The organism is Kluyvera sp. CHPC 1.251 (genome assembly GCF_036759945.1).
GTDB classification, from domain to species: Bacteria; Pseudomonadota; Gammaproteobacteria; order Enterobacterales; family Enterobacteriaceae; genus Kluyvera; species Kluyvera sichuanensis.
Genome location: NZ_JAPKIC010000004.1, coordinates 227,567 through 285,237, shown reverse-complemented (window position 1 = coordinate 285,237; position 57,671 = coordinate 227,567). Strand labels below are relative to the sequence as shown.

Genomic DNA, 57,671 nt, shown 5'->3' with positions numbered 1-57,671 from the left:
AATCGCAGCAGAACGGCGCAATCGACGCCTCCAAATTCACCTTTACACCGCCGCAGGGCGTGACGGTGGACGATCAGCGTAAGTAAGAGGCCTGCGTGAGCAATTTGTCGCTCGATTTTTCAGATAATGCATTTCAACCTCTGGCCGCCCGTATGCGGCCAGAAAACTTAGCGCAGTATATCGGCCAGCAGCATCTGCTGGCTGCCGGTAAGCCATTGCCTCGCGCTATTGAAGCCGGTCATCTGCACTCGATGATCCTTTGGGGGCCACCGGGCACCGGCAAAACGACCTTAGCGGAAGTGATTGCTCGCTACGCCAATGCCGATGTTGAACGGATCTCCGCTGTCACCTCTGGGGTGAAAGAGATTCGTGAGGCCATTGAGCGCGCTCGACAGAACCGCAATGCTGGCCGGCGCACCATTCTGTTTGTCGATGAAGTCCACCGTTTCAATAAAAGCCAGCAGGACGCCTTTCTGCCGCATATTGAAGACGGCACCATCACTTTTATCGGCGCAACTACTGAAAACCCTTCGTTTGAGCTAAATTCGGCGCTGCTCTCCCGCGCGCGCGTCTACCTGCTAAAATCCCTGACGACTGAGGATATCGAGCAAGTACTTACTCAGGCGATGGAAGACAAAGCGCGCGGCTACGGCGGGCAGGATATTGTCCTGCCAGACGAGACGCGTCGTGCGATTGCCGAACTGGTGAACGGCGATGCCCGACGTGCGCTGAACACCCTGGAAATGATGGCTGACATGGCGGAGCTGGATGATTCCGGCAAGCGCGTGCTGCAGCCTCAACTTCTGACCGAAATTGCCGGTGAGCGCAGTGCTCGCTTTGATAACAAAGGCGACCGCTTCTATGACCTGATTTCGGCGCTGCATAAATCGGTGCGTGGTAGCGCGCCCGATGCCGCGCTCTACTGGTATGCCCGTATTATCAGCGCAGGCGGCGATCCGCTGTACGTTGCACGCCGCTGCCTGGCTATTGCCTCTGAGGATGTCGGCAATGCTGACCCGCGCGCTATGCAGGTGGCGATTTCTGCCTGGGATTGTTTTACCCGTGTCGGCCCGGCCGAAGGGGAGCGTGCTATCGCCCAGGCGATTGTCTACCTGGCCTGTGCGCCGAAAAGCAACGCGGTCTACACCGCCTTTAAAGCCGCAATGGCTGATGCTCGCGAACGCCCTGATTACGATGTGCCAGTGCATCTGCGCAATGCGCCGACCAAATTGATGAAAGAGATGGGCTATGGGCAGGAGTATCGCTACGCCCACGATGAGCCCAACGCCTACGCCGCCGGCGAAGAGTATTTCCCCAGCGAAATGGCACAAACTCGCTACTATCACCCGACTAACCGAGGTCTTGAAGGCAAGATTGGCGAAAAGCTCGCCTGGCTCACTGAACAGGATCAAAATAGCCGCACAAAACGCTACCGCTAGTGCAGTCGTTGCGGTAATGTTGTCGATGTACCTCTGCGACCACGGGCTGTGGTCGCATACTCCACTTTCAATTCGATAAGCATAGGATAAGCATGCTCGATCCCAATCTGCTGCGTACAGAGCCAGACGCAGTCGCAGAAAAACTGGCACGCCGGGGCTTTAAGCTGGATGTAGATAAACTTCGCGCTCTTGAAGAGCGTCGTAAAGTACTGCAGGTAGAAACTGAAAATCTGCAGGCAGAGCGTAACTCGCGATCGAAATCCATCGGCCAGGCGAAAGCACGCGGGGAAGACATTGAGCCTTTACGCCTGGAAGTGAACAAGCTTGGCGAACAACTTGATGCCGCTAAATCAGAGCTGGATGTTCTGCTGGCTGAGATTCGCGATATTGCACTGACCATCCCGAACATCCCGCATGACGACGCACCGATTGGCCGTGACGAAAACGACAACGTTGAAGTTAGCCGCTGGGGCACGCCGCGCGAATTCGATTTCGAGATCCGCGACCACGTGACGCTGGGCGAAATGCACAGCGGGCTTGATTTTGCCGCGGCAGTGAAGCTGACCGGTTCACGTTTCGTCGTGATGAAAGGCCAGATTGCCCGTATGCACCGCGCACTGTCGCAGTTCATGCTGGATCTGCACACTGAACAGCACGGCTATAGCGAAAACTATGTGCCTTACCTGGTTAACCAGGACACGCTGTACGGTACGGGCCAGCTGCCGAAATTCGCCGGTGACCTGTTCCATACTCGTCCGCTGGAAGAAGAAGCTGACAGCAGCAACTACGCGCTGATCCCAACGGCAGAAGTGCCGCTGACCAACCTGGTTCGCGATGAAATCATCGACGAAGACGATCTGCCGATCAAAATGACCGCGCACACGCCGTGCTTCCGCTCTGAAGCGGGTTCCTACGGCCGTGACACCCGTGGTCTGATCCGTATGCACCAGTTCGACAAAGTTGAGATGGTGCAGATCGTTCGTCCAGAAGATTCCATGGAAGCGCTGGAAGAGATGACGGGCCATGCGGAGAAAGTCCTGCAGCTGCTGGGTCTGCCGTATCGTAAAATTATCCTGTGCACCGGTGACATGGGCTTCGGCGCCTGCAAGACCTATGACCTCGAAGTCTGGGTTCCAGCGCAGAATACCTACCGCGAGATCTCCTCTTGCTCTAACGTCTGGGATTTCCAGGCGCGCCGCATGCAGGCTCGCTGCCGCAGCAAGTCCGACAAGAAAACGCGTCTGGTTCACACCCTGAACGGGTCTGGCCTGGCCGTAGGTCGTACGCTGGTTGCCGTGCTGGAAAACTACCAGCAGGCAGATGGTCGCATTGAAGTACCTGAGGTACTGCGTCCATACATGAACGGTCTGGAATACATCGGTTAATCCTTCCTGTTCTACAAAAAAGCGCCGCAAGGCGCTTTTTTTATATCCGCATTGATACTGAACAATACCTCTCTCGGTAGAACGTTTAATACTCCCTTCTAAGTAACACCAGCATATAAAACTACAATAATAACATTTCGTTATATAAATAACTATATAACGAATCATGTTTTCAATGTTAGCAACGAAGTGAGAGTCCATGAAAACTGAAACCCCCGATGCTTTACTGGCAGCTGAGGTCAGCCGCCGTGGTTTGATGAAAACCACGGCCATAGGCGGACTAGCGATGGCCAGCAGTGCGTTTACGCTTCCCTTCAGCCGTATTGCGCACGCCGCAGAAGCGATTGCGCCAACCACGGCGGTAGAGCGCGTGACCTGGAGTGCGTGTACGGTAAACTGTGGAAGCCGCTGCCCGCTGCGCATGCATGTTGTCGATGGCGAGATTAAATACGTCGAAACGGATAACACCGGCGATGATAACTACGATGGTCTGCATCAGGTTCGCGCCTGTCTGCGCGGCCGTTCAATGCGTCGTCGCGTTTATAACCCGGACCGTCTGAAGTACCCGATGAAGCGGGTAGGCAAACGCGGTGAAGGGAAATTTGAGCGCATTAGCTGGGAAGAAGCCTTTGATACCATTGCCGATAATATGAAGCGGCTGATCAAAGATTACGGCAACGAATCTATCTATCTTAACTACGGCACCGGTACCCTCGGCGGTACGCTGACTCGCTCCTGGCCACCGGGAAAAACGCTGGTCGCACGTCTGATGAACTGCTGTGGTGGCTATCTGAACCACTATGGTGACTACTCCTCCGCACAGATTGCCGCGGGCCTGAACTATACCTACGGCGGTTGGGCCGACGGCAATAGCCCGTCAGATATCGAAAACAGCAAGCTGGTTGTGCTGTTTGGTAATAACCCTGGTGAAACGCGTATGAGCGGCGGCGGGGTGACCTACTATCTGGAGCAGGCGCGTCAGAAATCTAATGCGCGCATGATTATCGTTGACCCGCGTTATACCGATACCGGTGCCGGGCGCGAAGATGAGTGGATCCCAATCCGCCCGGGTACCGATGCGGCACTGGTTTCGGCGCTGGCGTGGGTGATGATCACCGAAAACCTGGTCGATCAGCCATTCCTCGATAAATACTGCGTCGGTTACGACGAAAAAACGCTCCCTGAAGGTGCGCCAGCCAACGGTCACTACAAAGCCTATATCCTTGGGCAGGGCAGCGATGCCACGGCGAAAACGCCGGAGTGGGCATCTACCATCACCGGTATTCCTGCTGAGCGTATCGTAAAACTGGCGCGCGAAATTGCGCTGGCGAAACCGGCCTATATCTCCCAGGGCTGGGGCCCGCAGCGCCATGCTAACGGTGAAATTGCCACCCGCGCTATCTCCATGCTGTCGATTCTGACCGGTAACGTCGGGATCAACGGTGGCAACAGCGGCGCGCGTGAAGGCTCCTATGAGGTGCCGTTTGAGCGTATGCCGACGCTGGAAAACCCGGTACAGACCAGCATTTCGATGTTCCTGTGGACCGATGCGATCGTCCGCGGGCCGGAAATGACGGCGCTGCGTGATGGCGTGCGTGGCAAAGACAAGCTGGATGTGCCGATCAAAATGATCTGGAACTACGCCGGTAACTGCCTGATTAACCAGCACTCCGAAATCAATCGTACGCATGAAATTCTGCAGGACGATAAGAAGTGCGAAATGATTGTGGTGATTGACTGCCACATGACCTCGTCGGCGAAATATGCCGACATCCTGCTGCCGGACTGTACTGCGTCTGAACAGATGGACTTCGCGATGGATGCCTCTTGCGGCAACATGTCCTACGTCATCTTCACCGATCAGGTCATCAAACCGCGCTTTGAGTGCAAAACGATTTATGAGATGACCACGGAGCTGGCAAAACGCATGGGCGTTGAGCAGCAGTTCACCGAAGGGCGGACGCAGGAAGGATGGATGCGTCATCTGCACGAACTTTCTCGTCAGGCCGTGCCGGAACTACCGGACTTCGATACCTTCCGTAAGCAAGGCATCTTCAAACAGCGTGACCCGGAAGGGCATCACGTGGCCTATAAAGCCTTCCGTGAAGATCCGCATGCCAATCCGCTGACCACGCCGTCCGGGAAAATTGAGATCTACTCGCAAGAGCTGGCAAAAATTGCCGCGACCTGGGAGCTGCCAGAAGGCGATGTTATCGATCCGTTACCGATCTACACCCCTGGCTTTGAAAACTACAACGATCCGCTAGCCGAGAAGTTTCCGCTGCAGCTGACCGGTTTCCACTACAAAGCCCGCGTTCACTCGACTTACGGCAACGTTGATGTACTGAAAGCGGCCTGTCGTCAGGAGATGTGGATTAACCCACTGGATGCGCAGAAACGCGGGATCAAGAACGGCGATCGTGTGCGTATCTTTAACGACCGTGGGGAAGTGCATATTGAAGCTAAGGTAACACCGCGCATGATGCCGGGCATCGTCGCGTTGGGTGAGGGGGCCTGGTACAACCCGGATGCTAAAGGTATCGATCAGGCAGGGAGCATTAACGTGCTGACCACTCAACGTCCGTCGCCGCTGGCGAAAGGCAACCCATCGCACACGAACCTTGTCCAGGTTGAGAAGGTGTAAGGAGTAACCGATGACTACCCAATATGGCTTTTTTATTGACTCCGCTCGTTGCACCGGTTGTAAAACCTGTGAGCTGGCCTGTAAAGATTACAAAGACTTAACTCCGGACGTTAGCTTCCGCCGTATTTACGAATACGCGGGCGGCGACTGGCAGGAAGACAACGGCGTCTGGAACCAGAACGTCTTTGCTTACTATCTGTCCATCGCCTGTAACCACTGCGAAGACCCTGCCTGTACCAAAGTGTGCCCAAGCGGCGCGATGCATAAACGCGAAGACGGCTTTGTGGTGGTCAACGAAGATGTCTGCATCGGCTGTCGATACTGCCATATGGCCTGCCCATATGGTGCGCCGCAGTACAACGAAGCTAAAGGTCACATGACCAAATGCGACGGCTGTCATGAGCGTGTGGCGGAAGGCAAAAAGCCGATTTGCGTGGAATCCTGCCCGTTGCGTGCGCTGGACTTTGGGCCTATCGAAGAACTGCGTCAAAAGCACGGTACGCTTGCGGCGGTGGCGCCGTTGCCGTCCGCGCACTTCACCAAACCTAGCATTGTGATTAAACCCAACGCCAATGCACGTCCGTGCGGCGATACCACTGGCTATCTGGCCAATCCGAAGGAGGTGTGAGATGGGAAGTGGATGGCATGAATGGCCGTTGATGATCTTCACGGTATTTGGGCAATGCGTGGCGGGCGGATTTATTGTTCTGGCACTGGCATTGATGAAAGGGCAATTGCCTCGTGAACAGCAGCAGCGTGTGGTGCTGAGCATGTTTGCGCTGTGGGTGCTGATGGGCATTGGCTTTATCGCTTCGACCATGCACCTCGGTTCACCAATGCGCGCCTTCAACTCGCTGAACCGCGTGGGCGCCTCCTCGCTGAGTAACGAAATTGCCAGCGGCGCAATCTTCTTTGCCGTTGGCGGTCTTGGCTGGTTGCTGGCAGTCACCAATAAGCTTTCCTGCGCGCTGCGCAGCGTGTGGCTGGTGGTGACGGCGGTACTGGGCGTGGTGTTTGTCTGGATGATGGTGCGTGTCTATAACACCATTGATACCGTTCCCACCTGGTACACCATCTGGACGCCGCTGAGCTTCTTCCTGACGCTGTTCATCGGCGGCCCGCTGCTCGGTTATCTGCTGCTGCGCTGGGCAGGCGTTGAAGGCTGGGGCATGCGTCTGTTGCCGGTGATCAGCCTGGCGGCGCTAGTGGTGAGCGTGATTGTTACCACGATGCAGGGCGTAGAGCTGGCGTCGATTCAAAGCTCAATTCAGCAGGCTTCGGCTCTGGTTCCTGACTATGGCTCGCTGATGGCGTGGCGTATTGTCGCCATCGCCCTGGCGCTGGTTTGTTGGGTAGGGCCGCAGCTCAAAGGCTACCAGCCTGCGCTGCCGCTATTGAGCCTGGCGTTTGTGCTGGTGCTGGTGGGTGAGATGTTGGGTCGAGGTGTTTTCTATGGCCTGCACATGACCGTCGGTATGGCGGTCGCCAGCTAAGCAAAATAAGCTGCCAGGGCATACGGCCCTGGCACTTTTTGTTCATGAATTTTTTCGACTGATCCTTTCTCTGCTGTTTCTCCAGATTTTCAATAAAAACAAAACAATAAGATAACTTTAGCGAAGCTTATCGTTGCGTTGAATAAGAAACGTCAATCGTTGAGCCAGAAAGCCTTCCACCATTGAAATCAGGTGGATTGACAATGTTTTTGGCAGTGGCATGATGCGCACGAAATCTGTCTATCCTCACGGTTTGAACCCATGTCCACCTATACTCGCCCAGTGCTATTGTTGCTCTGTGGCTTACTCTTATTGACGCTGGCGATCGCGGTATTAAACACGCTCGTCCCGCTCTGGCTCGCCCATGAAAACTTGCCAACCTGGCAGGTGGGAGTGGTCAGCTCGTCCTATTTTACCGGCAACCTGGTCGGTACCATGCTCACCGGGCGACTGATTAAGCGCCTTGGCTTTAATTTCAGCTACTATATTGCGTCGCTGATTTTTGCCGCGGGCTGCGTGGGGCTGGGCTTTATGGTGGGTTTCTGGAGCTGGATGTTCTGGCGCTTTATCGCCGGCGTCGGCTGCGCCATGATTTGGGTGGTGGTGGAGAGCGCGCTGATGTGCAGCGGCACCTCGCGCAACCGTGGCCGCCTGCTGGCGGCCTACATGATGATGTATTACATCGGTACCGTGCTGGGGCAGATTATCGTTAGCCGCCTGCCGACAGATATGGCGACCATTCTTCCGCTGATGACCGGCGTGGTGCTGGCAGGCATTCTGCCGCTGCTGTTTACCCGAATCCTGAACCAGCAGGACGACCCGCAGGACGCGAGCACACGCGTCTGGCCGATGTTCAAACTGCGTCAGGCGCGTCTGGGCGTAAATGGCTGCATTATTTCCGGTATCGTGTTGGGCTCACTCTATGGCCTGATGCCGCTGTACCTGAACCACCGCGGCGTCAGTGACTCCGGGATCGGCTTCTGGATGGCGGTGATGGTCAGTGCAGGTATTCTGGGGCAGTGGCCAATTGGTCGTCTGGCAGACCGCTATGGCCGCCTGATGGTGCTGCGCGTGCAGGTTTTTGTGGTGATTGTCGGCTGCCTGGGCATGCTGAGTCAGGCTGCTATGGCACCGGCGCTATTTATCCTCGGTGCAGCGGGCTTTACGCTGTATCCGGTGGCGATGGCCTGGGCGTGTGAGAAAGTGGAGCATCATCAGTTGGTCTCCATGAACCAGGCGCTGTTGCTGAGCTATACCATTGGTAGCCTGGTTGGGCCGTCGCTGACGGCGATGCTGATGCAAAACTACTCTGATAACCTGCTGTTTATCATGATTGCCGGGGTATCGTTCGTCTATCTGATGATGCTGCTGCGCAAAGCTGGGCACCATCCTACGCCGGTGGCCCACGCCTGACACCGCGGCGCGTTATGTTCCCATAGCGCGCCATTCTTCCCGACATCGCTATACTGAATGATGCCACGCTGCTGGCGCGTTGGCGGGAGCGAGACTATATCCTGCTGAATTTATAACCATACTCCGATTAAATGTGCGAGGCGTTAGAGTTTTGCACCATCCTATTACCCTTTTAGGGTTAGTACTCGCATAATCTCCGTCGAAAAAAATCGCACTCGCGAATAATAACATTCAAGGAACGGAATTTATGGCAAGCGAACAAGAAAAGCAGCTGCGGTGGTATAACATCGCGCTGATGTCGTTTATTACGGTTTGGGGTTTCGGCAACGTCGTCAACAACTACGCCAACCAGGGGCTGGTGGTTGTTTTCTCATGGCTATTTATCTTCGCGCTCTATTTCACGCCCTATGCGCTTATCGTCGGTCAGCTTGGTTCGACCTTTAAAGACGGCAAGGGCGGTGTCAGTACCTGGATTAAAAATACGATGGGGCCGGGGCTGGCCTATCTGGCTGCCTGGACTTACTGGGTCGTCCATATTCCTTATCTGGCACAAAAGCCTCAGGCCATCCTGATTGCGCTCGGCTGGGCGATAAAGGGAAATGGCTCGCTTATCACCGAATATGGCGTGGTGGCGCTCCAGGGCTTCACGCTGGTGCTTTTCGTCTTCTTCATGTGGGTAGCATCCCGAGGGATGAAATCGCTCAAGCTGGTAGGGTCGATTGCCGGGATCGCCATGTTCGTGATGTCGCTGCTGTACGTGGTGATGGCGGTGACGGCGCCGGCTATTACTGAGGTGAAGATTGCCACCACCAACATCACCTGGCAAACCTTTATCCCGCACTTTGACTTTACCTATATCACCACTATCTCTATGTTGGTATTTGCCGTGGGCGGCGCGGAAAAAATCTCGCCTTACGTCAATAACACCCGTAATCCGGGCAAAGAATTCCCGCGTGGGATGATCTTCCTGGCGGTGATGGTTGCAGTGTGTGCCATCCTCGGGTCGTTGGCGATGGGGATGATGTTCGACTCAAACAATATCCCTAACGATCTGATGGCGAACGGTCAGTACTACGCGTTCCAGAAGCTGGGCGATTATTACCATATGGGCAATACCCTGATGGTGATTTACGCCATCGCGAACACTCTGGGGCAGATTGCCGCGCTGGTGTTCTCGATTGATGCGCCGTTGAAAGTCCTGCTCAGCGATGCCGACAGTCGCTATATCCCACAGAAGCTCTGCAAAACCAATGCGTCGGGTACACCGGTCAACGGCTATTTGTTAACGCTGGTGCTGGTAGCGCTGCTGATTATGCTGCCGACGCTTGGCATCGGTGATATGAACGATCTCTACAAATGGCTGTTGAATCTGAACTCAGTGGTGATGCCGCTGCGCTATCTGTGGGTGTTCGTGGCATTTATCGCAGTGATTCGCCTGGGGCAGAAATACCAGTCGGAGTATGTCTTTATCCGCAACCGGAAGCTTGCGTTGACCGTTGGTATATGGTGCTTCCTGTTTACCGCGTTTGCCTGTTTGACCGGTATCTTCCCGAAGATGGCTGCCTTTACGCCGGAGTGGGCTTTCCAGTTGTCGCTTAACGTCGCCACGCCGTTTGTGCTGGTGGGATTAGGGCTGATCTTCCCGCTGCTGGCACGCAAGAAGTCGTAAAAGAAAACCCGGCATTAAGCCGGGTTTGTTGTCTGTAGCCCGGCCGAGCGCAAGCAACGCCGGGACGAGTAGGGGAGTCAGTACATCACCTTGTGACCATACTGCTCGAGGATGCCTTTTACGCGTTCCATGGTCTCTTTCTTCGGCGGGTGCACGCCGTCCAGCTTGTACTCTTCACCCATCGCGACCCACTTGTGTTTACCCAGCTCGTGATAAGGCAGCAGTTCGATTTTCTCAACGTTACCCATATCGCGGGTAAACTCGCCGAGACGATGCGCAGAATCGTCATCATCTGACCAGCCTGGTACCACGACGTAGCGGATCCAGACGTTAATGTTTTTCTTCGACAGGTACTGGGCGAACTCCAGCGTACGATGGTTGGAGACGCCGACCAGGTTCTGGTGAATGTCGTCGTTCATCTGTTTGAGATCGAGCATGACCAGGTCAGTCACTTCCAGCAGCTCATCAATCACCGGATCGTAACGACGGACAAAACCGTTGGTGTCGAGACAGGTATGAATACCTTCTTTGTGACACGCGCGGAACCAGTCGCGCACAAACTCGGCCTGCAGAATAGCTTCACCACCTGATGCGGTCACGCCGCCGCCGGAAGCATTCATAAAGTGGCGGTAGGTCACCACTTCTTTCATCAGCTCTTCAACGGTGATCTCTTTACCGCCGTGGGTGTCCCAGGTATCACGGTTGTGGCAATACAGGCAGCGCATCAGGCAGCCCTGGAAGAAGGTAATAAAACGGATGCCTGGGCCATCAACAGTGCCACAGGACTCAAAGGAGTGAATACGACCAATTACAGACATTGCGGTGTTATCTCCAGTTCTTCCCGGCTTTACAGCCAGGTTTGCGAGCACGGTTATAAAGCCGCGTCGAGTTTATTTTGCTTGTTAACTTCAGTATAGAAGTCAGCAAGCAAAATCCACTCAGCGAGTGTTGATTATAAGAAAGGCCCCACCGAGGTGGAGCCTTCATTTTACGCGTTTTTAATCGCGATTTCAGTCAAATCTATTAGATAGATTGAGTGAAAGTACGGGTAATAACGTCCTGCTGCTGTTCTTTAGTCAGGGAGTTAAAACGTACTGCGTAGCCAGATACACGGATGGTCAGCTGAGGATATTTCTCAGGGTTTTCCATCGCGTCCAGCAGCATTTCGCGGTTCATAACGTTAACGTTCAGGTGCTGACCGCCTTCGATAGACGCTTCGTGGTGGAAGTAACCATCCATCAGACCAGCCAGGTTGGTTTTACGAACGTCGTCGTCTTTACCCAGAGCGTTAGGAACGATAGAGAAGGTGTAAGAGATACCATCTTTAGCGTAAGCAAACGGCAGTTTAGCAACGGAAGTCAGAGAGGCAACAGCACCTTTCTGGTCACGACCGTGCATTGGGTTAGCACCTGGGCCGAATGGCGCGCCAGCGCGACGACCGTCTGGGGTGTTACCGGTTTTCTTACCATAAACCACGTTAGAGGTGATGGTCAGAACAGACTGAGTCGGGATAGCGTTACGGTAAGTAGTCAGTTTCTGAATTTTCTTCATGAAACGTTCTACCAGGTCAACCGCCATGTCATCGACGCGAGCGTCGTTGTTACCAAACTGCGGGTATTCGCCTTCGATTTCGAAGTCAACAGCCAGACCGTTTTCATCACGAATCGGTTTAACTTTCGCATATTTGATTGCAGACAGGGAGTCAGCAGCAACGGACAGACCAGCGATACCACACGCCATGGTGCGGATAACGTCACGGTCGTGCAGCGCCATCAGAGAGGCTTCGTAGCTGTACTTGTCGTGCATGTAGTGGATGACGTTCAGCGCGGTGACGTACTGTTTAGCCAGCCAATCCATGAAGTGGTCCATACGGTCCATAACTTCGTCGAAGTTCAGAACGTCGCCCTGGATAGGAGCAGTTTTAGGACCAACCTGCATTTTCAGTTTTTCATCAACGCCGCCGTTGATGGCGTACAGCATGGTTTTCGCCAGGTTTGCACGTGCACCGAAGAACTGCATTTGTTTACCAACGATCATTGGGCTTACGCAGCAAGCGATAGCGTAGTCATCGTTGTTAAAGTCAGGACGCATCAGGTCATCGTTCTCATACTGCAGAGAAGAGGTGTCGATGGACACTTTAGCGGCATATTTTTTGAACGCCAGTGGCAGTTTCTCAGACCACAGAACGGTGATGTTCGGCTCTGGAGAAGGACCCATGGTGTACAGGGTGTTCAGGAAGCGGAAGCTGTTTTTGGTAACCAGAGTACGGCCATCAACGCCCATACCACCGATAGATTCAGTTGCCCAAATCGGGTCACCGGAGAACAGTTCATCATACTCAGGGGTACGCAGGAAGCGAACCATACGCAGTTTCATGACCAGGTGGTCAATCATTTCCTGAGCGTCTTGTTCAGTGATTTTGCCTGCTTTCAGGTCACGTTCGATGTAGATATCCAGGAAGCTGGAGGTACGACCGAAGGACATTGCAGCGCCGTTCTGAGATTTAACCGCAGCCAGGTAGCCGAAGTAAGTCCACTGGATAGCTTCCTGAGCGCTGGTAGCTGGACCAGAGATGTCGTAGCCGTATTTAGCAGCCATCTCTTTGATCTGACCCAGTGCACGGTGCTGTTCAGAGATTTCTTCACGCAGACGGATAGTCGCTTCCAGGTTTACGCCGTTTTCCAGGTCAGACTGCAGGGACAGGAACTGTGCGTATTTGTCTTTCATCAGGAAGTCGATACCGTACACCGCGATGCGACGGTAGTCACCGATGATACGACCACGGCCGTAAGCATCTGGCAGACCAGTCAGAACGCCAGATTTACGGCAGTTCAGAATGTCTTTGGTGTAAACATCGAATACGCCCTGGTTGTGGGTTTTGCGGTATTCGGTGAAGATTTTTTTCAGCATCGGGTCCAGTTCGCGATTGTACGCTTTGCAGGAACCTTCAACCATTTTGATACCACCGAACGGGATAATCGCACGTTTCAGTGGAGCTTCAGTCTGCAGACCAACGATTTTTTCCAGCGCTTTGTTGATGTAGCCAGCGTCATGGGAAGTGATGGTAGATGCAACAGAGGTGTCAAAGTCAACTGGCGCGTGAGTGCGGTTTTCCAGTTTAACGCCTTCCATTACGTTATCCCACAGCTTGGTGGTCGCGTCAGTTGCGCCAGCCAGGAAGGATTCGTCACCCTCATATGGGGTGTAGTTTTTCTGGATGAAGTCACGTAAGTTTACTTCATTCTGCCAATCACCTTTGGTAAAACCTTCCCAGGCTGCGGCTAACTTTTCATTAAGTTCGGACATGTAACACCTACCTTCTTAAGTGGACTTTTTATTTACTGCCTGGAGCAATCGTCAATTAATGACGGTCACCGCCACGCAGGTAAATGACCCAGTATGTCAACCCAACCAGCAAACCGCCGCCGATGATGTTCCCGATAGTCACGGGAATCAGGTTATCGGTGATGAAGTGCATCACGGTCAGGTGAGAGAAACTTTCCGGAGTAGAACCGATAGCGGTCCAGAATTCCGGGCTAGCAAAATCGCGTATTACGATACCCATCGGGATCATAAACATGTTTGCGATACTGTGCTCAAAACCGCTGGCAACGAACATCGCAACCGGTAAAACCATAATCATGGCTTTATCCATCAGGCTGCGGCCAGAGTAGCTCATCCACACTGCCAGGCAGACCATCAGGTTCGCCAGGATGCCGAGAGCGACGGCTTCGATAAATGTATGGTGTATTTTGTGGTCAGCGGTTTGCAGGACGTTGAGCCCCCATCCGCCGTTGGCCGTCATATATTCGCCGGATAGCCACATCAGCAGTACAAACAGCAGTGCGCCAATCAGGTTACCAACATAGACGTTGAGCCAGTTTTTTGCCAATTGACCCCAGGTAATGCGGCCGCTGGCTTTCGCCACCACGATCAGCACGGTAGAGGTAAAGAGGTCTGCGCCACAAATCACGCAAAGAATTAAGCCCAGGGAGAAGCAAATACCACCAATGAGTTTCGCGATGCCGAATGGCATACCAGCGGTACCCGTGGTTGCGGTAATGTAAAAAACAAAAGCAATCGAGATAAAGACGCCCGCAGTAATCGCCAGATAAAAGGTTTTCAGCGGATGCTTGGTTGCTTTATAGACACCTGCTTCTTCGGCAACTTTGGCCATCGCAGCAGGAAGGAGTAGATCAAAAGGGTTGTCAGCTTTCACACTAACTCTCTCTTTTTATTTAATCGGCGACGAGATACTAACAAAGCATTATAGATGAGAATTTGATATAGATCATATCTCGCCTGGCTTATAGGCCTGAAGATCGAATGGTTTTTCAACGATCGCAGGGTAATTGTTTGAATTATAACATAAAAATAATTTTTAAGATTTGCAAATTCAGTTGAATTTTTTCTTTACCCTTCATTTTATTGGTTAATTAAAATGGAGTAATGATCGGGTAAATTAACAACAAGCGTAAGCTACTAAATATAGTATTTACTTATATTTAACTTTATTTTCACACATTCGCGAGGCGAAGCGCGAAAATAAAAAAAGGGGCCAACAATTGGCCCCGTAATATAGCGTAGACGGTACGTTAAACCTACTTTTTCTGCGGGAAAAGCCTTATTTCGCCCAGAAAGCGGCTTTCGCGCGCTGCAGCTTCTCGTAAGCCTGCAGCAGCGACTGATGCGCTGGGAAGGCTTCCAGAGAACCATCTGCCGATTGCAGGCCGTAGAAGGCCTCTTCACCGCTCAGCGCCGCGCTGGCGGCTTCAACGGCGTCTGCACCGTACATACGTACGAATGCGTTCAGATACTGCAACGGCTCGCGCTCTTCTTCCTGGGACAGCAGCAGCAGCGTCTGCAGGCAACGGTAGTAGTTGGCGCGCTCAGGGCTGAATACCGACGCGTTGAACTCCATCGTCCACTCGGTCCAGATCAGCGCCTGCTCGAGATCGCCGCCCGCCAGTGCCAGCATCGCTTTCAGCTCGCCAACGCGCAGGGTAGACCAACCGTTGTTCGGGCCGGTTGCCAGGCCCAGCAGTTCACGTACGCGGGTGAAATCGTCCAGACCTTCGTCATCCATCTGCTCGATCAGATTCAGGTACTCTTCTTTTTCCCACTCGCTGCCCGGAAGGGAGAGAATGGTGTCGCGCAGGTGGCTGCCCATATTGTTGTTGGCGAGCCAAAGATCTTCTGCCGGATAGATATCGGACATGCCCGGAACGATGATGCGGCAAGCGTATACGCTCAGGTGCTCGTAGTCGGCGATGTACACTTCTTTATCTTCTTCTTTGAAGATAGCCATCAGGGTCGCGAACTCTTCTTCGGTCGTGCCTGAGAAGTTCCAGTCGGCAAACGGGTAGTCGGCGTCCTGTTTAAACATATCCCAGGAGATCAGACCGCTGGAGTCGATGAAGTGGGTTTCGAGGTTGGTGTGTTCTGCTACTTCTTCGTCGTCGAAGGTTGGCGGGGTGAACACGTCGAGATCTTTCAGGCCACGGCCCTGCAGCAGCTCGGTTACCGTACGCTCCAGCGCTACGCCGAAATCAGGGTGCGCGCCGAAGGAGGCGAAGCAGGTGCCGTTGGCTGGGTTGAACAGCACCACGCAGATAACCGGGTATTTACCGCCCAATGAACCGTCGTAAGCGAAGATTGGGAAACCTTCCGCTTCCAGCGTTTTGATGGATTCAACGACGCCAGGGTAGCGCGCCAGCACCTCGGCCGGGATTTCCGGCAGGCTGATGCTTTCCGCGATGATGCGGTTTTTCACGTAGCGCTCGAAGACTTCCGACAGCCCCTGAACGCGAGCTTCGTTGCGAGTGTTGCCCGCAGACATGCCGTTGGAAACGTACAGGTTGGCCACGATGTTCATCGGGATATAGATGGTTTCACCGTCAGACTGACGGGTGAACGGCAGGCCGCATACGCCGCGATCGTCGTTACCGGACTGCAGATCCACCAGCATGCTGGCGGTCAGCTGATCGTCAGGATCGTAGAAAGCGCGCAGGCGAGCGTCGAGCAAACCTTCCGGTACTTCATCGTCGTCGGTCAGCGGGAACCATTTTTCGTTCGGGTAGTGAACGAACGGGTCGTTAGCGATTTTGTCGCCCAGCCAGAAGTCAGCGAAGAAATAGTTGGTGGAGAGACGTTCAAAATACTCGCCTAGCGCGGAGGCTAGCGCGGCTTTTTTGGTTGCGCCTTTACCGTTGGTAAAGCACAGAGAGCATGCCTTATCACGAATATGCACCGACCAGACGTTAGGAACCGGGTTCAGCCAGGAAGCTTCTTCAATATCGAAGCCCAGGTCGAGCAGCTTTTGCTGGAAGCGAGCGATGGAATCTTCCAGTGCGGCATCTTTGCCGGGAATATAGGTTTGCGTCATAGCAATCTCTTTTGTCGTACGGAAAGCGCGCAATGATACGGGGTTTGCATGACAATCGCTATACACTTCAGCGGGCAAATACAAATAGCGAAATAGACCATTTTGTTTCGTCAAGCCGATAGATTCTGTTGTGTGATTTTCTACGCATTTTTGCCCTGTGCGGGATTATCCGTTGCGGGCTGTGTCACTGAATGATAAAACCAATAGCCACAGGAATAACTTATGCCCACGCGTTTGATGACGCGCGAGGCATGCGGTCAGACAACATTGCAATGTGGTGAGGGTTATGGCTCAGGTTTTTAATTTCAGTTCAGGTCCGGCAATGCTTCCGGCAGATGTCCTTAAACTGGCGCAAAAAGAACTTTGCGACTGGAACGGATTAGGCACGTCGGTAATGGAAGTTAGCCACCGCGGTAAAGAGTTTATCCACGTGGCAGAGGAAGCAGAAAAAGATTTCCGCGACCTGCTTAACATCCCTTCCAACTACAAAGTGCTGTTCTGCCACGGCGGCGGTCGCGGTCAGTTCGCGGGCGTACCGCTGAATATTCTCGGCGACAAAACCACGGCGGACTACGTTGACGCAGGCTACTGGGCGGCAAGTGCGGTTAAAGAAGCGAAAAAATATTGCACCCCGAACGTCATCGACGCCAAAGTGACCGTTGACGGCAAGCGCGCGGTGAAACCGATGCGCGACTGGCAACTCTCTGACAACGCGGCTTATCTGCACTACTGCCCAAATGAAACCATCGACGGCATTGCCATCGAAGAGACGCCTGACTTTGGTAAAGACGTGGTTGTCGCTGCCGACTTCTCCTCAACCATTCTTTCGCGCCCAATTGACGTGAGCCGCTACGGCGTTATCTATGCTGGCGCGCAGAAAAACATCGGTCCGGCGGGCTTAACGCTGGTTATCGTGCGTGAAGACCTGCTGGGTAAAGCGCACGTTGCCTGCCCATCTATTCTCGACTACACCGTGCTGAACGATAACGACTCCATGTTCAACACGCCGCCGACCTTCGCCTGGTATCTGGCTGGTCTGGTCTTCAAATGGCTGAAAGAGCAGGGCGGCGTTGCTGCAATGGACCGTATTAATCAGCAGAAGGCCGATCTTCTGTATAACACCATTGATGGCAGCGATTTCTATCGTAACGACGTGGCAAGCGCCAACCGTTCTCGTATGAACGTGCCGTTCCAGCTGGCGGACAGCGCGCTGGACAAACTGTTCCTCGAAGAGTCCTTTGCGGCGGGTCTGCATGCGCTGAAAGGCCACCGAGTGGTGGGCGGGATGCGTGCTTCTATCTATAACGCCATGCCGCTGGCAGGCGTACAGACGCTGACGGAATTCATGCAGGACTTCGAGCGCCGTCACGGTTAATCTGGTTTTTTTATTCATCCCCACGGCCTGCCCGTGGGGTTTTTACTTCTGTTTTTTGAGAGTTGAGTTTCATGGAATCCCTGACGTTACAACCTATCGCGCGCGTCGATGGCACGATTAACCTGCCCGGTTCTAAAAGCGTGTCTAACCGCGCTTTGCTGCTGGCGGCTTTAGCGCGCGGCACGACCGTTCTGACTAACCTGCTGGACAGCGATGATGTCCGCCACATGCTGAACGCGTTGAAGGCGCTGGGAATTCAATACACCCTGTCTGATGACCGCACCCGCTGTGAAGTGACGGGTAATGCCGGCCCGTTACAGGCCTCCAGCGAGCTGGAACTGTTCCTGGGCAACGCCGGTACCGCAATGCGTCCGCTGGCGGCGGCGCTGTGCCTTGGCACCAACAACATCGTCCTGACCGGCGAACCGCGCATGAAGGAACGCCCGATTGGCCACCTGGTCGACGCCCTGCGTCAGGGCGGCGCGCAGATTGAATATCTGGAGCAGGAAAACTATCCACCGCTGCGCCTGAAGGGCGGTTTTAACGGCGGTAGCGTTGAGGTAGACGGCAGCGTCTCCAGCCAGTTCCTGACCGCGCTGCTGATGACGGCACCGCTGGCACCCCAGAATACAACCATCACCATTAAAGGTGACCTGGTATCCAAACCATATATCGACATCACGCTGCACCTGATGAAAACGTTTGGTGTTGAAGTGGAAAACCAGAACTACCAGCGCTTTATCGTGCGTGGTGGCCAGCAGTACGTCTCTCCGGGCCAGTATCTGGTCGAGGGTGATGCTTCGTCCGCTTCCTACTTCCTCGCCGCTGGGGCCATTAAAGGCGGCACCGTCAAGGTGACGGGGATTGGTCGCTATAGCGTGCAGGGCGATATTCGCTTTGCTGACGTGCTGGAAAAGATGGGCGCAACCATCACCTGGGGCGACGACTTTATTGCCTGTACCCGCGGCGAACTGAACGCCATCGATATGGACATGAACCATATTCCTGATGCGGCAATGACGATCGCGACGGCAGCGCTGTTTGCGAAAGGTACAACCACGCTGCGCAATATTTACAACTGGCGCGTGAAAGAGACTGATCGCCTGTTCGCGATGGCGACCGAACTGCGTAAAGTGGGCGCGGAAGTGGAAGAGGGTGAAGACTATATTCGCGTTACTCCGCCGGCAGCGCTGAATTTTGCCGAGATTGGCACTTACAATGATCACCGTATGGCGATGTGCTTCTCGCTGGTGGCGCTGTCGGATACGCCGGTCACCATTCTTGACCCGAAATGCACGGCGAAAACTTTCCCGGACTATTTCGAACAGCTGGCGCGTATCAGTACGTTAGCCTAATGCGGTCATTCCTCAGTAAAACGCCGACATCCTGTCGGCGTTTTTTTTCGGACTTTTGACACCCCCATCGCAATGCTACTCTCTTATCCGTTTAACTAATTGATATTTTTATGATTAATCAACGGATGATTCATATGAAAAATACGAAACTATGGCTGGCGCTTGCTATCTCAACCACGCTGTTGGCTGGGTGTAAAAACATGAACGGCCTCGATGGCAATAAGATTGCGAGCTCAGGGCTTTAGGCCTATAAAGCGGCGACGTTGACTGATGCTGATGCGAAATCTCTCGCCAGTCAGGGATGCAAAGAGATGGACAGCGAGAATCAGGTCGCAAGTGCGAAAAGCAAGTATGGCAAGCGTCTGGCTAAAATCGCTAACGCGCTGGGGAACAACATTAATGGCACGGCGGTTAACTACAAGGTCTATATGACCAGTGACGTCAATGCCTGGGCAATGGCGAATGGCTGCGTACGCGTCTACAGCGGTCTGATGGATATGATGACTGATAACGAAGTGGAAGGCGTACTGGGGCACGAGTTGGGGCACGTTGCGCTGGGTCACTCTCTGCAAGAAATGAAAGCGTCCTATGCCGTGGTAGCCGCACGCGACGCAATTTCTTCCACCAGCGGCGTCGCTTCCCAGCTTTCCCGCTCGCAGTTAGGCGATGTTGCGGAAGGGGCGATTAATGCGAAATTCTCCCGTGAGAAAGAGTCTGAGGCAGATGACTTCTCTTACGACCTGCTGAAAAAACGTGGTATCAGCACTCAGGGCCTGGTGGGTAGCTTCGACAAACTGGCAAGCCTTGATTCCGGCCACACAAAATCCTTGTTTGACTCGCACCCGCCGTCAACGGAGCGTTCAGAACATATCAAAGAGCGCATTGTGGCTGACAAAAAGTAAATTATTGTCACTTTCCGGGCTGGCGTTGCACCAGCCCACTATAATTCTCTATTCCCCCGCCAATTCATGGACCTGATTTTGTCATTCTCAGACAGACAACAGTAACCGTCCGGCCCAGAGATGCGTATAATGCGCGGCGTTTACGTTGTATATGCCTTTCATTAAGGAGAAAGAGATGACGGCAATTGCCCCGGTAATTACCATTGACGGCCCAAGCGGCGCGGGTAAAGGCACGCTGTGCAAAGCAATGGCAGAAGCATTGCAATGGCATTTGCTGGACTCCGGTGCCATCTATCGCGTGCTGGCTTTGGCCGCGCTGCACCACCATGTGGATGTAGCATCTGAAGACGCGTTAGTGCCGCTGGCCGTGCATCTGGACGTTCGCTTCGTCTCTACAGACGGTACGCTGGAAGTCATTCTGGAAGGTGAAGACGTCAGTGGTGAAATCCGCACTCAGGAAGTGGCCAATGCGGCTTCCCAGGTGGCGGCATTCCCACGCGTGCGTGAGGCGCTTTTGCGCCGTCAGCGCGGCTTCCGCGAAGCCCCTGGTCTGATTGCCGATGGTCGTGATATGGGCACCGTGGTGTTCCCGGATGCGCCGGTGAAAATTTTCCTTGATGCCTCATCGGAAGAACGTGCGCATCGCCGCATGCTACAGTTGCAGGAAAAGGGCTTTAGTGTTAACTTTGAGCGCCTTTTGGCAGAGATAAAGGAGCGTGACGACCGCGATCGTAATCGTGCTGTTGCGCCACTGGTTCCTGCCGCCGATGCTTTAGTGTTGGATTCCACCACCTTAAGCATTGAGCAAGTAATTGAAAAAGCGTTAGACTATGCGCGCCAGAAACTGGCACTCGCGTAAAACGCGACCGAATTTGCAGTACCCCCGTTGCAATGGATTGACAGCGGGTATGTGAAACAACCCCATCCGACATGGTGTCAGGTGGACGTTAATATTAACCTGAAGATTAAACATGACTGAATCTTTTGCTCAACTTTTTGAAGAATCCTTAAAAACAATCGAAACCCGCCCGGGTTCCATCGTTCGTGGTGTTGTTGTTGCTATCGACAAAGACGTAGTACTGGTTGACGCCGGTCTGAAATCTGAGTCCGCCATTCCGGCAGAGCAGTTCAAAAACGCCCAGGGCGAGCTGGAAATCCAGGTTGGTGACGAAGTTGACGTTGCTCTGGATGCAGTAGAAGACGGCTTCGGTGAAACCCTGCTGTCCCGTGAGAAAGCTAAACGTCACGAAGCTTGGATCACGCTGGAAAAAGCTTACGAAGAAGCTGAAACTGTAGTTGGTGTTATCAACGGCAAAGTTAAAGGTGGCTTCACTGTTGAGCTGAACGGTATTCGTGCGTTCCTGCCAGGTTCTCTGGTAGACGTTCGTCCAGTGCGTGATACTCTGCACCTGGAAGGCAAAGAGCTTGAGTTCAAAGTAATCAAGCTGGACCAGAAGCGTAACAACGTTGTTGTTTCTCGTCGTGCCGTTATCGAATCCGAAAACAGCGCAGAGCGCGATCAGCTGCTGGAAAACCTGCAGGAAGGCATGGAAGTTAAAGGTATCGTTAAGAACCTCACTGACTACGGTGCATTCGTTGATCTGGGCGGCGTTGACGGCCTGCTGCACATCACCGATATGGCTTGGAAACGCGTTAAGCACCCAAGCGAAATCGTAAACGTTGGCGACGAAATCACTGTTAAAGTGCTGAAGTTCGACCGCGAGCGTACTCGTGTTTCTCTGGGCCTGAAACAGCTGGGCGAAGATCCATGGGTAGCTATCGCTAAGCGTTATCCAGAAGGTACCAAACTGACTGGTCGCGTGACCAACCTGACCGACTACGGCTGCTTCGTTGAAATCGAAGAAGGCGTTGAAGGCCTGGTTCACGTTTCCGAAATGGATTGGACCAACAAAAACATCCACCCATCCAAAGTTGTTAACGTTGGTGACGTAGTGGAAGTTATGGTTCTGGATATCGACGAAGAACGTCGTCGTATCTCCCTGGGTCTGAAGCAGTGCAAAAACAACCCATGGCAGCAGTTCGCGGAAACCCACAACAAGGGCGACCGTGTTGAAGGTAAAATCAAGTCTATCACTGACTTCGGTATCTTCATCGGCCTGGACGGCGGCATCGACGGCCTGGTTCACCTGTCTGACATCTCCTGGAACGTTGCAGGCGAAGAAGCAGTTCGTGAATACAAAAAAGGCGACGAAATCGCTGCAGTTGTTCTGCAGGTTGACGCAGAACGTGAACGTATCTCCCTGGGCGTTAAACAGCTCGCAGAAGATCCGTTCAACAACTGGGTTGCTCTGAACAAGAAAGGCGCTATCGTTAACGGTAAAGTCACTGCAGTTGACGCTAAAGGCGCAACCGTAGAACTGGCCGACGGCGTTGAAGGTTACCTGCGTGCTTCTGAAGCATCCCGTGACCGCGTTGAAGATGCAACTCTGGTTCTGAGCGTTGGCGACGACGTTGAAGCTAAATTCACCGGTGTTGATCGTAAAAACCGCGCAATTAGCCTGTCCGTACGTGCTAAAGACGAAGCTGACGAGAAAGATGCAATCGCTACTGTTAACAACAAACAGGAAGAAGGCAATTTCTCCAACGCAATGGCTGAAGCATTCAAAGCAGCTAAAGGCGAGTAATCTTACGCATTCGGGTTTAACAACCTGAAATGTGATGAGTTTACTTGACAGATTGCAGGTTTCGGCCTGTAATCTAGCACAAAGGGCGGCTACGGCCGCCCTTGTTTAATAAGCTGTTAGCTAATTTTCCTTGAAAGGAAACCGGAGGAATCATGACCAAGTCAGAATTGATTGAAAGACTTGCCAGCCAGCAATCCCATATCCCTGCTAAGGCAGTGGAAGATGCGGTGAAAGAGATGCTGGAGCATATGGCTTCTACCCTGGCACAGGGTGAGCGTATTGAAATCCGCGGTTTCGGCAGCTTCTCTCTGCACTACAGAGCACCACGTACCGGGCGTAACCCGAAGACTGGCGACAAAGTGGAACTGGAAGGCAAGTACGTGCCGCACTTTAAGCCGGGTAAAGAACTGCGCGATCGCGCCAATATTTACGATTGAGTTTCGTCCGCCGTCTGGCGATAAACTTGGTTGAGAGAAAAGCACCTGCGGGTGCTTTTTTCATATCTGCGGTTCGGCTCTGGGCTGCTATCTGGAATCCCTCCCGCATTTTCATTGTTATTTCTGCACGTCCCGAATCTTCTTTGGAATCCGCTTCGCAATGGGAATAATTGCGGCACGACAGGACGATCTGCACGCGCGACACTCCAGAAAACAAGGAGGTGTTGATGCGTTTACCTGGGCTCGCCTGCTGCACGTTAGCTGGCATTTTGCCGCTGACCGTACTGCCAGATTTACCCTCTCTTAGTATTATCTATTTCGCTATCGCGGCGCTGATAGCGCTAGGCCTGTGTGTGCCTTCAGGGAGAGCTGTAAGCATTATCGGTCTGATGTTTTGTTGGGGCGTGCTGTCGGCATGGCAGATGCAATGGTCCGCTGAGGCTATCCCAGGAAAAAACCGTCAGGTTGAGATGGTCCTGACGCAGAGTGATGGGCAAACGACGCATCAGGGAAAGATAACGCACCTGGATGGGCAACGCCTGTTTCCCAGTCCCCTGATTACACTGTATGGCAACTATATGCCGCTACCACCCTGCGTGGGCCAGCGCTGGCGTATGACGATTCGCGCCCGGGCGGTGCATGGGCAGCTTAACGAGGGTGGATTTGACGCCCAGCGCTACGCCTTGTCGCAACACCGCCCGTTAACCGGCCGTATGGTGACGGCGCAGGTACTGGATAGCCGCTGTAACCTGCGCGCTCGGTACCTTGCTTCGCTGCAAACGACGCTGGATGGATTTCAGTGGCGTGAGGTGATGCTGGCGCTGGGTATGGGCGAACGGCTGTCGGTATCGCCGGAGATCAAAACGCTCATGCAGGAGACCGGAACATCACACCTTATGGCGATTTCCGGGCTGCATATCGCACTGGGCGCATCGCTTGGCTGGCTGCTTATCCGCGGTATCCAGTTTTTCCTGCCCGGTTGGCTTATCAACTGGCGATTGCCGTTAATCATTTCGCTGGTGAGCGGGTTTGCCTATGCGTGGTTGACCGGAATGCAGCCTCCAGCGCTACGAACCATTGTGGCGGCGCTGATCTGGTGCGCCTTACGCCTGAGTGGGCGACGCTGGACGGGGTGGGAGGTGTGGCTTTGCTGTCTGGCGGCAATTGTGTTTATCGACCCGCTTGCGGTGCTTTCCGATAGTTTATGGCTGTCGGCATTTGCCGTCGCCACACTTATCTTCTGGTACCAATGGGCTCCGCTGCCAACCGAAGGTTATCCACGTATGCTGCGCCCGTTGGTGGGCCTTATTCACCTGCAACTGGGGCTTATGCTGTTGCTGGCGCCGCTGCAGAGCCTACTTTTTCATGGCGTCAGCACGACATCGCTTGTAGCAAACCTGATTGCGGTTCCGGTTGTGACGTTCGTGGCGGTCCCGTTGATTCTGTTTGCTATGCTAATGCATCTATGCGGGCCGAGCTCACTGGAAATGGTGGTCTGGCATGCAGCCAATGGAGTCATGTCGGCGGTATTTCACTATTTACGTATGCTACCTGCGGGGTGGTGGAATATTGGGAGCGCATGGCAAGCGGTTTCTCTGCTGCCGTGGATGGCATTAGCGTTGTGGCGCCTACACGGTTGGCTTCGGTATCCCGCGTTGGTACTCTCAATGTGCGTACTGCTCTCTTTTCCCATCTGGCGAAAAATGCCGCCAGATCGCTGGCAGGTCACCATGCTGGACGTAGGACAGGGGCTGGCGATGGTTATTTCTCGGGGGGATAAAGCGCTACTCTATGATACTGGCCTGGCTTGGCCGGAGGGCGATAGCGGTGAGCAGTTGATTATTCCCTGGCTACGCTGGCATCAACTGACGCCGCAGGGAATCATTCTCAGCCACGATCATCTGGATCACCGCGGTGGATTGCTATCATTACAAAAAGCCTGGCCGCAGGCGTGGATCAAAAGTCCGTTGGGGTGGGCGGGTCATCAACCCTGCGCTCGTGGCGATCGCTGGCAGTGGCAGGGACTCACCTTTCAGGTGCTCTGGCCGCTGCCGGGGCAGCCCGCCAAAGGTAATAACGGGTCGTGTGTGGTCAGGGTAGATGATGGGAAGAACAGTATTCTGCTGACGGGAGATATTGAATTATCGGCAGAAATGGCCATGATTAGCCGTTTCTGGCAATCTTTTGCGTCTACAATTATTCAGGTTCCACATCATGGCAGCTCGACTTCCTCGGGTATGGCACTGATACAACGGGTGGGCGGCGCTGCCGCTCTGGCTTCCGCATCCCGCTATAACGCGTGGCGACTGCCTTCTGCAAAGGTGAAGACTCGCTATCTCCAGCGCCAATATGCCTGGTTTGATACCCCGCACCAGGGGCAGATAACCGTGACATTCAGTGCGAATGGCTGGTGTATCGAAGGCTTACGAGATCAACTTTTACCTCGTTGGTATCATCAGTGGTTTGGCGAGACTCGCGATAACGGGTAGAATATGCGGCTATTTCAACACAAGCTGGTTTTTTGAATGCAGAACGACAAAGATCTCTCCACGTGGCAGACCTTCCGCCGACTCTGGCCGACTATTGCGCCGTACAAAGCAGGGCTACTCGTGGCGGGCGTTGCGTTAATTCTTAACGCAGCCAGCGATACCTTCATGCTATCGCTTCTTAAACCGTTACTGGATGATGGTTTTGGTAAAACGGATCGCTCAGTGCTGCTGTGGATGCCGCTGGTCGTTATTGGCTTGATGGTCCTGCGCGGCATCACAAGCTACATCTCTAGTTACTGTATCTCCTGGGTTTCCGGCAAGGTCGTGATGACCATGCGTCGCCGGTTATTCGGTCATATGATGGGAATGCCGGTCTCTTTCTTCGATAAACAGTCGACCGGTACACTGCTGTCGCGTATTACTTATGATTCTGAACAGGTGGCTTCATCTTCTTCTAACGCGCTGATTACTGTGGTGCGTGAAGGGGCATCTATCATTGGCCTGTTTATCATGATGTTCTATTACAGCTGGCAGCTGTCGATCATTCTTATCGTTCTGGCACCTATTGTTTCGATCGCTATTCGTGTTGTCTCTAAGCGTTTCCGTAACATCAGTAAAAACATGCAGAACACCATGGGTCAGGTGACCACCAGCGCTGAACAGATGCTGAAAGGGCATAAAGAAGTGCTGATGTTCGGTGGCCAGCAGGTGGAAACCAACCGCTTTGATAAGGTCAGCAACAGAATGCGTTTGCAGGGTATGAAGCTGGTCTCTGCGTCCTCTATCTCTGACCCGATTATTCAGTTGATTGCTTCGCTGGCGCTGGCGTTCGTGCTGTACGCGGCAAGCTTCCCTAGCGTGATGCAAACCCTGACGGCCGGTACCATCACCGTGGTCTTCTCTTCCATGATTGCGCTGATGCGTCCGCTGAAGTCGTTAACCAACGTCAACGCGCAGTTTCAGCGTGGGATGGCGGCCTGTCAGACGCTGTTCTCCATCCTTGATAGCGAGCAGGAAAAAGACGAAGGCAAGCTGGACGTTGAGCGTGCGAAAGGCAACGTTGAATTCCGCAATGTGACGTTCACCTATCCTGGTCGTGAAACTCCGGCGCTGAAAAATATCAATCTGGCTATTCCGGAAGGCAAAACGGTCGCTCTGGTAGGGCGTTCAGGTTCGGGTAAATCGACCATCGCCAGCCTGCTGACCCGCTTCTACGACATTGATAAAGGCGAAATCCTGCTCGATGGTCACGACCTGCGGGAGTATAAGCTGACTTCGCTGCGTAATCAGGTTGCGCTGGTATCGCAGAACGTGCACCTGTTCAATGATACGGTGGCGAACAATATTGCCTACGCTCGAACCGACGAGTTCAGCCGTGAGCAGATTGAAGAAGCCGCGCGTATGGCTTATGCGATGGACTTTATCAATAAGATGGATAACGGTCTGGATACGATTATTGGCGAAAACGGCGTGCTGCTTTCCGGCGGCCAGCGCCAGCGTATCGCCATTGCGCGCGCGCTGCTGCGCAATAGCCCTATCCTGATCCTCGATGAAGCAACCTCGGCATTGGATACCGAATCCGAACGTGCAATCCAGGCGGCCCTCGACGAACTGCAGAAAAACCGCACGTCGCTGGTTATCGCCCACCGCCTGTCGACCATTGAACAAGCTGACGAGATTATCGTGGTTGAAGATGGTCAGATTGTGGAACGCGGTAGCCATACTGACCTGTTGGCGCATCGCGGCGTCTACGCGCAGCTGCACAAAATGCAGTTTGGCGAATGATAGCGAAAATCTGGTCGGGCGAATCGCCGTTTTGGCGTTTACTGCTGCCGCTCTCCTGGCTATATGGCCTGGTGAGCGGCATCATTCGCCTGTGCTACCAGCTAGGCATTAAGAAATCCTGGCGCGCGCCGTGCCCGGTGGTTGTGGTGGGAAACCTCACGGCGGGCGGCAACGGTAAAACGCCGGTGGTTATCTGGCTGGTGGAGCAACTTCAGCGTCAGGGCATTCGTGTTGGCGTGGTGTCGCGTGGCTACGGCGGTAAAGCGGAGCATTATCCGCTGCTATTAACCGCTGAAACCACCACGGCGCAGGCGGGTGATGAACCCGTGCTGATTTTCCAGCGCACCGGCGCGCCTGTAGCGGTCTCTCCGGTAAGAGTCGATGCGGTGAAAGCGCTGCTGGTGGCTCACGACCTGCAATTGATTGTCACCGATGATGGCCTGCAACACTATCGGCTGGCACGTGATAAAGAGATTGTGGTTATCGACGGCGTGCGCCGCTTTGGTAACGGCTGGTGGCTGCCCGCGGGGCCGATGCGCGAGCGGGCGTCAAGACTGGAAACGGTGGATGCCCGTATCGTAAACGGCGGCAACGCGCAGTCGGGTGAAATTCCGATGACGCTGCAGCCTGGTGATGCCATTAATCTGCTGACCGGCGAACGCCAGCCCGTGTCGAACCTACAAAACGCGGTGGCGATGGCCGGTATTGGCCATCCTCCACGCTTTTTTGCCACGCTGAACGCCTGTGGTGTGAATCCGGTCCGTACGGTTGCGTTAGCGGATCATCAGGCGCTAACCGAAGCAGATGTTCAGGCGCTGGTTTCGCCAGGGCAAACGCTTATCATGACGGAAAAAGACGCGGTCAAATGCCGTCACTTTGCGCAGAAAAACTGGTGGTATCTGCCGGTCGATGCCGTACTTTCCGGTGACCGCGCGCAGACGCTGCTTCAGGAACTGATTACCCTCGCTCGACGCTAAACGGCGGCGCGCGATCGTCTGGGGAGTCCGCATGTCTGAATTGCACCTTACTCTTCGTGCCGCGCGCCATCTTCACCTTGCAGCGCAGGGGCTGCTTACCCGCCCGCGCCGTCAGCCCAAAACGGGCGATATTCTCCAGACCATCCGGCAAATGTCCTTGTTGCAGATAGACACCATCAACGTGGTGGCGCGCAGCCCCTATCTGGTGCTGTTCAGCCGCCTTGGTGCCTACCCATCAACCTGGCTTGATGATGCGCTGTCTCGCGGCGAGCTGATGGAGTACTGGGCGCACGAAGCCTGCTTCCTGCCGCGCAGCGACTTTCCGCTGGTTCGTCATCGTATGCTGTCGCCGCATAAAATGGGCTGGAAATACCATCAAAGCTGGATGGACGAACATGCCGAGGATATCGCGGCGCTGAAATCCCATATTGCTGAAAATGGCCCGGTTCGCTCGGCCGATTTTACCCATCCGCGTAAAGGGGAGAGTGGATGGTGGGAGTGGAAACCGCACAAGCGCCACCTCGAAGGGCTGTTTACCGCCGGGGAGGTGATGGTTATCGCGCGGCGCAACTTCCAGCGCGTCTACGACCTGACTGAACGGGTTATGCCGCATTGGGATGATAAGAAACAAGCGCTGCCGCAACCGCAGGCTGAAGCCGCGATGCTGGAAAACAGCGCCCGCAGCCTGGGCATTTTTCGCCCCGAGTGGCTGGCTGACTATTATCGCCTGCGTCGACCAGACTTCGCCGCACTGCTGGCCGGCTGGCAGGAACGGCAGTTGGTGGTTCCGGTTAACGTCGACCAGCTTGGCGAAATGTGGGTTCACCATAGCCTACAGCCGGAGTTGACGCGAGCGCTGGAAGGTAAGCTCAATGCCACGCACAGCGCAGTGCTTTCACCGTTTGATCCCGTGGTTTGGGATCGCAAACGAGCAGAACAGTTCTTCAACTTCTCCTACCGCCTTGAGTGCTACACGCCGGCACCGAAACGCCAGTACGGCTACTTTGTACTGCCGTTGCTGCATCGCGGGGAGATCGTCGGACGTATGGACAGCAAAATGCATCGTGCGGACGGCGTGCTGGAGATTTTTGCTCTGTACCTGGAAACGGGCGTACGCGTTAGCCAGCAGCTTGAAAAGGGACTGATGCTGGCGATTAACGATTTTGCGCGCTGGCAGGGGGCGACGCGGGTGACGCTGGGTACGGTTGCTGAAAAAATCTTTAGTGAACAACGACACGGTTGGGAGATTGACGCAGGCCGGTAGCGCTCTATGATATGCTGCACTGGTTTTCGATTCGGCCCATCAGGAGGAACCATGGATCACCGTCTACTTGAAATTATTGCCTGCCCGGTTTGCAACGGCAAACTCTACTACAGCCAGGACAAGCAAGAACTGATTTGCAAACTTGATAATCTGGCGTTTCCCCTGCGTGACGGTATCCCCGTGTTGCTGGAAAACGAAGCCCGCGCTTTAGCTGCTGAAGAGAATCGCCCATGAGCTTTGTCGTGATTATTCCGGCTCGCTTTGCCTCTACGCGCCTGCCGGGTAAACCGTTACAGGATATCAACGGTAAGCCGATGATTGTGCACGTACTGGAGCGCGCACGCGAATCCGGGGCCGATCGCATCATCGTGGCAACCGATCATGCTGAAGTGGCAAAAGCCGTTGAAGCGGCGGGCGGTGAAGTCTGCATGACACGTGCCGATCATCAGTCCGGGACCGAACGTCTGGCGGAAGTGGTCGAGAAATGCGGCTTCAGCGACGACACCGTCATCGTTAACGTCCAGGGCGACGAGCCGATGATCCCAGCGGTTATTATCCGTCAGGTGGCGGAAAACCTGGCGGCCAGCCACTCTGGTATGGCAACGCTGGCGGTACCGATTCATGATGCAGAAGAAGCCTTTAACCCGAATGCAGTGAAAGTGGTGATGGACAAGGACGGCTATGCGCTTTACTTCTCCCGCGCCACCATCCCGTGGGATCGCGATCGTTTTGCCAAAAGCCGTGAGGAAATTGGCGACACGCTGCTGCGCCACATTGGCATCTACGGCTACCGTGCCGGATTTATTCGCCGTTACGTAACCTGGGCGCCGAGTCCGCTGGAGCACATTGAGATGCTCGAACAGCTGCGCGTGCTGTGGTACGGCGAAAAAATTCACGTTGCCGTGGCGAAAGAAGTGCCGGGAACGGGCGTTGATACGCCAGAAGATCTGGAGCGCGTTCGCGCCGAGCTGAAGTAATCCTCCTGCCCCTCCATCGTGGGGGGCATTCTCGCCTGAGTATTTCCTGACTTTCTGTTGCAATTTTGATCTTGTCTGGTGAAATTCACTTTTCATATGCTCATTATGAAAGCAATGGCTTTTATAGGGGTAATCGACATGGAACAGCTACGTGCAGAACTCAGCCACCTGTTGGGCGAACCGCTCAGCCGCGTGGAATGTATCAACGAGCAGACGGATACCGCGCTGTGGTCGCTTTATGATGCCGAAGGGAATCCCATGCCGCTGGTGGCGCGGAGCTTTTCATCGCCGGGTGTGGCGCGTCAGCTGGCGTGGAAAATATCCATGCTGGCGCGCAGCGGTACCGTACGCATGCCGGTGGTGTATGGGGTTATGACTCATGAAGAGCATCCCGGGCCGGATGTGCTACTGCTTGAGCGTCTGCGCGGCGTGCCGGTGGAGGCGCCAACACGCAACCCGCAGCGGTGGGATGCGCTGAAAGATCAAATCGTTGAAGCGCTGCTGGCATGGCATCGGGTCGACAGTTCGGGCAGCGTGGGCTTTGTCGACGGCACGCAGGAAAACAGCTGGCCGCACTGGTATCGCCAGCGCATTGAGGTGCTGTGGGGGACGCTCAATCTCTATCAGAACACCGGCCTGACCATGCAGGATAAGCGGCTGCTGTTCCGTACTCGCGAGTGTCTGGACACGCTGTTTGACGGTTTTAGCGATAACTGCGTGCTGGTGCATGGGCATCTGACCCTGCGCAGCATGCTGAAAGATTCACGTAGCGACCAGCTGCTGGCGATGGTGGGGCCGGGGGCGATTCTCTGGGCGCCACGGGAGTATGAACTGTTCCGTCTGCACGAAAGCGGGCAAGCGGAACAGCTGCTCTGGCACTATCTCCAGCGCGCGCCGGTGGCGGAAGCGTTTCTCTGGCGGCGCTGGCTCTACCTGTTATGGGATGAAGTCGACAAGCTGGTCAATACTGGCAAATTCAACCGCGCCAACTTTGATCTTGCTGCAACGTCACTGCGCCCCTGGCTCGCCTGAATCTCCTTTCAGCCACTGCCAGATTCTCCCCAGCGTTTCATATCCGACCCGGTCGCTGTGCATTAGCCAGACCGGGGAGGGGATCGCGCGTTCCCACGGGTTGAGCGGTGACGTAATGGCTAGCTGGTTGGCCGGAGCGGGCAGCGGATGCAATCCGGCGTGCTGGAAGAAGATCATGGCGCGCGGCAGATGCGAGGCGGAGGTGACCAGCAGGAACGGCGCATCGCCGATCGCGGCCTTCACGGCGCTCGCTTCTTCTTCGGTATCTTTCGGCGTATCCAGCACGATAATCTCGCTGCGTGGTACGCCCAGACTTTCAGCCACTCGAGCTCCCGCCTCTGCGGTACTCACCGTGTTGGTTTTGGCCCGTGCGCCGGTAAAGACTATTTTCGAGCCTGGATTGGCCTGCCACAGGCGCATGCCTTCCGCCAGTCGCGGCAGGCTGTTATTTATCAGGTTCGAGCTTGGCGCCCATTCCGGGTTCCAGGTGTATCCACCGCCGAGCACAACCACATACTGCACCGGTTGTTCGCCGCGCCAGGTGGGATACTTATCCTCAATCGGTTTGAGTAGCCCATCGGCTACAGGTTGCAGGCTGAGCAGCAGTAGGGCTAACCATCCCTGGGTAATACCGGCTTTACCCAATTTTTGAAAGCGGGTGAACCAGACCAGGATTATTCCCAAACCTATCAACAATAGAAGCAGAGGCAGTGGCAGCATCATGCCGCCGATATACTTTTTCAGCGTAAAAAGCATCCGGTACCGTACCTTTTTTAACCATCCGACCGTATGAATGCAGCGATATTACACCAGATAGCTTCATTATCGCCGTGGGTGTGACAAAATAGCCCCTTTGCCACTGGCGATGTGAGGATGTCCTGTGAAGGATCGCAATTTCGATGACATTGCGGATAAGTTTTCCCGCAATATATACGGCACCACGAAGGGACAGCTGCGCCAGGCTATTCTGTGGCAAGATCTTGACGCCCTGCTGGCGAAAATGGGGCCGCAGCCGCTGCGTATCCTGGATGCCGGCGGTGGTGAAGGCCAGACAGCCATCAAAATGGCGGAGCGCGGGCACCATGTAACGCTGTGCGACCTTTCCGCTGAAATGATCGATCGAGCAACTCAGGCCGCCAGCGAGAAAGGTGTGAGCCACAACATGCATTTCGTACAATGCGCGGTCCAGGACGTGGCGGAGCATTTGGAAAGCCCGGTTGATCTGATATTGTTTCACGCTGTGCTGGAGTGGGTGGCCGAACCGCAGGACGTGCTCAAAACGTTGTGGTCGGTGCTTCGTCCGGGCGGCACATTATCATTAATGTTCTACAATGCAAACGGCCTGTTGATGCGTAACATGGTGGTCGGCAACTTCGATTATGTGGCGTTAGGCATGCCGAAAAAGAAAAGACGCACGCTGTCGCCGAACTACCCGCGTGACCCGCAGCTGGTCTATGGCTGGCTGGAAGAGATGGGCTGGCAAATTAACGGGAAAACCGGCGTGCGGGTGTTTCATGATTACCTGCGCGATAAGCAGATGCAAAAGAACAGCTTTGACATTTTGCTGGAGCTTGAAACGCGCTATTGCCGCCAGGAACCGTATATTAGCCTGGGGCGCTATATTCATGTCACCGCGCTGAAGCCGCAGACAGAAACAAGGAAAAACGATGAGTGAATTTTCCCAGACAGTCCCCGAACTGGTTGCTTGGGCCAGGAAAAATGATTTCGCCATTTCGCTACCTGTCGATAGGCTCTCATTTTTGCTGGCTATTGCAACGCTGAACGGTGAGCGACTGGAAGGTGAAATGACGGAAGGCGAGCTGGTGGATGCGTTCCGTCACGTCAGTGATGCGTTTGAGCAAACCAGTGAAACCATCGGCACTCGCGCCAATAACGCGATTAACGACCTGGTTCGCCAACGTCTGCTGAACCGCTTTACCAGCGAAATCACGGAAGGGAACGCCATCTATCGTCTGACCCCGCTGGGGATTGGCATTACCGACTACTATATTCGCCAGCGTGAATTTTCTACCCTGCGCCTCTCCATGCAGCTGTCGATTGTCGCCAGCGAATTGAAGCGCGCAGCGGATTCTGCTGACGAGGGTGGTGATGAATTCCACTGGCACCGTAACGTCTACGCGCCGCTGAAGTATTCGGTGGCGGAGATTTTTGACAGTATCGATCTGACGCAGCGCATCATGGATGAACAGCAGCAGTCGGTGAAAGATGACATCGCGCAGTTGCTGAATAAAGACTGGCGCGCGGCAATCTCCAGCTGTGAACTGCTGCTCTCTGAAACGTCCGGCACCCTGCGCGAACTGCAGGATACGCTGGATGCGGCGGGCGATAAGCTGCAGGCTAATCTGCTGCGCATTCAGGATGCGACGCTGAGCCATAACGATCTGCACTTTGTCGACCGGCTGGTATTCGATCTACAAAGCAAACTTGACCGCATCGTGAGCTGGGGCCAACAGGCGATTGACCTGTGGATTGGCTATGACCGCCACGTGCATAAATTTATCCGTACCGCTATCGATATGGATAAAAACCGCGTCTTTGCCCAGCGTCTGCGCCAGTCGGTGCAGTCTTATTTCGACGCGCCGTGGGCGCTCACCTACGCCAGCGCCGACCGTCTGCTGGACATGCGTGATGAAGAGATGACGTTGCGCGATGAAGAGGTCACCGGGGAACTTCCGCCGGATTTAGAGTACGAAGAATTTAACGAAATTCGCGAACAGCTCGCCGCGCTAATTGAAGAACAGTTGGCTATTTATCGAACCAAACAGCTGCCGCTGGACCTCGGTCTGGTGGTGAAAGAGTACCTGGTGCAGTACCCGCGCGCGCGTCACTTCGACGTGGCGAGGATCGTGGTAGACCAGGCGGTACGTTTGGGCGTGGCGCAAGCCGATTTCACCGGACTGCCGGCTAAATGGCAGTCGATTAATGATTACGGAGCCAAGGTACAGGCGCATGTCATCGACAAATATTGAACAAGTGATGCCGGTTAAACTGGCACAGGCCCTGGCCAACCCCCTTTTCCCTGCGCTGGATAGCGCGCTGCGCGGTGGTCGTCATATCGGTCTGGATGAACTGGACAACCACGCCTTTTTGATGGATTTCCAGGAGTATCTGGAAGAGTTTTATGCTCGTTATAACGTGGAGCTTATCCGCGCGCCGGAAGGGTTCTTCTACCTGCGTCCGCGTTCCACCACGTTGATTCCGCGCTCGGTTTTATCCGAACTGGACATGATGGTCGGCAAAATCCTTTGCTACCTCTACCTCAGCCCGGAGCGTCTGGCTAACGAAGGCATCTTCACCCAGCAGGAACTGTATGACGAACTGCTGGCATTGGCCGACGAAGCCAAACTGCTGAAGCTGGTCAACAACCGCTCCACGGGTTCTGACCTCGACCGTCAGAAACTGCAGGAGAAGGTGCGTTCCTCGCTCAACCGCCTGCGCCGTCTTGGGATGGTGTGGTTTATGGGTCACGACAGCAGCAAATTCCGCATTACCGAATCGGTGTTCCGCTTCGGTGCTGACGTTCGCTCCGGCGATGACGCGCGGGAAGCGCAGCTGCGCATGATCCGCGATGGCGAAGCGATGGCTATCGAAAACCATCTGCAGCTCAATGACGAGAACGACGACAATCAGCAGGATAGCGGGGAGGAAGAGTAATGATCGATCGCGGTAAATTTCGTTCGCTAACGCTGATTAACTGGAACGGGTTCTTTGCCCGTACCTTCGACTTAGATGAACTGGTGACCACGCTCTCGGGCGGTAACGGTGCCGGCAAATCCACCACCATGGCAGCCTTCGTCACGGCGTTGATCCCAGATTTAACCCTGCTGCACTTCCGTAACACCACGGAAGCCGGGGCCACCAGTGGTTCTCGCGATAAAGGCCTGCACGGTAAGCTGAAAGCCGGGGTCTGCTACTCGGTACTGGATGTGATGAACTCGCGTCACCAGCGCGTGGTCGTTGGCGTACGTCTGCAGCAGGTTGCCGGGCGCGACCGTAAGGTCGATATCAAGCCGTTTGCTATTCAGGGTCTGCCGACCTCCATCCAGCCGACGCAGCTGCTGACCGAAACGATGAACGAACGTCAGGCGCGCGTGCTGAGCCTGCAGGAGCTGAAAGACAAGCTCGATACCATCGAAGGCGTGCAGTTCAAGCAGTTCAACTCGATTACCGACTACCATGCGCTGATGTTCGATCTGGGCATCGTCGCTCGCCGTCTGCGCTCTGCGTCCGACCGTAGTAAATTCTACCGCCTGATTGAAGCATCGCTGTACGGCGGTATCTCCAGCGCCATTACCCGCTCGCTGCGTGACTACCTGCTGCCGGAAAACAGCGGCGTGCGTAAAGCGTTCCAGGACATGGAAGCGGCGCTGCGTGAAAACCGCATGACGCTGGAAGCCATTCGCGTCACCCAATCTGACCGCGACCTGTTTAAGCACCTGATTTCTGAAGCGACCGACTACGTTGCCGCGGACTATATGCGTCATGCCAACGAACGTCGTGTACACCTTGATAAGGCGCTGGAATATCGCCGCGAACTGTTCACCTCCCGCTCTCAGTTGGCGGCCGAGCAGTATAAGCACGTCGATATGGCCCGTGAGTTACAGGAGCACAACGGGGCAGAAGGGGATCTGGAAGCCGATCATCAGGCCGCCAGCGACCATCTGAACCTGGTGCAGACCGCACTGCGCCAGCAGGAAAAAATTGAGCGCTATGAAGCGGACTTAGATGAGCTGCAAATTCGTCTGGAAGAACAGAACGAAGTAGTCGCCGAAGCCGCCGAGCAGCAGGAAGAGAACGAAGCGCGCGCCGAAGCCGCCGAGCTGGAAGTGGATGAGCTGAAAAGCCAGCTCGCTGACTACCAGCAGGCGCTGGACGTACAGCAGACGCGCGCTATTCAGTACACTCAGGCGCTGCAGGCGCTGGAGCGTGCGAAAGCGCTCTGTCATCTGCCGGATTTAACGCCAGAAAGTGCGGATGAATGGCTGGAAACCTTCCAGGCTAAAGAGCAGGAAGCAACCGAAAAACTGCTGACGCTCGAACAGAAAATGAGCGTTTCACAGACCGCGCACAGCCAGTTTGAACAGGCATTCCAGATTGTTGAAGCCATTAACGGGCCGCTGGCACGTAATGAAGCCTGGGACGTGGCGCGTGAGCTGCTGCGCGACGGCGTTAACCAGCGTCATCTGGCAGAGCAGGCGCAGCCGCTGCGCAGCCGCCTGAACGAGCTGGAACAGCGTCTGCGCGAGCAGCAGGAAGCTGAACGTCTGCTGGCTGACTTCTGCAAACGTCAGGGCAAACAGTACGGCATCGACGAACTCGAAAAGCTGCATCACGAGCTGGAAGCACGTATTGCTGCGCTGAGCGACTGCGTAACCGATGCGCGCGAACAGCGTATGGCGCTGCGCCAGGAACAGGAACAGCTGCAATCGCGCATCTCTGCGTTGATGCACCGCGCGCCGGTTTGGCTGGCAGCGCAAAACAGCTTAAACCAGCTGTGTGAACAGAGTGGCGAGCAGTTTGAGTCCAGCCAGGATGTGACCGAATACCTGCAACAACTGCTGGAACGTGAACGCGAAGCCATCGTGGAACGTGACGAAGTTGGCGCGCGCAAACGTGCGGTGGATGACGAAATTGAGCGTCTTAGCCAGCCTGGCGGTTCCGAAGACCCGCGCCTGAATGCGCTGGCGGAACGTTTTGGCGGCGTGCTGCTGTCCGAGATTTATGATGACGTCAGCCTCGATGATGCGCCGTACTTCTCCGCGCTGTACGGGCCGTCTCGCCACGCTATCGTAGTGCCGGATCTGTCGCAGATCGCTGAGTATCTGGAAGGGCTGGAGGATTGCCCGGAAGATCTCTATCTGATTGAAGGGGATCCGCAGTCCTTCGATGACAGCGTATTCAACGTCGATGAGCTGGAAAAAGCGGTGGTGGTAAAAACCTCCGACCGCCAGTGGCGTTACTCCCGCTTCCCATCGCTACCGCTGTTTGGTCGTGCTGCGCGCGAAAGCCGCATTGAGAGCCTGCACGCCGAGCGTGAAGGGCTGTCCGAACGTTTTGCGACCCTGTCGTTCGACGTACAGAAAACCCAGCGTCTGCATCAGGCGTTCAGTCGCTTTATCGGCAGCCATCTGTCGGTAGCGTTTGAGGACGATCCAGAAGCGGAAATCCGCAAACTGAACACCCGTCGCAATGAACTGGAACGTGCGCTCAGCAGCCATGAAAGCGACAATCAGCAGCAGCAGGCGCAGTACGAACAGGCGAAAGAGGGCGTGGCCCAGCTTAACCGCCTGCTGCCACGTCTGAGCCTGTTGGCTGACGAGACGCTGGCCGACCGCGTGGAAGAAATCCAGGAGCGTCTGGACGAAGCTCAGGAAGCCGCGCGCTTCATCCAACAGCACGGCAACCAGCTGGCCAAACTGGAGCCGATCGTTGCTGTTCTGCAGAACGACCCGGAGCAGTTTGAACAGCTGAAAGAAGATTATGCCTGGTCGCAGCAGGTGCAGCGTGAAGCACGTCAGCAGGCGTTTGCCTTGACGGAAGTGGTGCAGCGTCGTGCGCACTTTGGTTATTCCGATTCGGCGGAGATGCTCTCCGGCAATAGCGATCTGAACGAAAAACTGCGCGAACGTCTGGCACAGGCGGAAAGCGAGCGTAGCCGCGCCCGTGAAGCGCTACGTACCCACGCTGCCCAGGTGAGTCAGTACAGCCAGGTGCTGGCATCGCTGAAAAGCTCCTATGACACCAAAAAAGAGCTGCTCAACGATCTCTATAAAGAGCTGAAAGATATTGGCGTGCGTGCCGATGCGGGTGCCGAAGAGCGCGCGCGTATTCGTCGCGATGAACTGCACGCGCAGTTGAGCAACAACCGTGCGCGCCGCAATCAGCTGGAAAAAGCGTTGACCTTCTGCGAAGCGGAAATGGATAACCTGACTCGTAAGCTGCGCAAGCTGGAACGCGATTATCTCGAAATGCGCGAACAGGTGGTGAGCGCGAAAGCGGGCTGGTGTGCGGTGATGCGTCTGGTGAAAGACAACAACGTTGAACGTCGTCTGCACCGCCGCGAGCTGGCCTACCTCTCCGCCGACGATCTGCGTTCCATGTCGGATAAGGCGCTGGGTGCGCTGCGCCTGGCCGTCGCGGATAACGAACACCTGCGCGATGTCCTGCGCATGTCGGAAGACCCGAAACGTCCGGAACGTAAGATCCAGTTCTTCGTTGCCGTTTACCAGCACCTGCGCGAGCGTATTCGCCAGGATATTATCCGCACCGACGACCCGGTTGAGGCCATCGAACAGATGGAAATCGAACTGAGCCGTCTGACGGAAGAGCTGACCAACCGCGAACAGAAACTGGCGATCAGCTCCCGAAGCGTTGCGAACATTATCCGCAAGACCATTCAGCGCGAGCAGAACCGTATTCGCCAGCTGAACCAGGGCCTGCAGAGCGTGTCGTTCGGCCAGGTTAACAGCGTGCGTCTGAACGTCAACGTGCGTGAGACGCACTCGATGCTGCTGGACGTACTTTCTGAACAGCACGAGCAGCATCAGGATCTGTTTAACAGCAATCGCCTGACCTTCTCGGAAGCGTTGGCGAAGCTGTATCAGCGCCTGAATCCGCAAATCGACATGGGTCAGCGTACGCCGCAGACCATCGGTGAAGAGCTGCTCGACTACCGTAGCTATCTGGAGATGGAAGTTGAGGTTAACCGTGGTTCCGACGGCTGGCTGCGTGCGGAATCTGGCGCTCTGTCGACCGGTGAAGCTATCGGTACCGGGATGTCGATTCTGGTGATGGTGGTACAGAGCTGGGAAGATGAAGCGCGTCGTCTGCGTGGTAAAGACCTGTCTCCGTGCCGTCTGCTGTTCCTCGATGAAGCGGCGCGTCTGGATGCCCGCTCTATCGCCACGCTGTTCGAACTCTGCGAACGTCTGGAGATGCAGCTGATTATCGCGGCGCCGGAAAACATTAGCCCAGAGAAGGGCACCACCTACAAACTGGTACGTAAAGTGGTGAATAACCACGAACACGTTCACGTGGTGGGTCTGCGTGGTTTTGCCGCACAGTTGCCCGAAACGCTGCCAGGCACCGCCGACGCATCGTAGTATACCGCCCGGGTGAGCGCAGCGACCCCGGGAAATGGCGTTTAATCCGAAAACAGAACCTAAGGCGACATTTATGTCGCCTTTTTTGTTATCCGTATTTAGCCTATAGCGCGTTATTATCTTTAGACTTCTTTACATTTCACCGGGCAAAATAGTTTTTGTCTTTATATACTGAAAGTGAGCCCACGTTACGGGTCTTCGTATATTTAACAGGGGGCAAGGGATGTTGCTGAAAAAAGAAAATGGTCGTCGGTTGTCAGCGGTAAGTTTGTGTCTGGCAATGACGTTTGCTCCGCTGTTTACCGCTGCTGCGGGCGAGCCAGAACTGGTGCCGTCTGACAGTAGCGCACTGCCAGCAGAACCTTCTCCGGTGCTGCTCCAGCCGGGCGCGCAATCACCCGTGATGGCAAACCTCGTCGGCACTAAGCCATTAGCGGATGGCGCGGCGGCGAAAAGCCGTGCTGAGATCCAGTCGCTGCTGCCTGCCGGCTATCAACCCGTCTATATGAACCCGCTGGTGACGCTCTACGCTGCCCGCGAGATGAAACCGATGTGGGAGAACCGCGAGGCGGTTCGCGCCTTCCAGCAGCAGCTGGCGGAAGTGGCCATCGCCGGTTTCCAGCCGCAGTTTACCCAATGGGTTGAACTGCTCACGAATCCTAACGTCAGCGGCATGGCTCGCGACGTTGTGCTCTCCGATGCGCTGATGGGCTATCTGCACTTTATTAGCGGCATTCCGGTTCAGGGCAACCGCTGGCTATACAGCGATAAACCTTATACCCTGGCGACGCCGCCGCTGTCGGTGCTGAATAAATGGCAGACGGCGCTGGATAACGGCTCACTGGTGTCGTTTATTACCGCATTGGCGCCGAAGCATCCGCAGTATGCGGCAATGCATCAGGCGCTGCTGGCGCTGGTGGGGGATACCCGCCCGTGGCCGAAACTGACCTCCACGGCGGCGCTACGGCCGGGACAGTGGAGTAACGATGTGCCTGCGCTGCGTGAAATTCTGCAGCGTAACGGCGTACTGGATACCAGCCCAGCGATCCCGCTACCGGGGGATAACGTCGGCAAAACGAAAAAAGCCGCGAAGAACGCACCAGCGGCCTACGATCGTCAATTGGTGGATGCAGTTAAGCGTTTCCAGGCGGCGCAGGGCTTAGGGGCTGATGGGGTGATCGGTGCTTCAACGCGCGATTGGCTTAACGTCTCTTCCGCAGAACGTGCAGGCGTGCTGGCGCTGAATATTCAACGACTGCGCCTGCTGCCGGGGAAAGTCTCGACCGGAATTATGGTCAACATTCCGGCGTATTCGCTGGTCTATTACCTCAATGGCAGCGAAGCGCTGGCCTCACGCGTTATCGTGGGGCGTCCGGATCGGAAAACGCCGATGATGAGCAGTGCGCTGAATAACGTGGTGGTTAACCCACCGTGGAACGTACCACCAACGCTGGCGCGCAACGACATTCTGCCAAAGCTGCGTAATGACCCTGGGTATCTGGAGCGCCACAATTATACCGTGCTGCGTGGGTGGAACAGTAAAGAAACCATCGATCCGTGGCGCGTGGATTGGTCAACGATCACACCGTCGAATTTACCGTTCCGTTTCCAGCAGGCGCCGGGCGACCATAACTCATTGGGTCGCTATAAGTTTAATATGCCAAGCTCAGACGCGATTTATCTGCATGATACGCCTAACCATAATCTGTTCCAGAAAGATGCGCGGGCATTAAGTTCGGGATGCGTACGGGTAAATAAAGCCTCTGATTTAGCAAATATGCTGTTACAGGATGCTGGCTGGAATGACACGCGTATATCTGATGCGCTGAAGGAAGGTAATACGCGTTACGTTAATATCCGGCAGAATATTCCGGTTAATCTCTATTATCTGACCGCCTTTGTTGGCGCTGATGGTCAGACACAATATCGAACAGATATTTACAATTACGATGTCACGGCGCGATCCGGCGCACAAATTCTGCCAAAAGCGGAACAATTAATCAGATAAATGAAGTAGTTCAGGTAATGTAGTGGTCGAATAAAAAGCGTAGATACCAGCCCCGAACGCTTGGGGCTGGTGGTTCTGCGCTACAGGCCGCCTTGACGCTGGCTTTGATGCCCGGTAAGGTGCAATACGTGCGCCAGAAGTGCATATATTTCGATCACATTTACTGACTGTAGACCTGATTATCATGGACAAATTTGACGCTAATCGCCGCAAACTGCTGGCGTTAGGTGGGGTTGCGCTTGGCGCTGCCGCCATCTTACCCACGCCTGCACTTGCGACCCTCTCGACCCCTCGTCCACGTATTTTAACGTTGAGTAATCTACATACGGGCGAGTTGCTAAAAGCCGAGTTTTTTGACGGCCGAGGCTATATTCAGGATGAATTAGCAAAACTAAACCATTTTTTCCGTGACTATCGCGCGAATAAAATAAAGAGCATCGATCCTTCTTTGTTTGATCAGCTCTATCGCCTTCAGGGATTATTAGGAACAAATAAGCCTGTGCAATTAATCTCCGGGTATCGTTCCCTCGATACCAATAATGAGCTGCGAGCGCACAGTAGTGGGGTAGCGAAAAAGAGCTACCACACGAAAGGTCAGGCAATGGATTTCCATATTGAAGGTATTTCCTTAAGTAATATACGCAAAGCAGCGTTATCTATGCGCGCAGGTGGTGTAGGATATTACCCACGTAGCAACTTTGTGCATATTGATACCGGTCCGGTTCGGCACTGGTAACTCTACGCCCGACAGTTCAGATGCGCTGATGTATCTGAACGGTGCTGAGTATAAACAGGAGCAGCATGAATTATCGTATTATTCCGGTCACTGCGTTCGCGCAGAACTGTTCGTTGATCTGGTGTGAGCAAACTAAACTGGCGGCGCTGGTCGATCCAGGTGGTGATGCTGAGACCATTAAACAGAAGGTTACCGAGGCTGGCGTGACGTTGCAGCAAATTTTGCTGACCCATGGTCATCTTGATCATGTGGGTGCGGCGGCGGAACTGGCACAGCACTACGGTGTGCCGGTGATTGGGCCGGAAAAAGAAGACGAGTTCTGGTTGCAGGGCCTGCCGGCGCAAAGCCGGATGTTTGGTCTGGATGACTGCCAGCCGCTGACGCCAGATCGCTGGCTAAATGAAGGCGACACCGTCAGCGTGGGCAACGTGAAGCTGCAGGTACTGCACTGCCCAGGGCATACGCCAGGTCATGTGGTCTTCTTTGATAATGATGCGCGGTTGCTGATTTCCGGCGACGTGCTGTTTAAAGGTGGCGTAGGGCGCAGTGACTTCCCGCGCGGTGACCACGCGCAGCTGATTGACGCTATCAAGCGCAAGCTGCTGCCGCTGGGTGATGACGTGAAGTTTATTGCCGGGCATGGGCCGATGTCGACGATTGGTTATGAACGTCAGCATAACCCGTTCCTGCAGGATGAACTTCCCGTCTGGTAAGAAAACAAAAAGGCCGCTGATGCGGCCTTTTTTTATGTCCACCCGGAGTCGGCGCTACGCACCTCATCCGGACTACTCGAATATTACAGTACGGCGACGATAGCTTCGCACAGCGGCGCCATGTTGTCTGGGGTCATCCCGGCAACGTTAATGCGACCGGAGGCCACGGCATAAACGCCGAACTCTTCGCGCAGACGCAGAACCTGTTCTTTGGTCAGGCCGCTGAAGGAGAACATACCGTTCTGTTTGGTGATAAAGCTGAAGTCACGGTTAGCCCCTTTTTCCTGCAGCGTATTCACAAACAGCAGACGCATGCGCTGGATGCGCTGGCGCATATCGGTCAGCTCTTGTTCCCAGATAGCACGCAGAGCGTCGTTGCTAAGGATAGTCGCTACGACGGATGCACCGTGTGCCGGTGGGTTAGAGTAGTTGGCGCGGATAACGGCCTTCATCTGGCTGAAGGCGCGGTCGGCGGTATCGGCGTCGGCGGTTACCAGCGTACAGGCACCCACACGCTCGTTGTAGAGGCCAAAGTTTTTGGAGAAGGAGCTCGCCACAATCAACTCTTTGTGCAGTGCAGCAAAGGCACGCAGGCCTTCCGCATCTTCTTCCAGACCGCGAGCAAAGCCCTGGTACGCGAAGTCAAACAGCGGCAGCCAGCCTTTCTCAACGGAAAGCTGTGCCAGCTGTTGCCACTGCTCAAGCGTAGGGTCAATGCCGGTTGGGTTATGGCAGCAGCCGTGGAACAGCACCACATCACCCGCCTGAGCGTCGTTCAGGCTAGCCAACAGCGCGTCGAAGTCCAGCGCGTGCTTTTCAGCGCTGTAGTAGTTGTATTCACGTACTTCGAGGCCCGCAGCACCAAAGACGCTTTTGTGGTTCGGCCAGCTTGGATTGCTGACCCAAACGCGCTTCACGTCGGTGTTTTTAGCAAGGAAGTCCGCCGCGACGCGCAGCGCGCCGGTGCCGCCAGGCGTTTGCGCGGTGCGAGCACGCTTATCGCTAACGATAGGGCTACCTTTGCCAAACAGCAGTTCCTGCGTGCAGCGACCGAATTCAGGAATACCATCAATGCCGAGATAGTTTTTGGTGGTCTCATTTTCCAGCAGATACTGTTCAGCTTTTTTTACGCTGGTCAGAACCGGGGTCTTGCCGGTTTCATCTTTATATACACCAATCCCGAGATTGATTTTACCCGGGCGGTCGTCGGCGCGAAACAGATCGGCCAGGCCCAGAATTGGGTCGGCAGGGGCGGCTGTAATGTTCTCAAACATGACGAGGTTCCATTTATTAGTTCGGGGGAAATCCGCTATCAGGTTAACGGCAGATTTACAAAATGCCAACCGTTAGAGACTAAAAGCGCGAAGGTTTTCAAAAGTTACGATCTTCATCTTAGGAACGTAAAAAAGCAGGACCGAAGTCCTGCTTTATAGGCATATAACGAGGAGGGTATGCTGATTAGAACTGATAAGTTGCCATCAGTGCCATCATGTCGTCGTTGCCGTTGATGCCGCCAACCACTTGCGTGTAGTTGTCGTTTTTGTTCAACAGGTTGAAGTAGTAGTCTACTGCTACGTTGAAGTTTTTGTTGAAGTAGTAGGTTGCGCCCAACTGGATGAATTTAGCCAGGTCTGCATCGCCACCGGTAAAGGTACCTTTAGCGTTAGCCACTGGAGCCAGGTCTTTACCTTTGGTCTGAACGTAGGAGATTGCTGGACGCAGGCCGAAGTCGAACTGGTACTGAGCAACGATTTCGAAGTTCTGGGTTTTGTTAGCAAAACCAGCGTCACCGTCGATACCGGTACGAGTCATGTTACGGGTTTCAGCATAGGTAGTTGCCAGGTAGACGTTATTTGCGTCGTATTTAGCACCGATACCCCATGCTTCAGCTTTGTCGCCCACGTTGTCTTGCAGTTTCTGGTGACCAGTACGACCAGAGTTGCTGTAAGAACCGATCAGGCCGAAACCTTCGCCGAAATCATAGCCCAGAGAGTAACCAACGCCTTCGCCGTTAGACGTTTTAACGTCGTCACGGTCGTTTTTACCCTGGTACTGGATACCCATGCTCAGGCCATCAACCAGACCGAAGAAATCGCTGTTGCGGTAGGTCAGCAGACCGGTACCACGGCTGGTCATGTAGTTGTCAACGTAGTTGCCGCCCCAGGTCATACCGGAGAAGGATGGCGCCATATCGGTGAAGGATTCTACATCGTAAACGATACCGTAGTTACGGCCGTAGCTGATGCTGCCAGCGTCGCCCGCTTTCAGGCCAGCGAAGGCCAGACGGTTTTTGTTAGAAGCTGCGGTACCTTCAGGGCCGTTAGCCATGAAGCGGTATTCCCACTGACCAAAACCAACCAGTTGGTCGTTGATCTGAGTTTCGCCTTTGAAACCGAGCTGCGCATAGGTGTTGTCGGTGTTTTTAGTGTCGCCGCTGGTGACGAAGTCACGCTCAGCGTTCACTTTACCGTACAGATCCAGCTTGTTGCCGTCTTTGTTATAGATTTCGGCCGCGTTTGCTGCGCCAGCTACCAGCAGGGCAGGGATTACCACTGCCAGGATATTACGCTTCATCATTATTTATTACCCTCATTAGGTTTTTTTTTATAGACACTCGCCACTGCCGCCAATTACCTCCGTCAATAAAAATTTACGGAACTATTGATGATAGTTTGGTGTCTTTATGTGTCTGAGAGGCATCTTTCCATTCCAAACGCGCTTTAGCCACTCTGAAAATGCTACAAACATCAAGAATGCGTAACCAAAAGAAATAATGTGTAACATTGTGTGAATTTTAAGGAACTTTGTGAACTATCTCAAAATTCTGAGATAGCTGCGGGTTAATTGAACGACCACTTATCTATCAATATGAATTTCTTATCTTTTATTTGTATAACGCCTTTTCTTATCGCTAATGCCCAAGAGACAAACTTTTATCTATGACCTTTTTCAGCCATCCGGATAGCCGTGTGTTTGTTCAAAAAATATGCTAAGGCATTAGTGAAATCTGATCCGTAAACATATTGTGGTTGTTTTTTGTACTAAATTATTGCGGAGAAATGTGCTGTAACAAAGGTCGAGGGGGAGGGGGTTGATGTTTAAGTTTGTTAAATTAAAAAAAGATTTCTTTACGCTGACGGCCAAAAAAAGGCCAGCGCTGAGGCTGGCCTTCAAGAAGCGATAAACTTAGAAAGTAGCGTTACGCGGCGTTCTTGGGAACGGGATCACGTCACGGACGTTCTGCACGCCGGTAACGTAAGCGATCAGACGTTCGAAGCCCAGACCAAAACCGGAATGGGGCACGGTGCCATAACGACGCAGATCGCGATACCACCAGTAGTCTTCTTTATTAAGACCCATTTCCGCCATACGCGCATCCAGAACGTCCAGACGCTCTTCACGCTGAGAGCCGCCGATGATTTCACCAATGCCAGGCGCCAGAACGTCCATTGCGGCAACGGTTTTACCATCTTCGTTAAGACGCATATAGAACGCCTTGATCTCTTTCGGGTAGTTTTTCACAACGACCGGCGCTTTAAAGTGCTCTTCGGCCAGATAGCGTTCGTGTTCAGAAGAGAGATCCACGCCCCAGTACACTGGGTTTTCGAACTGCTTGCCGCAGTTTTCCAGAATGGTGACGGCATCGGTGTAATCGACCTGCGCAAAATCAGCGGTCACGAAACGTTCCAGACGATCGATAGCATCTTTATCTACGCGCTCAGCGAAGAACTTCATGTCGTCCGCACGTTCGGTCAGCACGGCATTGAAGACGTACTTCAGCATGGCTTCTGCCAGACGGGCGTTATCTTCCAGATCGGCAAACGCCACTTCTGGTTCCAGCATCCAGAACTCTGCCAGGTGACGGCTGGTGTTGGAGTTTTCAGCGCGGAAGGTCGGGCCGAAGGTGTAGATTTTCGACAGCGCACAGGCATAGGTTTCGCCGTTCAGCTGGCCGGAAACGGTCAGGAAGGCTTCTTTGCCGAAGAAATCTTTGTCGTAATCGACTTTGCCCTGATCGTTGCGCGGCAGGTTTTCCATATCCAGCGTGGAAACGCGGAACATTTCACCTGCGCCTTCGGTATCGGAAGCGGTAATCAGCGGGGTAGAAACCCAGAAGAAACCCTGTTCGTCGAAGAAACGGTGCAGCGCCTGCGCCAGCGTATGACGTACGCGCGCAACCGCACCAATCAGGTTGGTACGTGGACGCATGTGCGCCACTTCACGCAGATATTCGATGCTGTGGCGTTTCGCCGCCATCGGGTAGGTGTCGGGATCTTCAACCCAGCCGGTCACTTCGATGCTGGAAGCCTGAATTTCAAAACTCTGGCCCTGACCCTGAGAGGCGACGATCTTGCCGGTGACAATCACGGAGCAGCCGGTGGTCAGACGCAGCACTTCCTGATTGTAATTGGGCAGAGAATTATTAATAACGGCCTGTACAGGATCAAAGCAGGAACCGTCATAGACGGCAAGGAAGGAAAAGCCAGCTTTTGAATCTCGGCGGGTACGTACCCAGCCGCGCACGGTGACTTCGCTGTCAACGGCTACGCGGCCCTGGAGTACGTCGGCTACAGGCACAACGCTCATAATAGTCTCTCTATTCGTAGTCCAATAAAAAAATCGTTTTCCCCGGAACGGCGGGGGATATCTATGTTACCTGTCATCTTCTATCAGACAAGTAGAATTAGCATGGAGAAGGGGTGTTTTCAGAAATAATTAAACCAGAAGGGAGCCATACAGGCTCCCTTTGGTGATTAACTCGCCTTTTTGATCTGCGGGAGATCAAATGCTTTACGTAAAGCGCGAACAAACGCTTTATCGTGACAGATAGTTTTACCTGGGCTGTCGGAGAGTTTTGCTACTGGCTTACCGTTACACTCAACCAGCTTGATAACGATATTCAGCGGCTTCACCTGCGGAATATCGCAGGTTAAACGCGTACCGATACCGAAGCTCAAATTAATGCGCGATGAGAAGTGACGATAAAGCTCAACGGCTTTCGTTAAGTCGAGATTATCGGAGAACACCAACACTTTACTCAGTGGGTTAATGCCCAGCTTTTTATAGTGGTTGATGGCTTTCTCGCCCCATTCAAACGGGTCGCCCGAGTCATGGCGCAATCCCTGATAGCGGTTAGCGAATTCCGGGCCAAAATCACGCAGGAAGGCATCCATGGTAATACAGTCGGTCAACGCAATGCCGAGCTGTTCTGGATACTCTTCAAGCCAGGCGGCCAAGGCGGCGCGCTGGCTGGTGGCAAGATCGGGGCTGATTTGCTGATGTGCCTGGAACCATTCGTGCGCCTGTGTTCCCATCGGGGTGAGCGACAGACGGCGCGCCAGATCGTAATTACTGGTGCCGGTAAACCAGGATTCCTGCTGCAGACGGCTAACAATCGCCTCCTGTACTTCGCGGGAAAAGCGGCGGCGGGTACCAAAATCCATCAGCTTGAAGGCGCTCATGTCAATGTCGGCGGTCAACTGATTAAAGTCGACCAGCTTACGCTCCAGCATGTCCAGCGCCTGCGGCACACCGTTTTCCGGCGAACGGTAGCGATGAACCAGCTCGCTAATTACCGCCAGCAGCGGAACTTCCCACATGATGACTTCACGCCACGGGCCTTCAAGGCGAATATTGAGCTTGCCGTTATCGTTGGTGACGGTGACCTGCTGTGGGTCGTAGCGAAAATCTCGCAGCCAGTTCAGATAATCTTGTTTAAAGAAAGGAAGGCTGGAGAGCCAGTGGTACTCGTCATCCTGCAGGGTGAGTGAACGCATGGCTTCGACTTGTTCGCGAATAGCGTCAGCATAAATGCCCAGCAGATCGTCCCCACGGCAGCGGAATTCAGCCGCTACGTTTACGTCGTAGTAGTGGTGAAACACGGCCTGCTGCATATGCAGTTTGTAGGCATCTGTGTCTAGCAGCGAGTGCAGCACAGGAGAAGCGAATTGTGTCATGGTGCGCAGTAGCATCCTCTCACAGGAGCGTTTAGTACAATAAACAACAGGGGAGAATCGCTGGAGTATACCTTGTTTATCGATTTATTGAACCCCGATCACACCATAAGGCACGAAGAGTCACCATGGCGTTTTGTGCGTTATGTTATGTAAATGTATCATTTTTCCCTATTTGACTGGAAAAGATGAAGATTCTGCGTAGCGCGTTTAACACAACAGGAATAGACTGGAGGTGACATTTACAAAAGATGCTAAAGGTTTTTTATGACACAACAGCCCCAAGCCAAGTACCGCCACGACTACCGTGCGCCGGACTACCTGATTAGTGATATTGACCTGGCCTTTGACCTGGATGCCGCAAAAACCATCGTGACCGCGGAAAGCCAGGTTTCCCGCCACGCAGCGTCTGATGTACCGCTACGTCTGAACGGTGAAGATTTAACCCTGATCTCTCTTCACGTTAACGGCGAGCCATGGGACAACTATAAAGAAGAAGAGAACTATCTGGTTATTGCTGGCCTGCCAGAACGTTTCACCCTGAAGATTGTGAATGAAATCAGCCCAGCGGCGAATACGGCGTTAGAAGGGTTGTATCAGTCCGGCGAAGCGCTCTGCACCCAGTGTGAAGCTGAAGGCTTCCGCCACATTACCTGGTATCTGGACCGCCCGGACGTGCTGGCCCGCTTCACCACCAAAATTATTGCCGATAAAACCAAATATCCGTTCCTGCTCTCTAACGGCAACCGCATTGCCGAAGGCGAGCTGGAAAATGGTCGCCACTGGGTACAGTGGCAGGATCCGTTCCCGAAACCATGTTACCTGTTTGCGCTGGTCGCCGGCGATTTCGACGTACTGCGCGATACCTTTAAAACGCGTTCTGGCCGTGACGTTGCGCTGGAGCTGTTCGTTGACCGCGGTAACCTGGATCGCGCGCCGTGGGCGATGACCTCGCTGAAAAATTCCATGAAGTGGGACGAAGATCGTTTCGGCCTTGAGTACGACCTCGACATCTATATGATCGTCGCCGTCGACTTCTTCAATATGGGCGCGATGGAGAACAAAGGGCTGAACGTCTTTAACTCCAAATACGTGCTGGCCCGTACCGATACCGCGACGGATAAAGACTATCTCGATATCGAGCGCGTGATTGGTCATGAATATTTCCATAACTGGACTGGTAACCGCGTTACCTGCCGTGACTGGTTCCAGCTGAGCCTGAAAGAGGGCTTAACCGTTTTCCGTGACCAGGAATTCAGCTCCGATTTAGGCTCCCGTGCTGTGAACCGCATCAGCAACGTGCGCACCATGCGCGGCCTGCAGTTTGCGGAAGACGCCAGCCCGATGGCGCACCCGATTCGCCCGGATAAAGTTATTGAAATGAATAACTTCTATACCCTGACGGTATACGAGAAAGGGGCGGAAGTTATCCGCATGCTGCACACTCTGCTGGGCGAAACCAACTTCCAGAAAGGCATGCAGCTGTACTTCGAACGTCATGACGGCAGCGCTGCGACCTGCGATGATTTTGTGCAGGCGATGGAAGATGCGTCCAACGTTGACCTGTCCCACTTCCGCCGCTGGTATAGCCAGGCCGGTACGCCAATCGTCAGCGTACACGATGACTACAACCCGGAAACCGAGCAGTACACCCTGACCATTCGTCAGCGTACGCCGGCGACCGCCGAGCAGGATGAAAAATTCCCGCTGCACATTCCATTCGACATCGAGCTGTACGATAACGAAGGCAAGGTGATCCCGCTGCAGAAAGACGGGCATCCGGTGCATCACGTGCTGAACGTTACCCAGGCGGAGCAGACCTTTGTGTTCGATAACGTCTACTTCCAGCCGGTGCCGTCCCTGCTGCGCGAGTTCTCGGCGCCAGTGAAGCTGGAATATAAATGGAGCGATCAGCAGCTGACGTTCCTGATGCGTCACGCGCGTAATGACTTCTCCCGCTGGGACGCAGCGCAAAGCCTGCTGGCGACCTATATCAAGCTGAACGTTGCGCGTCATCAGCAGGGTCAACCGCTGTCGCTGCCGATCCACGTGGCCGATGCGTTCCGCGCGATCCTGCTGGATGAGCACATCGACCCGGCGCTGGCGGCTGAGATCCTGACGCTACCGTCAGCCAGCGAAATCGCTGAGCTGTTCGAGATTATCGATCCTATCGCCATTGCGGCGGTGCGTGAAGCGCTGACCCGCACGCTGGCGACTGAACTGGCCGATGAGTGTCTGGTGATTTACAACGCCAACAAGCTCGACAGCTACCGCGTAGAACATGCCGACATCGGTAAACGCTCGCTGCGTAACACCTGCCTGCGTTACCTGGCGTTTGGCGACCGTGAGCTAGCCGATAAGCTGGTGAGCGAGCAGTACCATCACGCCGATAACATGACCGATGCGCTGGCGGCGTTGTCCGCAGCGGTTGCGGCTGAACTGCCGTGCCGTGACGCGCTGATGCAGGAATATGATGACAAATGGCATCATGACGGCCTGGTGATGGATAAGTGGCTGATCCTACAGGCGACCAGCCCGGCGGACGACGTGCTGGCAACGGTACGTAAGCTGCTGAACCACCGTTCATTCAGCATGAATAACCCGAACCGTATTCGCTCGCTGATTGGCGCCTTTGCCGGCAGTAACCCGGCGGCGTTCCATGCGGCAGACGGTAGCGGTTATCAGTTCCTGGTGGAAATGCTCACCGTACTGAACAGCAAAAACCCGCAGGTGGCTTCTCGTCTGATTGAGCCGCTGATCCGCCTGAAACGCTATGATGCGAAGCGTCAGGCGTTAATGCGTGCCGCGCTGGAGCAGCTGAAAGGGCTGGAAAATCTCTCTGGCGATCTGTACGAGAAGATTGCTAAAGCATTAGCTTAACCCGTAGCCCGGACGAGGCGCGAGCCGACTCCGGGGAGGCTCGGTGGCAATTCCGGTTACATTTATATCGACAAACAAAAACGCCGTAGGTTTTTCCCTACGGCGTTTTTTTTATCAAACATGTTCGGTGAGTCGCGCGGAACTTAACGTGGGAACCTGGATGTCCCGCCGATGCAGCGCCTGCCAGAATGTCTCCAGTGCGCTGTCCAGCCGGGTGTGCAGATTCGGGCTGAACTGCGGCTTATGTTGATAATCGGTCACCTGGCTATCGTCGGCAAACACGCCCTGCAGGATCTCCTGGGCCTTCAACGCATTCAACACCGGCTTCAAGGCGTAATCCACCGCCAGCATATGCGCCACCGTACCACCGGTTGCCAGTGGCAGCACGACTTTGCCTTCCAGCGCACGCTCAGGCAGCAGATCCAGCAGCGCTTTTAATGCCCCAGCGAATGACGCTTTGTAGACCGGAGTGGCGATAATCAGGCCGTCAGCGTGAGCTAACTGCTCGGTCAAGGTTTGCAGTGCAGGGCTGTCAAAGCGGGCGTGAAACAGATCTTCGGGGGCGAAGTTCTGTAGATGCCAATGGAAAACTTCAACGTCGGCGGCAGAGAGTTTCTCCCTGGCGTACTCCAGCAGGGCGCTGGAGCGAGAAGGAAAACGAGGGCTGCCTGCTAAAGTAATGACGCGCATGGTCTCTCCTTATAACTAAAAACAAACATTAATCTAGAATTGATAACATTTGCATCAGTGTGTCAGAGGGGAAAGCTTGGGCGAAATACTTTTTCCGATGATGGATTACCAGAAAATGCATATGCGGAGTGCAGGAGAGATTGAATAGAAGGAAAACGATTGCGCTTTTTTTGCCGCAGGTCAATTCCATTTATGAGCGTTATCGCACATAATACGCCCCCGGTTTGCACACCGGGAATCCAGGAGAGTTCATGTACTATCCCTTCGTTCGTAAAGCACTTTTTCAGCTCGATCCAGAGCGCGCTCATGAATTAACGTTTCAACAATTACGTCGCGTCACCGGCACTCCGCTGGAAGCACTCGTGCGTCAAAAAGTGCCGGAAAAACCGGTCACCTGCATGGGGCTGACGTTTAAAAATCCACTGGGTCTGGCCGCGGGTCTGGATAAAGATGGCGAATGTATTGACGCCTTAGGGGCGATGGGTTTCGGTTCCATTGAGATTGGTACCGTCACGCCGCGTCCGCAGCCGGGCAATGACAAACCGCGTTTGTTCCGCCTGGTCGATGCCGAAGGGTTGATCAACCGCATGGGCTTCAATAACCACGGCGTTGATAACCTGGTCGAGAACGTTAAAAAAGCGCATTTCGACGGAATTCTGGGGATTAATATCGGCAAAAATAAAGATACCCCGGTTGAGCAGGGCAAAGATGACTATCTGATTTGTATGGAAAAAATCTATGCCTATGCCGGTTATATTGCGATTAATATCTCCTCGCCAAATACCCCAGGGCTGCGTACGTTGCAATATGGCGATGCGTTAGACGATCTCCTCTCCGGTATTAAAAATAAACAATCGGAGCTCCAACAAAAGCACCATAAATATGTTCCAGTGGCGGTGAAGATCGCTCCGGATCTTTCTCATGAAGAGTTGATCCAGGTGGCCGATAGTTTAGTTCGCCATAATATTGATGGGGTGATCGCGACCAATACCACATTGGATCGTTCTCTGGTTCAGGGGATGAAAAATTGCGATGAAATGGGGGGCTTAAGCGGTCGTCCATTACAATTAAAAAGCACCGAAATTATTCGTATGCTGTCAGCAGAATTAAAAGGTCAATTGCCGATTATTGGCGTTGGCGGTATCGACTCGGTGATTGCGGCGCGTGAAAAGATGGCAGCTGGCGCTTCTCTGGTGCAGATCTATTCCGGGTTTATTTTTAAAGGTCCGCCGCTGATTAAAGAAATCGTTACCCACATCTAGTATTTTTCCTGATAGTGTGATCCAGGGCTTTATTTCCGGCCCTGGTTGCTTTATATTTCCCTACTGTTGCTTATTTAAACATATTGGTCTTTTATTATTTAAGGCAAAGTAACGCAACGGAAGAACAGGCAATGCATTGGATGCGAATATGACGGGGGAGTAAAATGCGAATTAAACCTGATGATAACTGGCGTTGGTATTATGATGAAGAGCACGATCGTATGATGCTCGATTTAGCCAATGGTATGTTGTTTCGTTCGCGTTTTGCTCGCCGGATGTTAACGCCCGATGCTTTTGCGCCAACCGGTTTTTGCGTTGACGATGCCGCGCTTTATTTCTCCTTTGAAGAGAAATGCCGTGACCTTGTGCTTTCAAAAGAACATCGTGCTGAGCTGATTCTTAATGCCCTCGTCGCCATTCGCTTCCTCAAACCCCAAATGCCAAAAAGCTGGCATTTCCGCGCGCACGAAGATAGCTGGTCTCCGGTGACCGGTGATGCCGCAGCCGTTTGGTTAAGTGACGATGATAGCCAGGTGAATTTGCTGGTGGTCGAGCCGGGCGAAAACGCCGCACTATGTCTGTTGGCACAGCCGGGTCTGGTGTTGGCCGGGCGCACCATGCAGCTTGGAGACCCTATCAAAGTGATGAACGACAGGCTGCAACCTCAGCCGGGGCTGGACGGTTACAGCCTGGAACAAGCGGTTTAAAGCTTCAGCTTCAGTGCCGTTTTCGGCACGCAGCTACAGCTAAGAATCGTACCATCGTTCGCTATCGCACTCTTTTTCAGCGGGCTCACTTCTCCATCCAGCAGCGTCACGCGGCAGCTGCCGCAGATACCCGCGCGGCAGGAATAGGGGACGCGAATACCCTGTTGCTCTAGTTGTTCCAGTAAGATCTGTTGATTATTCCCGGTAAAAGTACTGCCTTCCCAGTCAATCTCGACGAGCGCATCCTGCTGCGTCTGCGGGGCCAACGACTCGTCGCTTTTCCCCGCGCCGTATACGATAGCCGGGCCGGTGGTAAGAATTTCCACTTCATCACCTACGCGAACCACGCCGCTATTGCGGGCAATCAGGTTCTGACCGAAATCCACGTCGCCGTTGGCGGGGTTGGTGCGAAACGACTGTAGCGTGCTCAGTGGTTCTGCCGCTGGATGCTTTTGCCCTTTTTCCGGGCTGATGGTCGTAAAGATGCAGCGGCTGCAAGGTTTCACGACATCGAAGACCACGTCGCCAATGCGCAGCGTTTTCCAGCTGTCTTCTTCCCAGGCTTGTGCACCGGTCACCACCAGATTGGGGCGGAACTGCTCCATGCGAACGCTGGCGCGACAGCGCTGCTGTAGGTCACGCAGCGAGGCTTCGTTGGTCAGCAGGAAGGGAAAACCATCGGCGAATGAGAGCGGTACCGCGTCGTGACGCTTAACGCGGCGGGTAAGGTCATCACCCAGCCAGCGAAGCTGAACGTCGCGTTTAAAGAACGGCGTCAGCCACTGATTGATAGCGTCAGGCGCGATACGCGAGGTAAAATGGTTGCCCCATACTTCGGTTGGCGACGGCTGACCGACGAAATCCACAAAACGGACTAACGCACTGCTGCCGTCGGGCGCAGTGAGGTGTAAACCATCGTGAAGGACCGCAGGGGTAAAACGCACCATCGCCGGGAACTGCCGGGCGGTAATAAAGGTGCCATCAGGCTCGGTGATCATGAAAATGCGGTCAAATGCCATCCCGCTAATATCGGCAAAGGCGTGCGTAAGCCCGATGCCGCGCATGGATTTCACCGGATGTATAAAAAGCCGCGATAATGTAGCCACAACGCTGTCCCTGAGTCGAAAATAAGCCTTTAACTTTATGACATGGGACGCAGATTGGCTATAATGCGCAACAATTTTCTGCGAGTAAAAGTGACGATATGAATTCTCTGTTTGCCAGTACGGCCCGTGGGCTGGAAGAGCTGTTAAAAACTGAACTGGAAGGCCTGGGCGCCCAAGAGTGCCAGATTGCCCAGGGCGGCGTCCATTTCCAGGGCGACACGCAGCTTCTGTACAAAAGCCTGATGTGGAGTCGTCTGGCTTCGCGCATCATGATGCCGCTGGGAGAATGTAGCGTCTGGAGCGATCTCGATCTTTATCTCGGCGTGCAGGCTATCGACTGGACGTCGATCTTCACCCCGGATGCCACCTTTGCGGTTAGCTTCGGTGGCCTGAACGATAGCATCCGTAACAGCCAGTACGGTGCGTTGAAGGTAAAAGATGCGATCGTCGATGCCTTTACGCGTAAAAATCTGCCGCGTCCTAACGTCGATCGTGAAAATCCGGATCTGCGTATTAACGTCCGTCTCAACAAAGAGACCGCCTATATTTCTCTCGATCTGAGCGGCGAAGGCCTGCACCTGCGCGGCTATCGCGATCGTACCGGCATGGCGCCAATCAAAGAGAACCTGGCAGCGGCTATTGTCATGCGTTCCGGCTGGGTGCCGGGCACACCGCTGCTCGACCCAATGTGCGGTTCCGGTACGCTGCTGATTGAAGCGGCGATGTGGGCTACCGACCGTGCGCCTGGGCTGCACCGCGGTCACTGGGGCTTCAGCGGCTGGGCGCAGCATGACGATGCGGTATGGAAAGAAGTCAAAGCTGACGCGCAGACCCGCGCTCGTGCTGGTCTTGCCGCCTATGAATCCCGCTTCTTTGGCTCTGACGTCGACAGCCGTGTCGTTGAACTGGCGCGCAGCAACGCCCGTCGCGCCGGTATTGGAGAACTTATCACCTTTGAAGTGAAGGACGTGGCGCAGCTGACCAACCCGCTGCCGAAAGGTCCTTACGGTACCGTTATCAGCAACCCGCCTTACGGCGAACGTCTGGAAAGCGAACCGGCGCTGATTGCGATGCACAGCCTGCTCGGTCGCAATATGAAAAACCAGTTTGGCGGCTGGAACCTGTCGCTGTTTAGCGCCTCTCCGGAGCTGCTAAGTTGCCTGCAGCTGCGCGCCGAGCGTCAGTTTAAAGCCAAAAACGGCCCGCTGGACTGCGTACAGAAAAACTACCACCTGGCTGAAACCACCGGTGAGAAGCCTGCCTCTCTGGCCGAAGATTACGCCAACCGTCTGCGTAAAAATCTGAAGAAATTCGAGAAATGGGCCAAACAGGAAGGGATTGAATGTTACCGCCTGTACGACGCTGACTTGCCGGAATATAACGTGGCCGTTGACCGCTACGCCGATTGGGTCGTGGTGCAGGAGTATGCGCCGCCGAAAACCGTTGATGCCAATAAAGCGCGTCAGCGTCTATTCGACATTATCGCGGCCACCATCGCCGTGCTCGGTATTGCGCCGAACAAACTGGTACTGAAAACCCGTGAGCGCCAGAAGGGCAAAAACCAGTATCAGAAGATGAACGAGAAGGGCGACTTTATGGAGGTGAGCGAATACAACGCGCGCCTGTGGGTCAACCTGACCGATTACCTCGATACCGGCCTGTTCCTCGACCACCGTATCGCCCGTCGTATGCTGGGTGAAATGAGCAAGGGCAAAGACTTCCTGAACCTGTTCTCCTATACCGGCAGCGCCAGTGTGCACGCGGGTCTGGGCGGCGCGCGTTCGACCACCACCGTGGATATGTCGCGTACCTATCTGGAGTGGGCG

At 54.3% G+C, this 57,671-nt stretch carries 42 protein-coding genes and 1 pseudogene (2 of these 43 running past the window's edge); 32 read left to right on the top strand and 11 right to left on the bottom strand.

What is annotated here, in order from left to right; genetic code table 11:
* From lolA to V6940_RS10425, 8 genes are all read left to right on the top strand, one after another.
* On the top strand, positions 1-86 hold the 3' end of the coding sequence (gene lolA / locus V6940_RS10460) for an outer membrane lipoprotein chaperone LolA (RefSeq protein WP_333495801.1). The gene continues 526 nt to the left of window position 1, outside the view; only the last 86 of its 612 coding nucleotides appear in the window; the start codon falls outside the window, past its left edge; it ends in the stop codon at positions 84-86.
* Positions 87-95: 9 nt separating this feature from the next.
* Entirely contained in the window at positions 96-1,439 is a 1,344-nt protein-coding gene (gene rarA / locus V6940_RS10455) for a replication-associated recombination protein RarA (protein WP_333495800.1), read from the top strand.
* Between the two features lie 92 nt (positions 1,440-1,531).
* Positions 1,532-2,824, top strand: a complete 1,293-nt coding sequence (gene serS / locus V6940_RS10450) for a serine--tRNA ligase (RefSeq protein WP_185666576.1) — start codon at positions 1,532-1,534, stop codon at positions 2,822-2,824.
* Between the two features lie 199 nt (positions 2,825-3,023).
* Positions 3,024-5,468 carry a dimethylsulfoxide reductase subunit A gene (dmsA, locus tag V6940_RS10445; protein ID WP_333495799.1) on the top strand — a complete coding sequence of 815 codons (2,445 nt, stop codon included), beginning with the start codon at positions 3,024-3,026 and terminating at the stop codon, positions 5,466-5,468.
* Between the two features lie 10 nt (positions 5,469-5,478).
* Positions 5,479-6,096: a DMSO/selenate family reductase complex B subunit gene (locus tag V6940_RS10440; RefSeq protein ID WP_035892446.1), complete on the top strand. Its 618-nt coding sequence runs from the start codon at positions 5,479-5,481 to the stop codon at positions 6,094-6,096.
* A 1-nt stretch (position 6,097) separates the two neighbouring features.
* Entirely contained in the window at positions 6,098-6,961 is an 864-nt protein-coding gene (locus tag V6940_RS10435) for a dimethyl sulfoxide reductase anchor subunit family protein (RefSeq protein WP_333495798.1), read from the top strand.
* A gap of 261 nt (positions 6,962-7,222) precedes the next feature.
* The gene (locus tag V6940_RS10430; RefSeq protein WP_333495797.1) at positions 7,223-8,374 is read left to right on the top strand and encodes an MFS transporter; all 1,152 of its coding nucleotides are present in this window, start codon (positions 7,223-7,225) and stop codon (positions 8,372-8,374) included.
* A 247-nt stretch (positions 8,375-8,621) separates the two neighbouring features.
* A complete protein-coding gene (locus V6940_RS10425; protein WP_333495796.1) occupies positions 8,622-10,043 on the top strand; it encodes an APC family permease in 1,422 nt (473 codons plus the stop codon).
* 77 nt (positions 10,044-10,120) lie between these two features.
* Here the strand turns inward: V6940_RS10425 and pflA are convergent, their stop codons facing one another.
* The 4 genes from pflA to ycaO form a co-directional block, all read right to left on the bottom strand.
* Positions 10,121-10,861, bottom strand: a complete 741-nt coding sequence (gene pflA / locus V6940_RS10420) for a pyruvate formate lyase 1-activating protein (protein WP_035892443.1) — start codon at positions 10,859-10,861, stop codon at positions 10,121-10,123.
* 205 nt (positions 10,862-11,066) lie between these two features.
* Entirely contained in the window at positions 11,067-13,349 is a 2,283-nt protein-coding gene (gene pflB, locus V6940_RS10415; RefSeq protein WP_333495795.1) for a formate C-acetyltransferase, read from the bottom strand.
* A gap of 55 nt (positions 13,350-13,404) precedes the next feature.
* Complete coding sequence (focA, locus tag V6940_RS10410; RefSeq protein ID WP_333495794.1) at positions 13,405-14,262, bottom strand: formate transporter FocA; 858 nt, start codon at positions 14,260-14,262, stop codon at positions 13,405-13,407.
* Positions 14,263-14,667: 405 nt separating this feature from the next.
* Positions 14,668-16,428, bottom strand: a complete 1,761-nt coding sequence (gene ycaO / locus V6940_RS10405) for a 30S ribosomal protein S12 methylthiotransferase accessory factor YcaO (protein ID WP_333495793.1) — start codon at positions 16,426-16,428, stop codon at positions 14,668-14,670.
* A 286-nt stretch (positions 16,429-16,714) separates the two neighbouring features.
* On the opposite strand from ycaO, the gene serC reads away from it, so the two are divergent.
* The 13 genes and pseudogenes from serC (at position 16,715) to V6940_RS10340 (ending at position 31,666) form a co-directional block, all read left to right on the top strand.
* Positions 16,715-17,803: a 3-phosphoserine/phosphohydroxythreonine transaminase gene (gene serC, locus V6940_RS10400; RefSeq protein ID WP_333495792.1), complete on the top strand. Its 1,089-nt coding sequence runs from the start codon at positions 16,715-16,717 to the stop codon at positions 17,801-17,803.
* A 71-nt stretch (positions 17,804-17,874) separates the two neighbouring features.
* Positions 17,875-19,158, top strand: coding sequence for a 3-phosphoshikimate 1-carboxyvinyltransferase (aroA, locus tag V6940_RS10395; protein ID WP_333495791.1), 1,284 nt, complete (start codon positions 17,875-17,877; stop codon positions 19,156-19,158).
* Positions 19,159-19,292: 134 nt separating this feature from the next.
* Positions 19,293-20,060: pseudogene (locus tag V6940_RS10390) on the top strand (M48 family metallopeptidase).
* Between the two features lie 175 nt (positions 20,061-20,235).
* The gene (cmk, locus tag V6940_RS10385; RefSeq protein WP_185666567.1) at positions 20,236-20,919 is read left to right on the top strand and encodes a (d)CMP kinase; all 684 of its coding nucleotides are present in this window, start codon (positions 20,236-20,238) and stop codon (positions 20,917-20,919) included.
* 112 nt (positions 20,920-21,031) lie between these two features.
* Positions 21,032-22,705 carry a 30S ribosomal protein S1 gene (gene rpsA, locus V6940_RS10380; RefSeq protein WP_333495790.1) on the top strand — a complete coding sequence of 558 codons (1,674 nt, stop codon included), beginning with the start codon at positions 21,032-21,034 and terminating at the stop codon, positions 22,703-22,705.
* Between the two features lie 152 nt (positions 22,706-22,857).
* Positions 22,858-23,142 (top strand): integration host factor subunit beta, encoded by a 285-nt coding sequence (ihfB, locus tag V6940_RS10375; RefSeq protein WP_015965094.1) that lies wholly within the window; start codon positions 22,858-22,860, stop codon positions 23,140-23,142.
* A gap of 227 nt (positions 23,143-23,369) precedes the next feature.
* Complete coding sequence (locus V6940_RS10370; RefSeq protein ID WP_333495789.1) at positions 23,370-25,631, top strand: ComEC family protein; 2,262 nt, start codon at positions 23,370-23,372, stop codon at positions 25,629-25,631.
* Between the two features lie 36 nt (positions 25,632-25,667).
* Entirely contained in the window at positions 25,668-27,416 is a 1,749-nt protein-coding gene (msbA, locus tag V6940_RS10365; protein WP_333495788.1) for a lipid A ABC transporter ATP-binding protein/permease MsbA, read from the top strand.
* The gene (gene lpxK, locus V6940_RS10360) at positions 27,413-28,393 is read left to right on the top strand and encodes a tetraacyldisaccharide 4'-kinase (RefSeq protein ID WP_333495787.1); all 981 of its coding nucleotides are present in this window, start codon (positions 27,413-27,415) and stop codon (positions 28,391-28,393) included. The genes msbA and lpxK overlap by 4 nt, the downstream gene beginning before the upstream one ends.
* Positions 28,394-28,424: 31 nt before the next feature.
* Positions 28,425-29,657, top strand: coding sequence for a winged helix-turn-helix domain-containing protein (locus V6940_RS10355; RefSeq protein WP_333495786.1), 1,233 nt, complete (start codon positions 28,425-28,427; stop codon positions 29,655-29,657).
* A gap of 51 nt (positions 29,658-29,708) precedes the next feature.
* Positions 29,709-29,891 (top strand): protein YcaR, encoded by a 183-nt coding sequence (gene ycaR, locus V6940_RS10350; protein WP_185666561.1) that lies wholly within the window; start codon positions 29,709-29,711, stop codon positions 29,889-29,891.
* Positions 29,888-30,634 (top strand): 3-deoxy-manno-octulosonate cytidylyltransferase, encoded by a 747-nt coding sequence (kdsB, locus tag V6940_RS10345; protein WP_333495785.1) that lies wholly within the window; start codon positions 29,888-29,890, stop codon positions 30,632-30,634. The genes ycaR and kdsB overlap by 4 nt, the downstream gene beginning before the upstream one ends.
* A gap of 138 nt (positions 30,635-30,772) precedes the next feature.
* Positions 30,773-31,666 (top strand): YcbJ family phosphotransferase, encoded by an 894-nt coding sequence (locus V6940_RS10340; RefSeq protein ID WP_333495784.1) that lies wholly within the window; start codon positions 30,773-30,775, stop codon positions 31,664-31,666.
* Here V6940_RS10340 and elyC read toward each other — a convergent pair.
* Positions 31,643-32,422 carry an envelope biogenesis factor ElyC gene (elyC, locus tag V6940_RS10335; protein ID WP_333495783.1) on the bottom strand — a complete coding sequence of 260 codons (780 nt, stop codon included), beginning with the start codon at positions 32,420-32,422 and terminating at the stop codon, positions 31,643-31,645. The genes V6940_RS10340 and elyC overlap by 24 nt on opposite strands.
* Positions 32,423-32,546: 124 nt before the next feature.
* Here elyC and cmoM point away from each other — a divergent pair, with 124 nt between their 5' ends.
* From cmoM to V6940_RS10300, 7 genes are all read left to right on the top strand, one after another.
* Positions 32,547-33,341, top strand: a complete 795-nt coding sequence (cmoM, locus tag V6940_RS10330; RefSeq protein ID WP_333495782.1) for a tRNA uridine 5-oxyacetic acid(34) methyltransferase CmoM — start codon at positions 32,547-32,549, stop codon at positions 33,339-33,341.
* Positions 33,334-34,656 carry a chromosome partition protein MukF gene (gene mukF / locus V6940_RS10325; protein WP_035892424.1) on the top strand — a complete coding sequence of 441 codons (1,323 nt, stop codon included), beginning with the start codon at positions 33,334-33,336 and terminating at the stop codon, positions 34,654-34,656. The genes cmoM and mukF overlap by 8 nt, the downstream gene beginning before the upstream one ends.
* Positions 34,637-35,341 carry a chromosome partition protein MukE gene (mukE, locus tag V6940_RS10320; protein ID WP_333495781.1) on the top strand — a complete coding sequence of 235 codons (705 nt, stop codon included), beginning with the start codon at positions 34,637-34,639 and terminating at the stop codon, positions 35,339-35,341. The genes mukF and mukE overlap by 20 nt, the downstream gene beginning before the upstream one ends.
* Complete coding sequence (gene mukB, locus V6940_RS10315) at positions 35,341-39,789, top strand: chromosome partition protein MukB (RefSeq protein ID WP_333495780.1); 4,449 nt, start codon at positions 35,341-35,343, stop codon at positions 39,787-39,789. The genes mukE and mukB overlap by 1 nt, the downstream gene beginning before the upstream one ends.
* Before the next feature lie 223 nt (positions 39,790-40,012).
* On the top strand, positions 40,013-41,797 hold the full coding sequence (ldtD, locus tag V6940_RS10310) for a L,D-transpeptidase (RefSeq protein WP_333495779.1): 1,785 nt from the start codon (positions 40,013-40,015) through the stop codon (positions 41,795-41,797).
* A 184-nt stretch (positions 41,798-41,981) separates the two neighbouring features.
* Positions 41,982-42,533, top strand: coding sequence for a YcbK family protein (locus V6940_RS10305; protein ID WP_185666553.1), 552 nt, complete (start codon positions 41,982-41,984; stop codon positions 42,531-42,533).
* Between the two features lie 65 nt (positions 42,534-42,598).
* Positions 42,599-43,246: an MBL fold metallo-hydrolase gene (locus V6940_RS10300; protein WP_333495778.1), complete on the top strand. Its 648-nt coding sequence runs from the start codon at positions 42,599-42,601 to the stop codon at positions 43,244-43,246.
* 83 nt (positions 43,247-43,329) lie between these two features.
* Here the strand turns inward: V6940_RS10300 and V6940_RS10295 are convergent, their stop codons facing one another.
* The 4 genes from V6940_RS10295 to pncB form a co-directional block, all read right to left on the bottom strand.
* Complete coding sequence (locus tag V6940_RS10295; RefSeq protein WP_333495777.1) at positions 43,330-44,520, bottom strand: amino acid aminotransferase; 1,191 nt, start codon at positions 44,518-44,520, stop codon at positions 43,330-43,332.
* 184 nt (positions 44,521-44,704) lie between these two features.
* Positions 44,705-45,823, bottom strand: a complete 1,119-nt coding sequence (locus tag V6940_RS10290) for a porin (protein ID WP_333495776.1) — start codon at positions 45,821-45,823, stop codon at positions 44,705-44,707.
* Positions 45,824-46,432: 609 nt separating this feature from the next.
* Positions 46,433-47,833, bottom strand: coding sequence for an asparagine--tRNA ligase (gene asnS / locus V6940_RS10285; protein ID WP_333495775.1), 1,401 nt, complete (start codon positions 47,831-47,833; stop codon positions 46,433-46,435).
* A 167-nt stretch (positions 47,834-48,000) separates the two neighbouring features.
* Positions 48,001-49,203 carry a nicotinate phosphoribosyltransferase gene (gene pncB / locus V6940_RS10280; RefSeq protein ID WP_333495774.1) on the bottom strand — a complete coding sequence of 401 codons (1,203 nt, stop codon included), beginning with the start codon at positions 49,201-49,203 and terminating at the stop codon, positions 48,001-48,003.
* Positions 49,204-49,467: 264 nt separating this feature from the next.
* On the opposite strand from pncB, the gene pepN reads away from it, so the two are divergent.
* Positions 49,468-52,080: an aminopeptidase N gene (pepN, locus tag V6940_RS10275; RefSeq protein ID WP_333495773.1), complete on the top strand. Its 2,613-nt coding sequence runs from the start codon at positions 49,468-49,470 to the stop codon at positions 52,078-52,080.
* A 114-nt stretch (positions 52,081-52,194) separates the two neighbouring features.
* Here pepN and ssuE read toward each other — a convergent pair whose 3' ends face one another.
* Entirely contained in the window at positions 52,195-52,770 is a 576-nt protein-coding gene (gene ssuE, locus V6940_RS10270) for an NADPH-dependent FMN reductase (protein ID WP_333495772.1), read from the bottom strand.
* A gap of 251 nt (positions 52,771-53,021) precedes the next feature.
* Between ssuE and pyrD the strand changes: the two genes are divergently transcribed.
* Together pyrD and zapC are read left to right on the top strand one after the other, a co-directional pair.
* The gene (gene pyrD / locus V6940_RS10265; RefSeq protein ID WP_333495771.1) at positions 53,022-54,032 is read left to right on the top strand and encodes a quinone-dependent dihydroorotate dehydrogenase; all 1,011 of its coding nucleotides are present in this window, start codon (positions 53,022-53,024) and stop codon (positions 54,030-54,032) included.
* A 164-nt stretch (positions 54,033-54,196) separates the two neighbouring features.
* The gene (zapC, locus tag V6940_RS10260) at positions 54,197-54,739 is read left to right on the top strand and encodes a cell division protein ZapC (protein WP_035892410.1); all 543 of its coding nucleotides are present in this window, start codon (positions 54,197-54,199) and stop codon (positions 54,737-54,739) included.
* Here zapC and V6940_RS10255 read toward each other — a convergent pair.
* Entirely contained in the window at positions 54,736-55,845 is a 1,110-nt protein-coding gene (locus tag V6940_RS10255; RefSeq protein WP_333495770.1) for a YcbX family protein, read from the bottom strand. The two genes, zapC and V6940_RS10255, sit on opposite strands and share 4 nt — an antisense overlap.
* A gap of 98 nt (positions 55,846-55,943) precedes the next feature.
* Here V6940_RS10255 and rlmKL point away from each other — a divergent pair, with 98 nt between their 5' ends.
* Positions 55,944-57,671, top strand: partial view of a bifunctional 23S rRNA (guanine(2069)-N(7))-methyltransferase RlmK/23S rRNA (guanine(2445)-N(2))-methyltransferase RlmL gene (gene rlmKL, locus V6940_RS10250; protein WP_333495769.1) — the 5' portion only. It continues 378 nt past the right edge of the window; the window shows 1,728 of its 2,106 coding nt (coding positions 1-1,728); it begins with the start codon at positions 55,944-55,946; its stop codon lies off the right edge, out of view.

What these genes read in the sequence shown, in the direction of transcription:
- mukF (WP_035892424.1), top strand. Translation starts at nt 33,334, where the DNA reads ATGAGTGAATTTTCCCAGACAGTCCCCGAACTGGTTGCTTGGGCCAGG.
- elyC (WP_333495783.1), bottom strand. Translation starts at nt 32,422, where the DNA reads ATGCTTTTTACGCTGAAAAAGTATATCGGCGGCATGATGCTGCCACTG.
- serC (WP_333495792.1), top strand. Translation starts at nt 16,715, where the DNA reads ATGGCTCAGGTTTTTAATTTCAGTTCAGGTCCGGCAATGCTTCCGGCA.
- V6940_RS10435 (WP_333495798.1), top strand. Translation starts at nt 6,098, where the DNA reads ATGGGAAGTGGATGGCATGAATGGCCGTTGATGATCTTCACGGTATTT.
- V6940_RS10300 (WP_333495778.1), top strand. Translation starts at nt 42,599, where the DNA reads ATGAATTATCGTATTATTCCGGTCACTGCGTTCGCGCAGAACTGTTCG.
- V6940_RS10370 (WP_333495789.1), top strand. Translation starts at nt 23,370, where the DNA reads ATGCGTTTACCTGGGCTCGCCTGCTGCACGTTAGCTGGCATTTTGCCG.
- V6940_RS10295 (WP_333495777.1), bottom strand. Translation starts at nt 44,520, where the DNA reads ATGTTTGAGAACATTACAGCCGCCCCTGCCGACCCAATTCTGGGCCTG.
- serS (WP_185666576.1), top strand. Translation starts at nt 1,532, where the DNA reads ATGCTCGATCCCAATCTGCTGCGTACAGAGCCAGACGCAGTCGCAGAA.
- ihfB (WP_015965094.1), top strand. Translation starts at nt 22,858, where the DNA reads ATGACCAAGTCAGAATTGATTGAAAGACTTGCCAGCCAGCAATCCCAT.
- lpxK (WP_333495787.1), top strand. Translation starts at nt 27,413, where the DNA reads ATGATAGCGAAAATCTGGTCGGGCGAATCGCCGTTTTGGCGTTTACTG.
- ldtD (WP_333495779.1), top strand. Translation starts at nt 40,013, where the DNA reads ATGTTGCTGAAAAAAGAAAATGGTCGTCGGTTGTCAGCGGTAAGTTTG.
- ssuE (WP_333495772.1), bottom strand. Translation starts at nt 52,770, where the DNA reads ATGCGCGTCATTACTTTAGCAGGCAGCCCTCGTTTTCCTTCTCGCTCC.
- rpsA (WP_333495790.1), top strand. Translation starts at nt 21,032, where the DNA reads ATGACTGAATCTTTTGCTCAACTTTTTGAAGAATCCTTAAAAACAATC.
- V6940_RS10290 (WP_333495776.1), bottom strand. Translation starts at nt 45,823, where the DNA reads ATGATGAAGCGTAATATCCTGGCAGTGGTAATCCCTGCCCTGCTGGTA.
- kdsB (WP_333495785.1), top strand. Translation starts at nt 29,888, where the DNA reads ATGAGCTTTGTCGTGATTATTCCGGCTCGCTTTGCCTCTACGCGCCTG.
- dmsA (WP_333495799.1), top strand. Translation starts at nt 3,024, where the DNA reads ATGAAAACTGAAACCCCCGATGCTTTACTGGCAGCTGAGGTCAGCCGC.
- V6940_RS10305 (WP_185666553.1), top strand. Translation starts at nt 41,982, where the DNA reads ATGGACAAATTTGACGCTAATCGCCGCAAACTGCTGGCGTTAGGTGGG.
- msbA (WP_333495788.1), top strand. Translation starts at nt 25,668, where the DNA reads ATGCAGAACGACAAAGATCTCTCCACGTGGCAGACCTTCCGCCGACTC.
- ycaR (WP_185666561.1), top strand. Translation starts at nt 29,709, where the DNA reads ATGGATCACCGTCTACTTGAAATTATTGCCTGCCCGGTTTGCAACGGC.
- V6940_RS10430 (WP_333495797.1), top strand. Translation starts at nt 7,223, where the DNA reads ATGTCCACCTATACTCGCCCAGTGCTATTGTTGCTCTGTGGCTTACTC.
- V6940_RS10440 (WP_035892446.1), top strand. Translation starts at nt 5,479, where the DNA reads ATGACTACCCAATATGGCTTTTTTATTGACTCCGCTCGTTGCACCGGT.
- V6940_RS10425 (WP_333495796.1), top strand. Translation starts at nt 8,622, where the DNA reads ATGGCAAGCGAACAAGAAAAGCAGCTGCGGTGGTATAACATCGCGCTG.
- mukE (WP_333495781.1), top strand. Translation starts at nt 34,637, where the DNA reads ATGTCATCGACAAATATTGAACAAGTGATGCCGGTTAAACTGGCACAG.
- asnS (WP_333495775.1), bottom strand. Translation starts at nt 47,833, where the DNA reads ATGAGCGTTGTGCCTGTAGCCGACGTACTCCAGGGCCGCGTAGCCGTT.
- zapC (WP_035892410.1), top strand. Translation starts at nt 54,197, where the DNA reads ATGCGAATTAAACCTGATGATAACTGGCGTTGGTATTATGATGAAGAG.
- pflB (WP_333495795.1), bottom strand. Translation starts at nt 13,349, where the DNA reads ATGTCCGAACTTAATGAAAAGTTAGCCGCAGCCTGGGAAGGTTTTACC.
- pepN (WP_333495773.1), top strand. Translation starts at nt 49,468, where the DNA reads ATGACACAACAGCCCCAAGCCAAGTACCGCCACGACTACCGTGCGCCG.
- cmk (WP_185666567.1), top strand. Translation starts at nt 20,236, where the DNA reads ATGACGGCAATTGCCCCGGTAATTACCATTGACGGCCCAAGCGGCGCG.
- V6940_RS10340 (WP_333495784.1), top strand. Translation starts at nt 30,773, where the DNA reads ATGGAACAGCTACGTGCAGAACTCAGCCACCTGTTGGGCGAACCGCTC.
- pncB (WP_333495774.1), bottom strand. Translation starts at nt 49,203, where the DNA reads ATGACACAATTCGCTTCTCCTGTGCTGCACTCGCTGCTAGACACAGAT.
- pyrD (WP_333495771.1), top strand. Translation starts at nt 53,022, where the DNA reads ATGTACTATCCCTTCGTTCGTAAAGCACTTTTTCAGCTCGATCCAGAG.
- mukB (WP_333495780.1), top strand. Translation starts at nt 35,341, where the DNA reads ATGATCGATCGCGGTAAATTTCGTTCGCTAACGCTGATTAACTGGAAC.
- ycaO (WP_333495793.1), bottom strand. Translation starts at nt 16,428, where the DNA reads ATGACGCAAACCTATATTCCCGGCAAAGATGCCGCACTGGAAGATTCC.
- V6940_RS10355 (WP_333495786.1), top strand. Translation starts at nt 28,425, where the DNA reads ATGTCTGAATTGCACCTTACTCTTCGTGCCGCGCGCCATCTTCACCTT.
- aroA (WP_333495791.1), top strand. Translation starts at nt 17,875, where the DNA reads ATGGAATCCCTGACGTTACAACCTATCGCGCGCGTCGATGGCACGATT.
- pflA (WP_035892443.1), bottom strand. Translation starts at nt 10,861, where the DNA reads ATGTCTGTAATTGGTCGTATTCACTCCTTTGAGTCCTGTGGCACTGTT.